The organism is Xanthomonas protegens (genome assembly GCF_038442435.1).
Lineage (GTDB): Bacteria > Pseudomonadota > Gammaproteobacteria > Xanthomonadales > Xanthomonadaceae > Xanthomonas_A > Xanthomonas_A sontii.
The window spans coordinates 1-56666 of the sequence record NZ_JAQJCQ010000018.1 but is presented as its reverse complement, the minus strand read 5'-3'; the positions used below and the strand labels follow the sequence as shown (position 1 = coordinate 56666).

The 56666-nt window shown below is 69.9% G+C and carries 49 protein-coding genes; 19 read left to right on the top strand and 30 right to left on the bottom strand.

The genetic code is table 11. The features are described from left to right. Positions 1-318: 318 nt before the first annotated feature. The 6 genes from PIQ37_RS17995 to ubiE form a co-directional block, all read right to left on the bottom strand. Positions 319-957, bottom strand: coding sequence for an HAD family hydrolase (locus PIQ37_RS17995; RefSeq protein WP_342074501.1), 639 nt, complete (start codon positions 955-957; stop codon positions 319-321). 5 nt (positions 958-962) lie between these two features. Next, entirely contained in the window at positions 963-1682 is a 720-nt protein-coding gene (locus PIQ37_RS17990) for a hypothetical protein (RefSeq protein ID WP_160945460.1), read from the bottom strand. Further along, positions 1679-2698 (bottom strand): alpha/beta fold hydrolase, encoded by a 1020-nt coding sequence (locus PIQ37_RS17985; RefSeq protein ID WP_342074500.1) that lies wholly within the window; start codon positions 2696-2698, stop codon positions 1679-1681. Before PIQ37_RS17985 ends, PIQ37_RS17990 begins: the two co-directional genes overlap by 4 nt. Positions 2699-2731: 33 nt before the next feature. Continuing rightward, positions 2732-3082, bottom strand: a complete 351-nt coding sequence (locus PIQ37_RS17980) for a cupin domain-containing protein (protein WP_342074499.1) — start codon at positions 3080-3082, stop codon at positions 2732-2734. 422 nt (positions 3083-3504) lie between these two features. Next, positions 3505-5445 (bottom strand): M1 family metallopeptidase, encoded by a 1941-nt coding sequence (locus PIQ37_RS17975; protein WP_342074498.1) that lies wholly within the window; start codon positions 5443-5445, stop codon positions 3505-3507. A gap of 435 nt (positions 5446-5880) precedes the next feature. Continuing rightward, positions 5881-6642 (bottom strand): bifunctional demethylmenaquinone methyltransferase/2-methoxy-6-polyprenyl-1,4-benzoquinol methylase UbiE, encoded by a 762-nt coding sequence (gene ubiE / locus PIQ37_RS17965; RefSeq protein ID WP_342074497.1) that lies wholly within the window; start codon positions 6640-6642, stop codon positions 5881-5883. A 114-nt stretch (positions 6643-6756) separates the two neighbouring features. Between ubiE and PIQ37_RS17960 the strand changes: the two genes are divergently transcribed. The 3 genes from PIQ37_RS17960 (at position 6757) to PIQ37_RS17950 (ending at position 10076) form a co-directional block, all read left to right on the top strand. After that, positions 6757-7212, top strand: a complete 456-nt coding sequence (locus tag PIQ37_RS17960; RefSeq protein ID WP_010341927.1) for a nucleoside deaminase — start codon at positions 6757-6759, stop codon at positions 7210-7212. Between the two features lie 245 nt (positions 7213-7457). Beyond that, on the top strand, positions 7458-8645 hold the full coding sequence (locus PIQ37_RS17955; RefSeq protein WP_342074496.1) for a DUF1624 domain-containing protein: 1188 nt from the start codon (positions 7458-7460) through the stop codon (positions 8643-8645). 66 nt (positions 8646-8711) lie between these two features. Beyond that, positions 8712-10076 (top strand): DUF2252 domain-containing protein, encoded by a 1365-nt coding sequence (locus PIQ37_RS17950; RefSeq protein ID WP_152235609.1) that lies wholly within the window; start codon positions 8712-8714, stop codon positions 10074-10076. A gap of 350 nt (positions 10077-10426) precedes the next feature. On the opposite strand, the gene hslU is transcribed toward PIQ37_RS17950, so the two are convergent. The 9 genes from hslU to PIQ37_RS17905 form a co-directional block, all read right to left on the bottom strand. Then, the gene (hslU, locus tag PIQ37_RS17945; RefSeq protein ID WP_342074495.1) at positions 10427-11794 is read right to left on the bottom strand and encodes an ATP-dependent protease ATPase subunit HslU; all 1368 of its coding nucleotides are present in this window, start codon (positions 11792-11794) and stop codon (positions 10427-10429) included. A gap of 100 nt (positions 11795-11894) precedes the next feature. Then, entirely contained in the window at positions 11895-12446 is a 552-nt protein-coding gene (gene hslV / locus PIQ37_RS17940) for an ATP-dependent protease subunit HslV (protein ID WP_010341232.1), read from the bottom strand. 48 nt (positions 12447-12494) lie between these two features. After that, entirely contained in the window at positions 12495-12725 is a 231-nt protein-coding gene (locus PIQ37_RS17935; protein WP_342074494.1) for a DUF3079 domain-containing protein, read from the bottom strand. A gap of 109 nt (positions 12726-12834) precedes the next feature. After that, positions 12835-13845 (bottom strand): tyrosine recombinase XerC, encoded by a 1011-nt coding sequence (gene xerC / locus PIQ37_RS17930; RefSeq protein ID WP_407136576.1) that lies wholly within the window; start codon positions 13843-13845, stop codon positions 12835-12837. Then, positions 13842-14507, bottom strand: coding sequence for a DUF484 family protein (locus tag PIQ37_RS17925; protein WP_295844490.1), 666 nt, complete (start codon positions 14505-14507; stop codon positions 13842-13844). The genes xerC and PIQ37_RS17925 overlap by 4 nt, the downstream gene beginning before the upstream one ends. After that, positions 14504-15361: a diaminopimelate epimerase gene (dapF, locus tag PIQ37_RS17920; RefSeq protein WP_342074493.1), complete on the bottom strand. Its 858-nt coding sequence runs from the start codon at positions 15359-15361 to the stop codon at positions 14504-14506. Before dapF ends, PIQ37_RS17925 begins: the two co-directional genes overlap by 4 nt. Beyond that, positions 15354-15605, bottom strand: coding sequence for an LPS translocon maturation chaperone LptM (gene lptM / locus PIQ37_RS17915; RefSeq protein ID WP_017914634.1), 252 nt, complete (start codon positions 15603-15605; stop codon positions 15354-15356). Before lptM ends, dapF begins: the two co-directional genes overlap by 8 nt. 61 nt (positions 15606-15666) lie before the next feature. After that, on the bottom strand, positions 15667-16047 hold the full coding sequence (locus PIQ37_RS17910; protein WP_017910007.1) for a YbaN family protein: 381 nt from the start codon (positions 16045-16047) through the stop codon (positions 15667-15669). Positions 16048-16597: 550 nt separating this feature from the next. Next, positions 16598-18688, bottom strand: coding sequence for a S9 family peptidase (locus PIQ37_RS17905; RefSeq protein WP_342074492.1), 2091 nt, complete (start codon positions 18686-18688; stop codon positions 16598-16600). Positions 18689-19138: 450 nt separating this feature from the next. Here PIQ37_RS17905 and PIQ37_RS17900 point away from each other — a divergent pair, with 450 nt between their 5' ends. Further along, positions 19139-20350 carry a pyridoxal phosphate-dependent aminotransferase gene (locus PIQ37_RS17900; RefSeq protein WP_342074491.1) on the top strand — a complete coding sequence of 404 codons (1212 nt, stop codon included), beginning with the start codon at positions 19139-19141 and terminating at the stop codon, positions 20348-20350. Between the two features lie 9 nt (positions 20351-20359). Here the strand turns inward: PIQ37_RS17900 and PIQ37_RS17895 are convergent, their stop codons facing one another. From PIQ37_RS17895 to PIQ37_RS17875, 5 genes are all read right to left on the bottom strand, one after another. Then, the gene (locus PIQ37_RS17895) at positions 20360-20839 is read right to left on the bottom strand and encodes a hypothetical protein (protein WP_342074490.1); all 480 of its coding nucleotides are present in this window, start codon (positions 20837-20839) and stop codon (positions 20360-20362) included. A 74-nt stretch (positions 20840-20913) separates the two neighbouring features. Next, on the bottom strand, positions 20914-23019 hold the full coding sequence (locus PIQ37_RS17890; RefSeq protein ID WP_342074489.1) for a prolyl oligopeptidase family serine peptidase: 2106 nt from the start codon (positions 23017-23019) through the stop codon (positions 20914-20916). Between the two features lie 153 nt (positions 23020-23172). Then, positions 23173-23508 carry a VOC family protein gene (locus PIQ37_RS17885; RefSeq protein ID WP_342074488.1) on the bottom strand — a complete coding sequence of 112 codons (336 nt, stop codon included), beginning with the start codon at positions 23506-23508 and terminating at the stop codon, positions 23173-23175. A gap of 10 nt (positions 23509-23518) precedes the next feature. Then, positions 23519-23866: a TfoX/Sxy family protein gene (locus tag PIQ37_RS17880; RefSeq protein ID WP_342074487.1), complete on the bottom strand. Its 348-nt coding sequence runs from the start codon at positions 23864-23866 to the stop codon at positions 23519-23521. 239 nt (positions 23867-24105) lie between these two features. After that, entirely contained in the window at positions 24106-24405 is a 300-nt protein-coding gene (locus tag PIQ37_RS17875; RefSeq protein WP_342074486.1) for a hypothetical protein, read from the bottom strand. 125 nt (positions 24406-24530) lie between these two features. On the opposite strand from PIQ37_RS17875, the gene PIQ37_RS17870 reads away from it, so the two are divergent. Together PIQ37_RS17870 and PIQ37_RS17865 are read left to right on the top strand one after the other, a co-directional pair. Beyond that, entirely contained in the window at positions 24531-25118 is a 588-nt protein-coding gene (locus tag PIQ37_RS17870) for a lipocalin family protein (protein WP_017912048.1), read from the top strand. Between the two features lie 235 nt (positions 25119-25353). Further along, positions 25354-25779: a winged helix-turn-helix transcriptional regulator gene (locus tag PIQ37_RS17865; protein ID WP_255325519.1), complete on the top strand. Its 426-nt coding sequence runs from the start codon at positions 25354-25356 to the stop codon at positions 25777-25779. 312 nt (positions 25780-26091) lie between these two features. Here PIQ37_RS17865 and PIQ37_RS17860 read toward each other — a convergent pair whose 3' ends face one another. After that, the gene (locus PIQ37_RS17860) at positions 26092-27063 is read right to left on the bottom strand and encodes a helix-turn-helix transcriptional regulator (RefSeq protein WP_010341069.1); all 972 of its coding nucleotides are present in this window, start codon (positions 27061-27063) and stop codon (positions 26092-26094) included. Positions 27064-27243: 180 nt separating this feature from the next. Here PIQ37_RS17860 and PIQ37_RS17855 point away from each other — a divergent pair, with 180 nt between their 5' ends. Then, on the top strand, positions 27244-28038 hold the full coding sequence (locus PIQ37_RS17855; protein ID WP_342074485.1) for a DUF481 domain-containing protein: 795 nt from the start codon (positions 27244-27246) through the stop codon (positions 28036-28038). A 410-nt stretch (positions 28039-28448) separates the two neighbouring features. Next, positions 28449-28874 (top strand): ester cyclase, encoded by a 426-nt coding sequence (locus PIQ37_RS17850; protein ID WP_342074484.1) that lies wholly within the window; start codon positions 28449-28451, stop codon positions 28872-28874. 346 nt (positions 28875-29220) lie between these two features. On the opposite strand, the gene hemC is transcribed toward PIQ37_RS17850, so the two are convergent. The 4 genes from hemC to mdoH form a co-directional block, all read right to left on the bottom strand. Then, positions 29221-30144: a hydroxymethylbilane synthase gene (gene hemC, locus PIQ37_RS17845; RefSeq protein WP_342074483.1), complete on the bottom strand. Its 924-nt coding sequence runs from the start codon at positions 30142-30144 to the stop codon at positions 29221-29223. Positions 30145-30202: 58 nt separating this feature from the next. Then, the gene (locus tag PIQ37_RS17840; RefSeq protein WP_342074482.1) at positions 30203-30934 is read right to left on the bottom strand and encodes a LytR/AlgR family response regulator transcription factor; all 732 of its coding nucleotides are present in this window, start codon (positions 30932-30934) and stop codon (positions 30203-30205) included. Positions 30935-31037: 103 nt separating this feature from the next. Beyond that, positions 31038-31703, bottom strand: a complete 666-nt coding sequence (locus tag PIQ37_RS17835) for an alpha/beta hydrolase (RefSeq protein WP_342074481.1) — start codon at positions 31701-31703, stop codon at positions 31038-31040. 39 nt (positions 31704-31742) lie between these two features. Next, entirely contained in the window at positions 31743-33692 is a 1950-nt protein-coding gene (gene mdoH / locus PIQ37_RS17830; protein ID WP_342074480.1) for a glucans biosynthesis glucosyltransferase MdoH, read from the bottom strand. A 308-nt stretch (positions 33693-34000) separates the two neighbouring features. Between mdoH and PIQ37_RS17825 the strand changes: the two genes are divergently transcribed. After that, on the top strand, positions 34001-34621 hold the full coding sequence (locus PIQ37_RS17825) for a cysteine hydrolase family protein (protein ID WP_342074479.1): 621 nt from the start codon (positions 34001-34003) through the stop codon (positions 34619-34621). Positions 34622-34627: 6 nt separating this feature from the next. Here the strand turns inward: PIQ37_RS17825 and PIQ37_RS17820 are convergent, their stop codons facing one another. Continuing rightward, entirely contained in the window at positions 34628-35935 is a 1308-nt protein-coding gene (locus PIQ37_RS17820) for a two-component system sensor histidine kinase NtrB (protein ID WP_342074478.1), read from the bottom strand. Positions 35936-35960: 25 nt separating this feature from the next. Between PIQ37_RS17820 and PIQ37_RS17815 the strand changes: the two genes are divergently transcribed. After that, positions 35961-36437 (top strand): response regulator, encoded by a 477-nt coding sequence (locus PIQ37_RS17815; RefSeq protein ID WP_342074477.1) that lies wholly within the window; start codon positions 35961-35963, stop codon positions 36435-36437. Between the two features lie 59 nt (positions 36438-36496). Here PIQ37_RS17815 and PIQ37_RS17810 read toward each other — a convergent pair whose 3' ends face one another. Further along, the gene (locus tag PIQ37_RS17810) at positions 36497-36721 is read right to left on the bottom strand and encodes a hypothetical protein (protein WP_342074476.1); all 225 of its coding nucleotides are present in this window, start codon (positions 36719-36721) and stop codon (positions 36497-36499) included. 400 nt (positions 36722-37121) lie between these two features. Between PIQ37_RS17810 and glgA the strand changes: the two genes are divergently transcribed. The 7 genes from glgA to glgX all read left to right on the top strand — a co-directional run bounded on the left by glgA (position 37122) and on the right by glgX (position 49904). Then, positions 37122-38747, top strand: a complete 1626-nt coding sequence (gene glgA, locus PIQ37_RS17805; RefSeq protein WP_342074475.1) for a glycogen synthase GlgA — start codon at positions 37122-37124, stop codon at positions 38745-38747. Further along, positions 38744-40990 (top strand): 1,4-alpha-glucan branching enzyme, encoded by a 2247-nt coding sequence (locus tag PIQ37_RS17800; RefSeq protein ID WP_407136575.1) that lies wholly within the window; start codon positions 38744-38746, stop codon positions 40988-40990. Before glgA ends, PIQ37_RS17800 begins: the two co-directional genes overlap by 4 nt. A gap of 2 nt (positions 40991-40992) precedes the next feature. After that, positions 40993-42780 carry a malto-oligosyltrehalose trehalohydrolase gene (gene treZ, locus PIQ37_RS17795; RefSeq protein ID WP_342074474.1) on the top strand — a complete coding sequence of 596 codons (1788 nt, stop codon included), beginning with the start codon at positions 40993-40995 and terminating at the stop codon, positions 42778-42780. A 148-nt stretch (positions 42781-42928) separates the two neighbouring features. Beyond that, entirely contained in the window at positions 42929-44896 is a 1968-nt protein-coding gene (malQ, locus tag PIQ37_RS17790; RefSeq protein WP_342074473.1) for a 4-alpha-glucanotransferase, read from the top strand. Further along, positions 44893-47508 carry a malto-oligosyltrehalose synthase gene (gene treY / locus PIQ37_RS17785; protein ID WP_342074521.1) on the top strand — a complete coding sequence of 872 codons (2616 nt, stop codon included), beginning with the start codon at positions 44893-44895 and terminating at the stop codon, positions 47506-47508. The genes malQ and treY overlap by 4 nt, the downstream gene beginning before the upstream one ends. Positions 47509-47522: 14 nt before the next feature. Next, complete coding sequence (locus PIQ37_RS17780) at positions 47523-47729, top strand: DUF2934 domain-containing protein (RefSeq protein ID WP_081613481.1); 207 nt, start codon at positions 47523-47525, stop codon at positions 47727-47729. Positions 47730-47738: 9 nt separating this feature from the next. After that, complete coding sequence (gene glgX, locus PIQ37_RS17775; protein ID WP_342074472.1) at positions 47739-49904, top strand: glycogen debranching protein GlgX; 2166 nt, start codon at positions 47739-47741, stop codon at positions 49902-49904. A gap of 171 nt (positions 49905-50075) precedes the next feature. Here the strand turns inward: glgX and PIQ37_RS17770 are convergent, their stop codons facing one another. Next, positions 50076-50897, bottom strand: coding sequence for a hypothetical protein (locus tag PIQ37_RS17770; protein ID WP_342074471.1), 822 nt, complete (start codon positions 50895-50897; stop codon positions 50076-50078). Between the two features lie 193 nt (positions 50898-51090). Next, positions 51091-53073, bottom strand: coding sequence for a PEP/pyruvate-binding domain-containing protein (locus tag PIQ37_RS17765; protein ID WP_342074470.1), 1983 nt, complete (start codon positions 53071-53073; stop codon positions 51091-51093). A gap of 261 nt (positions 53074-53334) precedes the next feature. Here PIQ37_RS17765 and PIQ37_RS17760 point away from each other — a divergent pair, with 261 nt between their 5' ends. Together PIQ37_RS17760 and PIQ37_RS20700 are read left to right on the top strand one after the other, a co-directional pair. Continuing rightward, entirely contained in the window at positions 53335-54318 is a 984-nt protein-coding gene (locus PIQ37_RS17760) for an NAD(P)-dependent oxidoreductase (RefSeq protein ID WP_342074469.1), read from the top strand. A gap of 774 nt (positions 54319-55092) precedes the next feature. Beyond that, positions 55093-55284: a DUF5076 domain-containing protein gene (locus tag PIQ37_RS20700; RefSeq protein WP_407136580.1), complete on the top strand. Its 192-nt coding sequence runs from the start codon at positions 55093-55095 to the stop codon at positions 55282-55284. Here PIQ37_RS20700 and PIQ37_RS17755 read toward each other — a convergent pair. After that, positions 55274-56527 (bottom strand): MFS transporter, encoded by a 1254-nt coding sequence (locus PIQ37_RS17755; RefSeq protein ID WP_342074468.1) that lies wholly within the window; start codon positions 56525-56527, stop codon positions 55274-55276. The genes PIQ37_RS20700 and PIQ37_RS17755 overlap by 11 nt on opposite strands. Positions 56528-56666: the final 139 nt, after the last annotated feature.

Genomic DNA, 56666 nt, shown 5'->3' with positions numbered 1-56666 from the left:
TCGCAGCGCTGCGATGCAGCATCCCTTGACGTACGGATCACGACGTCGGTTGTCGTCGCGGAGACGCGCATCAGCACCGCCGAAGCCGTCTCGGGAACGTGACACTTTGTGCCAAGCGGTTGCATCGCGCGTGGCGCAGTGTGAGCACATGCGCCGGTGGCACACCCTGCGCCATCGGCGCGCTTGCCACGCTGGTGCACACGCATGCACACGGTGGGACGCGCCACGGGGAGCGCGTATCCGGCACGCCTGCACCGATCTCGCTACGGGAGAAGCGGTCCGGCGCGCTGCGGCGGTCAAGCCGCCGCAGCGCAGCAATCAGTGCGACTGCGGCCCGACGTGGTCCTGCCACCACGCCAGCAGCGCCGCGCAATCGGCGAAATGCAGGTCGGCCAGCGCCGGCCAGGGATTGGCCGGATGCAGCAGCACGGTGGTGGCGCCGGCATGGCGCCCGCACTGCAGGTCGTAGGCGTGGTCGCCGACCATCGCCAGCGCCTGCGGCGCCACGCCCCAGTGCTCGGCCAACTGCAGCAGGCCGCCGGGATGCGGCTTGGGCGGCGCCTCGTCGCGACCGAGGATGGTGACGTCCTCGAACAGGTCGTCGACCTCGATCTCTTCCAGGGTCAGCTGCGCCAGTTCGCGCGCGTTGCGGGTGAGCACCGCCAGCCGGCAATCGGCCGCGTGCAGGGTGCGCAGCAGCGCCGGCGCGCCGTTGGCCGCGGTGGCCTCCTGGGCCAGCACGCGCTCGTGCTCCAGCAGCCAGGCGTGCTTGCTGACGCGCTGCGCGTCCGGCAGCGCCGCCAGATGCTGCAGGATGTCGGCCTGCGGCGGGATCTGCAGTTCGCGGCGGATCAGCGCGAAATCGTGCACGGCGCGGGTCAGGGTGCCGTCCATGTCGAACACCCAGTGGCGCACCTGGCACAGCGCCTCGGCCGGCGGTGGCGTGGCGGCGTGCATCGCGCTCAATCCCAGCCCGGCATCTGCGCGCCATCCAGCCCGCCGGTCTCGAACACCGCGGTGCGGGTGCCGCCGGCCTTCACCGGGAAGGTGATCTGCAGCACCGTGGTCTTGCGCGCCAGCTTCCACAGCGCCTTGTCGTCGCTGATGAACATGGCGATGGCCTCGTCGGTCTTGGGCCGCCAGGCCGCGGCCGCGCGCGGCGGCGCGTCGTCGGCCTTCAGTTCCACCTTGCAGCCGCCGGCGCAGCGGAAATCGCCGGACTGCAGCACCAGGTAGGCGCTGCGCTTCCATTCCGGATGGTCGCGGAACACCAGTTGCACCGGCTTGGGTCCGCTGCCGTCCACATCGACCTTGTCGCGGCTGTACAGCATCGCCGAGCGCTGCACGCCCTTGCCGGCCGGCACCTGCGAGTACTGCCAGGCCGCCTGCATGCGCCGCAGCTCGCGCGCCGCCTCGCCCTTGGCCTTGACCTCGGCGTAGCCGGGCTGGATGCGTTCGGCCGCGTCCGAGCCGGGGTACTGCTGCAGCAGCGCCGCGCCATGGATCCGTGCCAGGTCCCAGTTGCCGGACTTCACCGCGGCGTCGTACTGCTTGGCCAGGTCGTCGGCGGCCTGCGCCTTGGCCTGCGCTTCGGCCGCGGCCTGCGCCTTGCGCTCGGCCTCGTGATCGCCGCAAGCGGCCAGGGCGACGGCGCACAGTGCGCCGAGCAGGATGCGTTTCATCGTGGGGTTCCTCGTTGGATCAGGGTGTCGATGGCCTGCGCGACCTCGGCGGGCTTCTCGACGATGGACATGTGGCCGCTGCCGTCCAGCAGCACCTGGATCGCCTGCGGCAGGCGTTGCGCGTACAGCGCCAGCGCGCTGGCGTCGATCACCGCATCCTGCACGCAGTTCAGCAGCAGCGCCGGCTGGCGGATGCGCGCGGCTTCCTCGAACGGCAGGAACGCCTCCTCGCCGCGGCCGATGCGCGCCAGCACCTGCTGCTCGAACGCGGCCTCGCGGCGGCGCCAGGCCACCACCGCCGGCACCGCCCAGCGCGGGATGCGCGGCTTGGCGCGCTCAAGCAGGAACACGGTGTCGATGTAGCGCCGCAACGACGCCGCATCGTGCACCGCGAACGGATTGTGCCCGTCCAGCACCGCCTGGCCGAACGCGTTGTCGGCGAAGCGCACGCCGGCGGCGTTGAACAGGCCGACCCGGTCGAACACCGCCGGATGGCGCGCCGCGGCCAGCGCCGCGATGCCGCCGCCCATCGAATGCCCGAGCAGCACGCATTCGCTGCCCGCACGGCGTGCGCACTGCATGGCGAACGCGGCCACGCGCTCGGCCTGCGCCACGAAGCCGTAGTCCTGCCCGGCGATGCGCTGGCTCTCGGCCCAGCCGGGCAGATCCGGAATCACCAGGTGATAGCGCGTGCCCAGCGCGCGCGCCAGCGGCAGCCAATTCTCCTTGCTGCCGGTGAAGCCATGCACCAGCAGCAGGGTCGGCGCGGCGGGATCGGCCGCCGTGCGCACCAGATAGGTCCAGGTATGCCCGGCGACCTGCGACTGGCGCCGCTGCAGCCCGCTGCCGCGACGCTGGCGCAGGCTCTCCAGGCGCACCAGCAGGAACGGATCGCGCAGCACCAGCAGCGCCCCGATCGGCATCGCCACGAGCGCCACGCACAGCAGCGACACCAGCAACGCCAGGGCGCCAGCCAGCAGCAACAGCATCATCAAGACCAGGGTCGCCATCACCATGGGGACACCGGAGCGCGCAGGCCGGTCATGCGCTCACGCCACCACGTCGGCTTCGCCGAGATGGAGGGCCAGCCACACGGTCGGCTGCCCGGGATCGGTGAAGGTCACCCAATGCGGCGTATCGGCCGGAATGAACAGATGGTCGCCAGGCGCCAGCGCGACCTCGCGCCCGCACAGCGCCACCCGCGCGCGACCGCGCAGCAGCAGCACCCATTCGTCGTGCGCCTGCACATAGGGCGCATCCTGCGGCGTGGTCTGCCCGTGCGAGACGATGCGCTCGACGCGGCAACCGGAGCGCCGGAGCAGTTCGGTGAAGATTTCGCCACCGCGGGCATCGGGCAATGCGTCCAGCAAGGAACCGGACAGGACGGGCGCGTCGGTCATCTCAGCAGCCCTTCGGGAGGCGCAGGCCGGCCTGCTCGCATCGGCGCCGGCAACGACCTGCCATGGCACTGGCGCTTGCAGCGGAGACCGGGGCGGCGGTGGCGAACGATGTCATGCGCGCATGGGCCGAGGACCATCAGAACTGCCGAGGATATCGCGAATGCGTGGCAGCGGGTCGTGCTGATCGACGGCGCTGCGTGTGGAATCCGTTAAGGCGGCAATGCACATGCGCGCGCCTCATGCCGGCGGCGCATGCGACGCTGCGGATGACGACGTCCCGCAACGCAGGCGCGGCCATGCCGCCGCAACCATCGCACCCGCCCCGCGCGACGCGATCGCCGCAACACGCAGGCCGCACAAACGCACACGGCGCCGGGAGTGCTCCCGGCGCCGTGTGCGCGGTCTTTCGCAGGCGACGCGCGTCAGTGCGCGGTGCTGCCGGCCTTGGCCTTGTCCAGCATGTCCTGCACCGACACCGTGGTGATCGGGTGGTAGCCGGGCTTGGCCTTGGCGAACACCTCTTCGGCGAAGGCCAGCCCGTCCGGGGTCTTCACCAATTCGGCGTAGATCGGCAGGATCAGCTTGCGGCGGCCGACGCGGGCGATGAACTCGCCGGCGGCCGGACGCGCGTCCACGTAGCCGCTGCGGATCGCCAGCGGATACCAGCGCATGGCGATCTCGCCGTTGGCGGTGCCGGTGAAGTGGTAGGCGTCGTCGAGCTGCTTGAGCTGCGCCGGGGTCAGCTTCTCGCCCAGGCCGCTGAGGAAGCGCGTCCATTCCTGGGTGCTCCAGGCATCGGTCACCTGCTTGCCCGGCAACGTGCCGCTGCCGGTCCAGGCGATGCGCGCGGTGTCCACCATGGCGAAGTTGCGCGAACGCGCCTTCTGCGCGAACGCCGGAATGCCCGGCTCGTCCAGCCACGCATGCAGTTCCTGCGCCGTCACCGCGTTCGGCTTCTTCGGCAGCAGGTGGGTCTTCAGGTACTCGACGAACTGGTCGGTATTCGCGCTCTGGAACGCGTGGTCGTCGAACCAGCCGCGCAGGAACGGATCGAAGGTGTCGCGGCCGAAGCGCTGTTCCAGGAACTGCAGGAACCATGCGCCCTTGACGTAGGCGACCTGGCTCAGCGCCTCGTCCGGATCGCGCTCGGTCAGCGCCGGCAGCGCCAGCGCCTGGTCGGCCGGGCTCATGCCCTTCAGTTCGGCGAGCAGGTCGGTCTGGTCGATCTCGCGCTCCATCTCCGCCGCTTCGGGGCCGTACAGCGCCTCGGTGATGCGCGCCTGCACGTAGGTGGTGAAGCCCTCGTTGAGCCAGATGTCCTTCCAGCTGGCGTTGGTCACCAGGTTGCCAGACCAGCTATGCGCCAGCTCGTGCGCGATCAGCGACACCAGCGACTTGTCGCCGACGATCACCGTCGGCGTGGCAAAGGTCAGGCGCGGATTCTCCATGCCGCCGAACGGGAACGACGGCGGCAGCACCAGCATGTCGTAGCGGCCCCAGCGGTACGGACCGTACAGCGTCTCCGCGGCCACGATCATCTTCTCGGTGTCCTCGAACTCCTTGGCCGCCTTGTCGACCATCGCCGGCTCGGCCCACACGCCCGAGCGCGCCGAGATCGGCTTGAACACCAGGTCGCCGGCGGCGATCGCCAGCAGATAGGACGGGATCGGCTGCGGCATCTTGAAGCGGTAGTCGCCGTTGCGCACCGCCTTGGGATCGTTGTCGGCGCTCATCAGCACCATCACGTCCGGACGCGAGACCACGTGCGCGCTGTAGGTGAAGCGCACGCTCGGCGTGTCCTGCAACGGCACCCACGAACGCGCGTGGATCGCCTGCGACTGGCTGAACATGAAGGGCAGCTTCTTGCCCTCGGTCATCGACGGCTCCAGCCACTGCAAGCCCGAGGCGGTCGGCGCGGTGTGGTAGGTGATGCTGATCGTCTGCGGCTGCGTCGGCGCCTCGATGGTCAGCTTGCTGCCGTAGATCTTGTCGGCCGGCGCCAGCGCGTACTGCAGCGGCGCCTGCTGGCCCTTGCCGTCGTCGGCCTGCACCTTCTCGATGGTCAGGTCGCGGGTATCCAGCACCAGTTGCTTGGCGCCCTTGTCCTTCCAGTCCAGCGTGTAGGTGGCGGTGCCGCCGATCTGCTTGCTGTCGAAATCCAGCTTCAGATCCAGCGCCAGATCCTTGATCACGACCTTGGACGGCTCGGCGTAGGAGGTCTCGTCGTGGCTGCGGTCGGCCGGCTTGGCCGCGGCGGGTGCCGGCTTGGCGGCAGTGGCGGCCGCATCGGGCGCGGACGCTTCACGGGAACACCCGGACGCGATCACCGCGGCCAGGGACAACAACAGGAACGGGGAACGCATGGCGGACAGCACCGGTTCGGGAAAACCCGAAGTTTACCGGAAGGCTGGGATTGGGGATTCGGGAGTGGGGATTCGCAACGGCAGTGCGGCGCGCTGACGATCAAAGCGGGGATTGGGGATTGGGGATTCGCAGCAGCGAACAGCCGGCGCGCTGACGAATCCCGAATCTTCAATCCCCAATCCCGGCTCCACTCAGACCCTGTCGCCGAGCGGATCGCCACGATGCCGCCGGCAAGGTTCCTGTAGTGGTTGCGGGCGAAGCCGGCTGCTTCCATCCTTGCCTTCGCGTCCTGCGGCGGATACTTGCACCGGCACCGCCGGACCGCGCGTCGGGACTGAAGTCCCTCCCACAAGAACCACACAGCCCCGCGATCAGTCAGCCACCGATCGCCGGTTTTTGCGATTCCCGAATCCCGATTCCCAATTCCCGGCTTCTCAGATCTTATAGCCCGAGTGGATCGCCACGATCCCGCCGGTGAGATTCTTGTAGTGGCTGCGGGCGAAGCGGGCCTCTTCCATCATCGCCTTCAGCGCGTCCTGCGGCGGATGCTTGCGGATGCTCTCGGCCAGGTACTGGTAGCTGTCGGCGTCCTTGGCGAACAGTTGGCCCAGGCGCGGCAGCACCTTGAACGAATGGAAGTCGTACAGCGGCTTGAACCAGTCGGCGGTGACTTCGGAGAACTCCAGCACCCGCGCCTGGCCGCCGACCTTGAGCACGCGGTACATCTCGCGCAGCGCGGCGTCCTTGTCGGTGACGTTGCGCAGGCCGAAGGCGATGGTCACCAGGTCGAAGCTCTGGTCCGGGAACGGCAGCGCCTCGGCGTTGCACTGCACGTAGTCCAGGCCCGCGACCAGGCCGCGGTTGGTGAGGCGGTCGCGGCCCACCGAGAGCATGCCGGCGTTGATGTCGCCCAGCACGATCTCGCCGTCGGCGCCGACCCGGTCCTTCAGCAACGCGGCGATGTCGCCGGTGCCGCCGGCCAGGTCGAGCACGCGGTCGCCCGGCTTGACCTGCGCGGTGGCGACGAAATAGCGCTTCCAGACCCGATGGATGCCCATGCTCATCAGGTCGTTCATCAGGTCGTAGTTGCCGGCGACCGAAGTGAAGACCTCGCCGACCAGCTTCTGCTTGTCCTTGGCGGCGACGTCGCGGAAGCCGAAATGGGTGGTGCCGGATTTGTAGGGGGATTCGCTCATGCCGGGATTATCGCACTGCCGGCCGCTCCGTGCCGGTGAAGCGGCGCCCGGGATGACAGCCGCCGGCCGCCTGCGCCAGACTGCGGTCAGACTCCCGCTCCCCCAGGCCATGCCATGCTGACCACGCCCGACTACCGCGCCCTGCTCGACACCGCCATCGCCGAAGCCCGCCAGGGCCTGGCCGAGGGCGGCATCCCGATCGGCGCGGCCCTGTACCACCGCGACGGCCGCCTGCTCGGCTGCGGCCACAACCGCCGCGTGCAGGAAGGCGACCCGTCCGTGCACGGCGAGACCGACGCCTTCCGCAAGGCCGGACGCCAGCGCCGTTACAAGGACACCATCATGGTCACCACCCTGGCGCCGTGCTGGTACTGCAGCGGCCTGGTGCGGCAGTTCAACATCGGCACCGTGGTGGTCGGCGAATCGGTCACCTTCCAGGGCGGCATCGACTGGCTGCGCGAGAGCGGCGTGGAGGTCATCGACCTGCACAGCCAGGAGTGCATCGATCTGCTCGGCGGCTTCATCGCCGCGCACCCGGACGTGTGGAACGAGGACATCGGCGAGGACTGAGCGGTCCGCCGCGGGCGCCGCGCTCGGCGCACCAGGCAGGACGCCCGCCGACGCGCCCACGGGCCGACACCAGGCCATGCCGAGCGACGCCGACCTGGCGCGCCGGCTTGCCCCGCCCACCCCTCGCCGCCGCCGCGCCGGCACCCCGGCGCGGCCAAGCCTGAGTACCCCAGCGCCAGCAGCGGCGGGAAGGGTCCTGCCGCTCGAGTGTTATATTGTTTCAAAATCGACACCGATCGCACCGCATGCCGTCCGTTGCCCTCGCTTCGCCCGCCTCCCTCGCCGTTCCCGCGACGCCCGCCGCGCGACTGGCCTCGATCGACCTGCTGCGCGGCACGGTGATGCTGCTGATGCTGCTCGACCACGTGCGCGAGACCTTCTACCTGCACCACCCGGTCGGCGACCCGATGGAGGTGGAAGGCACGGCGCCGGCGCTGTTCGTCGCGCGCACCCTCGCCCACCTGTGTGCGCCGGTGTTCGTGTTCCTCACCGGCCTGTCGGCCTGGCTGTATGCGTCCCGGCAGGCCGACGGGCGCGCGGCGGCCGCCCGCTTCCTGCTCAAGCGCGGCCTGTTCCTGATCGCGCTGGAGCTGACCCTGGTCAACCTGGCCTGGAGCGGCGCCTTTCCGCCGCAGGCGCTGTACCTGCAGGTGATCTGGGCGATCGGCCTGAGCATGCTCGCGCTGGCCGCACTGCTGTGGCTGCCGCGGCCGGCGCTGGCCCTGCTCGGCGCGGCCCTGGTCGCCGGCCACCACCTGCTGGACGATGTGCAGGTGCAGGGCGACGGCCCGCTCGCGGCCGCCTGGGCGGTGCTGCACGACCGGCGCTGGCTGGAGTTGGGCGAGCTGCGTCTGCGCACCTCCTACCCGGTGCTGCCGTGGATCGGGGTGATCGCGCTCGGCTACGCCGCCGGCCCCTGGTACGGCGCCGCCGCCGAGCCGGCGCAACGCCAGCAGCGCCTGCTGGCCTGGGGGCTGGGCGCGCTGGCCGGCTTTCACCTGTTGCGCTGGCACAACGGCTACGGCGATGCGCCCTGGCAGGCGCAGGACGACCTCGCGCATACCGCGATGAGCTTCTTCAACGTCACCAAGTACCCACCGTCGCTGCAGTTCCTGCTGCTGACCCTGGGCGTGGGTCTGCTGTTGCTGCGCCTGTACGAGCACCCCGCCGTGGCCCGCACCCTGGCGCCGCTGGCGACGATCGGCGCGGCGCCGATGTTCTTCTATCTGCTGCACCTGTACGTGCTGAAGCTCGCCTACCTGGCCGCGCTGGCGCTGTGGGGCGCCAACCAGGGCGACCTGTTCGGCGTGGACAGCGTGGCCGCGCTGTGGGCGATCGCCGCCTTGCTGGGCCTGGCCCTGTACTGGCCCACCGCCGCGTTCGCGCGGCTGAAGGCGCGGCGCCGCGACCTGGGCTGGCTGCGCTACTTCTAGGTTCATCTGCGTGCAATGCAGGCGTGATCGACTGCCGGCTCCCTCGTTCGCGCCTGGAGACCTGCGATGTCCACCCGCCTGCCGCAGTTGCTGCTGATCGGCCTGACCCTCGCCGCCTGCGCCGGATGCGCGACCGCGGCGAGCAAGCGCGACGCCTGGGTGGTGCAGCAGATCCACGACTACAACCATCCCTACGCCGCGCAGCGCGCCGAGTTGGACACCAAGATGGCGACCATGGCCACCGGCGCCTACGCCTTCTACCGCGGCACCGACCATATTTTCTACCAGGACATGACGACCCTGCCGGGTTCGTTGTGGACCTCGCCGCAGACCGGCTACACCTGGCTCGGCGGCGACACCCACATCGGCAACTTCGATGCGGCGCGCGACAGCAGCGGCAAGGCGGTGTTCAAGGTCGCCGACTTCGACGAAGGCCACCTCGGCCAGTACGTGTGGGACCTGCGCCGGCTGGCCGCGAGCATGGTCCTGGCCGGGCGCGACAACGGCCTGTCCGACAGCGACATCGGCGACGCCATCGACACCATGGTCGGCGCCTACCTGGACAAGATCGCCGATTTCCGCGGCAGCGACGCCGAAGAAAGCTTCCAGCTGAGCAAGCGCAACACCAGCGGCGCGGTGGCCAAGATCATCGACAGCGCCGACGGCAAGAGCCGCAGCAGCCTGCTGTCCAAATACACGGTGGTCAACGGCGGCAAGCGCCAGTTCCAGAACCTGGACAACCTGGTCGCGGTGGACGCCGGCACCGCCTCGGCGGTGGCCGCGGCGATGAACGGCTACATCGGCTCGATCGCCGCGTCCAAGCGCTATGCGGCCAGTTACTACAGCATCAAGGATGTGCGCCAGAAGCTGGGCTCGGGCACCGGCAGCCTCGGCCGCCTGCGCCTGTACGTGCTGATCGAAGGCCCGAGCACGTCGACCAGCGACGACGTGATCCTGGAGTGGAAGCAGGAAGCGGCCAGCGTGGTCGCCGTGGCCGCGCCGTCGCAGATGCCGGCCTCGACCTACGACAACAACGAGGGCGCGCGGGTGGCGCGCACCGCCAAGGCGCAGACCATCGACGCCGACGTGCTGGTCGGCTACGCCAGCGTCAACGGCACCCCGTTCTACGTGCACGAGAAATCCCCGTTCCAACAGGACCTGGACCCGACCGCGCTGGACAGCGCCGGCAAGCTCGCCACCGCCGCCACCTACCTGGGTCAGGCCCTGGCCTCGGCGCATGCGCTGGCCGACCAGGACTACGACCCGAACGTGGTGCCCTACAGCATCGACAAGCAGATCGACCAGGCGGCCAGCAGCAAGAGCGGCCTGAAATCGGAACTGCGCCAGTTCGCGTTCGACTACGCAGCGCAGGTGCAACTGGACTGGCAGTCGTTCGTGGCCGCGTACAAGGCGGGCACGCCGCTGTATTGAGTTCGCGCCGGGTGCGTGCAGCGTAAGCGGAGCTGCCACGTCTCGTAGGAGCGGCTTCAGCCGCGATGAGGCCTTCCATGGAAAGCCCGGTCGCGGCTGAAGCCGCTCCTACAGCGGGGACATGCATCTCCGGGAGCCCATCGACGCATCGAGGGCGAGCGCGCAAGCGCAATGATCGCGGCACGCACGCTCTCGTAGGAGCGGCTTCAGCCGCGACGAGGCGTTTCCGGGAAAGCCCGGTCGCGGCTGAAGCCGCTCCTACGCCGCGCGCGACGTAGGCGTGACGTAGGGCCAAGGTGCACGGCGGCAGGCGCGGGCAACGCGCCTGCCGAGGTGGATCGCACCAGGTCTTACAGGATGTACCGGCTCAGATCCGGATCCTGCACCAGCTCGCCCAGGTGCGCATCGACGTAGGCCGCGTCCACGGTGACGCTCTGCCCGTCGCGGTCCGGGGCTTCGTAGCTCAGCGTGTCGAGCAGGCGCTCGAGCACGGTGTGCAGCCGCCGCGCGCCGATGTTCTCCTGGCGCTCGTTGACCAGGAACGCGATCTCCGCCAGGCGTGCGATGGCGTCGTCGGTGAAGCGCAGGCTCACGCCCTCGGTCAGCAACAGCGCCTCGTACTGCTTGGTCAGCGCCGCCTTCGGTTCGGTGAGGATGCGGATGAAGTCGTCCTTCGACAGCGCCGACAGTTCCACCCGGATCGGGAAGCGGCCCTGCAGCTCCGGGATCAGATCCCTGGGCTTGGCCAGGTGGAACGCGCCGGAGGCGATGAACAGGATGTGGTCGGTCTTGACCGTGCCGTACTTGGTGCTGACGTTGGAGCCTTCCACCAGCGGCAGCAGATCGCGCTGCACGCCTTCGCGCGAGACGTCGCCGCCGGTGGCGCCGGCCTCGCTGCGCTTGGCCACCTTGTCGATCTCGTCGATGAACACGATACCGTGCTGTTCGCAGGCCTCGATCGCCGCGGCGCGCACGTCGTCCTCGTTGACCAGCTTGCCGGCCTCTTCCTCGATCAGCAGCGGACGCGCGGCCTTGATGGTCAGCTTGCGCGACTGCGACTTGCCGCCACCCAGGTTGGAGAACATCTGCCGCAACTGCTGGCCCATTTCCTCCATGCCCGGCGGGGTCATGATGTCCATGCTGACGTTGACCGCGACATCCAGTTCGATCTCGCGCTCGTCCAGTTCGCCGGCGCGCAGCATGCGGCGGAACTTGCTGCGGGTGTCGCTGTCCTGCGCCGAAGGCTCGTTGCGCGCGGCTTCCGGATCGAAGCCGATGCCGGCGCTGCGCCGCGGCAGCAGCGCATCGAGGATGCGGTCTTCGGCGCGCTCCTCGGCCTGCGTGCGCACGCGGGTCTTGGCCTGCTCGCGGTACAGCTTGACCGCGGTATCGGCCAGGTCGCGCACGATCTGCTCCACGTCCTTGCCGACGTAGCCGACCTCGGTGAAGCGGGTCGCCTCGACCTTGACGAAGGGCGCATTGGCCAGCGTCGCCAGGCGCCGCGCGATCTCGGTCTTGCCGACGCCGGTGGGGCCGATCATCAGGATGTTCTTCGGCATCACTTCGTTGCGCAGCGCGTCGGGCAACTGCATGCGCCGCCAGCGGTTGCGCAGCGCGATCGCCACCGCGCGCTTGGCCTCGTGCTGGCCGACGATGTGGCGGTCCAGCTCCTGCACGATCTCGCGCGGGGTCATGGTGGAGGTATCGGGATTTGGCATTGGGGATTGGGGATTCGTAAGAGCGGAGGAGGAAAGATCGATGCGTGTGCGGGCACAGGGAAAGGAGCGCTTTCGCGAATCCCCAATCCCGACTCCCGAATCACAGCTCTTCGACCACCACGTTGCGATTGGTGTAGATGCAGATGTCGCCGGCGATGTTCAGCGCTTCGACGGCGATGGTGCGCGCGTCCAGCGTGGTATGGCCGAGCAGCGCGCGCGCCGCCGACAGGGCGTAGGAACCGCCGGAGCCGATGGCGATGATGCCGTCCTCCGGTTCGATCACATCGCCGGTGCCGCTGATGATCAGCGAGGTTTCCTTGTCGGCCACCGCCAGCAGCGCCTCGAGCTTGCCGAGGCGGCGCTCGGTGCGCCAATCCTTGGCCAGCTCCACCGCGGCGCGGGTCAGCTGGCCGTGCTTCTCCAGCTTGGCCTCGAACAGTTCGAACAGGGTGAATGCATCGGCGGCGGCGCCGGCGAATCCGGCCAGCACCTGGCCCTCGCGGCCGAGCCGGCGCACCTTGCGCGCATTGCCCTTCATCACGGTGTGGCCCAGGGTCACCTGGCCATCGCCGGCCACGGCGACGCGACCATCGCGGCGCACCGACAGAATCGTGGTGGCGTGGAAAACATTGGGGTTCTGACTGGGATCCATGCGGCCTCCGGAGCGATGACTCAGGTGTGGGGGCTGGCGGCGCGCGGTTCAAGCGTCGCCGTGAGCGGACGGGTCATCGCCGAGTCGGACATGCGCCGGCCGTGCCGGATCGGCAGAGATGCCCCACGCGACGTACCAGTCCTCGCCCTCGGTCTCGAGCGGGTGCAGGGTGCGTCCGGCACCGTTGCCGCAGCCCAGTTCGTGTGCCGCGCAATCACGGTCGCAGCCCCAGCACAGCCGTTCGGGATGGCGCGGCGCCAGCGGAAAAGGGTTGGCCATCGGTGGGCCCTCGCGACATGGGAGGGCAGTGTCGTCCGGTCTGCGCCGGCGCGCCTTGATCCAGAACAAGCGTGGAACGACAGCGGCCGTGTCGGCCGCGATCACCCAGTCAGGACTTGCGCTTGGCCCGCGGGTGCGATGCGTCGTAGACCTTGGCCAGGTGCTGGAAGTCCAGATGCGTGTAGATCTGCGTGGTGGCGATGTCGGCATGGCCGAGCAGTTCCTGCACGCCGCGCAGGTCGCCGGAGGATTCCAGGATGTGGCTGGCGAAACTGTGCCGCAGCATGTGCGGATGCACGTGCTTGAACAGGCCCTGGCGCCCGGCCAGTTGCTTGATGCGGATCTGCACCGCGCGCGCGCCGATCGGCGCCCCGCCGCGGCCTGGGAACACCGGCGCGGCGGCCTCGCCCCGGCTTTCCTCGCGCCACGCCAGCAGGGCGGCGCGCGCGTGCGAGCCGACTGGCACCAGCCGCTGCTTGTTGCCCTTGCCCAGCACGCTGACCATGCCGGCGACGAAATCGAGATCGCGCCAGCGCAGCGCGCACAGTTCGCTCAGGCGCAGGCCGGACGAATAGAACAGCTCCAGCAGCGCGCGGTCGCGCAGGCCCAGCGGCGCGTCGGTCGGCACTTCGACCAGGCGCACCGCTTCGTCGGCGTCGAGCACCTGCGGCAGTTTGCGTGGCGCCTTCGGCGCGCGCAGTGCCGCGGCCGGGCTGGTGGCGATGTGGCCGTGCTTGAGCAGCCACGCATAGAAGCTGCGGCATGCAGACAACCGCCGCTGCAGGCTCTTGGGCGACAGTCCGCGGCGGTGCTCGGCGGCAATGAAGTTGCGCAATTGCGCGGCATCCAGCGTGGCGGGTTCGCCGAGCAGGTTGGCGGCCACCCACGCTTCCAGCGCCGCCAGGTCGCGGCGGTACGCGTCCAGCGTATGCGCGGACATGCGCCGTTCGACCTGCAGGTAGGAAAGGAACCGGGACTCGGGACCCGGGACCCGGGACCCGGAAGACGTGGCCTCGCTTGCGGTAACAGCAGTGCCCTGCCCTGCCTGGTGATCGGCAGCGCCGATTCCGGCGTTGTCCCGGGTCCCGGGTCCCGGATCCCGAGTCCCGGCCCCACTCATCGCTGCAACGCCACCGCCAGCGCCTCGCCCATCATGCGCAGGAACAAGGTGCCCATGCCGGGATAGAACCGGTTCGGGTCGCGGCTGCCGACCGCGATCAGGCCCAGGCCGGGCAGCGGCAGCAGCGCGGTGGATTGCACCTCGTCCACGCGCTCGCCGTACAGCAGCGCCTGCTTTTCCGGTTGCAGGCGGCCGCAGATCGGCTCGCCGTCCTTCAGGCAATCGCGGAACGGCGCCAGCCGCGCATCGTCGGCCGCCAGCACCTGCAGCCACGGCGCCTGCTCCAGGCCGGGCAAGGGCTGCAGCAGCACGATGCTGACCAGGTCGCCCTGGAAATCCTCCTGCAGCGAGGCGGCCATCGCGCGCACGCTGTCGGCGGCGCTGCGCTGGCGCATCAGCGCCAGGGTGAGCTGATGGGTGCGCACCGCCAGCCGTTCGTTGACCTGCGCGTTGGCGGCCAGATCGGCCAGCCGCCGCGACAGTTCGCGGTTCTTGTCGCGCAGCACTTCCAACTGGTAGCTGGCCAGCGACGCGGTGGGGCCGTCGTCGCGCGGCACCACCAGGGTCAGCGCCAGATCGGGAAACTGTTTCAGGAAGCCGGGATGGCGCCGCAGCCACGCCGCCACCTCGTGCGCACCGATCTTGTCCTGGCTGTCGCTCATCGGATCCATTCTCCATCGAAGACGAACGTCGCCGGCCCGGACATCACCACCGGTGCGGTGTCCTCCGGCCATTGCACGCGCAGTTCGCCGCCTGGCAGGCTGACGCGCACGTCGCGCTCCACCCGGCCGCGCTGCATCATCACCGCGGCCGCCGCGCAGGCGCCGCTGCCGCAGGCCAGGGTTTCGCCGACGCCGCGCTCGTACACGCGCAGGCGCAGGTGGCCGCGGTCGATCACCTGCACGAAGCCGACATTGACCGAATCCGGGAACGAGGCATGCTGCTGCAGCAACGGGCCCAGGCGCTCCACCGGCGCCGCATCGACCAGACCCACTTCCAGCACCGCGTGCGGGTTGCCCATCGACACCGCGCCGAAACGCACGCTGCCGCCCTGCAGCGGCAGCACATACTCGTCGCGCGCGCGCGGAAAGCCGACCAGCGGCACATCCTCCGGCGCGAAGCGCGGCACGCCCATCGCTACGGCGAATTCGCCGGTGGCGCTGCGGGTGATGTGGTGACTGCCGGCGGGGCTTTCGATGACGAAATCGTCCGTGGCCGGCGCACTGCCGTCGCGCACCAGCCAAGCCGCGACGCAGCGTGCGCCGTTGCCGCATTGCCCGGCGGCACTGCCGTCGGTGTTCCAGATGCGGTAGCTGGCGACCGCCGCGGCCTCGCGCGGCGGTTCGATGGTCAGGATCTGGTCGCAGCCGACGCCGAAGTGGCGGTCGGCCAGCCGCACCGCCAGTGCGGCGTCCGGCGGCGGGGTGCCGTCGCGCAGGTCGAGCACCACGAAATCGTTGCCCGCGCCCTGCATCTTGCTGAAACGCAGGCGCGCGTCGTGGCGGGCCTCACTCATTCCCATTGGTGGGCATGGTGGTGTCGTTGGCCGGCGGGCGCTGCCCGTCCACCGGCTGTGCCTGCCCGGCGGGATCGGTGGTCGCCGGCGGCGTCGCATCCGGCGCGGGCGTGGCGGGCGCGGCTTCCACCGGCACCGGCTTCTGCGGCATCACCAGCGGACCCTTGTTGCCGCAGCCGGCCAGGGCCAGCAACGCAGCGGCGGAGAGAACGAGACGGATCGGAGAAGAGGACGATGTGCTCATGCGCCGAGTATAGCCACACCGGCATGAACCGGCTGTGCCGCGCTCGCGCAACACAGCGCGCTCACGCGCGCGGCGGTTCCGGCCGCCACCACAGCCATAGCGCCACCGCGCTCATGCAGCCGATCGCCAGCACCTGCACCCACAGCCGGTGCACGAACAGCAGCAGCACCAGCGCGCACGCGGCCATGGTCAGCGTCGCCATCCACTTGCCGCGGCGGCTGACCGCGCCATGCCGTTCCCAGTCACGGATGCTGCGGCCGAAGCGCGGATCGCGCAGCAAGCGCCGGCGCAGCCGCGGCGAACCGCGCGCGGCGGCGTAGGCGGCGATCAGCACGAACACCGTGGTCGGCAAGCCCGGCACGAAGATACCGACGATACCGGTCGCCAGGCTGGCATAGGCCAGCAGCCACCAGGCCCAGCGGAAACGGGAGTGCGTGCGCATGACGGCATGATAAGCCTGCGCTGGCGCGGGCAGGCGCCGACCACCTGCCGACGTGACTGCGTTAGCCGTGCGGCAGCGGCTGTGGGGGCCGCCTCAGCCGGGATGGAGGAAGCCATCGGCGCATCCGACGCATTGCAGTCGGGACTGAAGTCCCTCCCACAGGAGCGACCACGCCGCCAGCGAGACGGCCGGCTCTCTCGCGGTGATCAGGCGTTCCGTCCACCGTCCATCGTCCATCGTCCACCGTAGGAGCGGCTTCAGCCGCGACGAGCGAAGCCTTCGGCTTGTCCGACCTCCGCGCAGTCGGGACCGAAGTCCCTCCCACAAGGCATTGCCAAGCCGTCAGCGCTGCTGCATGGCATGGCGCATCAGGCGATCGACCCTTCAGGTCCGACTCGGCCGCCATCCTCACGGTGGGAGCGGCTTCAGCCGCGACGCGTGAAGCCACTGGCCATCCGCCATCCAACCAAACATTGGGATGGGTCGGCCTCACGCCAGCCACCCCACCTGCGCATCGACCAGCCCGCAGGCCAGCCGATGCGCGCACCCCTCACTTGGCCGGTTGCTCCACGCCCAACTGGTCCAGCATGAAGGCATAGGACTCGGCCATTTCGCGGTAGCGCCGGAAGCGGCCGGACTTGCCGCCATGGCCGGCTTCCATGTTGACGCGGAACACGATCGGCTGGCTGCCGGTGTCGTTCTCGCGCAGCTTGGCCACCCACTTGGCCGGCTCCCAGTACTGCACCTGCGAATCCCACAGGCCGGTGCCGACGTACATCGCCGGGTAGGCCTGGCGGGTGACGTTGTCGTAGGGCGAATAGCTGAGCATGTAATCGTAGTACGCCTTCTGCTCCGGATTGCCCCACTCGTCGTACTCGTTGGTGGTCAGCGGGATGCTCGGGTCGAGCATGGTGGTGACCACGTCCACGAACGGCACCTGCGCCACCAGCACGCGGTAGTCCTTGGGCGCCATGTTCGCCACCGCGCCCATCAGCAGGCCGCCGGCGCTGCCGCCGGCCGCGGCGACGCGATCCGGGGCGGCATAACCCTGCTGCACCAGCCCGCGGGTGACGTCGATGAAGTCGTTGAAGGTGTTCTTCTTGTGCAGCAGCTTGCCCTGGTCGTACCAGTCGCGGCCCATTTCCTGGCCGCCGCGGATGTGCGCGATGGCGTAGACCACGCCGCGGTCGAGCAGGCTCACCACCGGCAGGTTGAACGCCGGATCGGTGGACATGCCGTAGCTGCCGTAGGCGTACTGGTACAGCGCGGCGCTGCCGTCCTTCTTGAAGCCCTTCTTGTAGACCAGCGACACCGGCACCTTGACCCCGTCGCGCGCGGTCACCCAGACGCGTTCGGTCTGGTACTTGCTCGCGTCGTAGCCGATCACCGGCTGCTGCTTGAGCAGCTTGCGCTCGCCGGTGCGGGTGTTGAGTTCGTAGGTGGTGGCCGGAGTGGTCAGCGAGGTGTAGCTGTAGCGCAGCCACGGCGTGTCCGGCTCGGCATTGATCGACAGACCCATCGAATACGCCGGCTCGTCGGCCTTGACGTATTCCTCCTTGCCGTCGGCGAAGTGCAGGCGGATCCGCTCTAGGCCGTCGGAGCGCTCGGCGATGGCGGTGAAGCCGTCGAACAGTTCGAAGCCGTCGATGAACACCTTCTCGTCGTAGGGCAGCCAGCTCTGCCACTGGTCGCGCGAGGTAGCACCATCGGGCGCGGTCATCAGCGCGTAGTTCTTGGCCTTCCAGTTGGTGCGGATCACCCAGCGGCCGTCGAAGTGGTCGGCGTGGTACTCGACGTCGCGCTCGCGCGGCGCCAGCACGGTGAAGCGCTGCGGATCGGCGGCCGGCGCATAGCGCTGCTCGGAGGACACGGTGCTTTCGACGCCGATGACGATGTACTTGTCGTCGCGGGTGCGGCCCACGCCCATGTAGAAGCTGTCGTCCTTTTCCTCGTAGACCAGCACGTCCTGCGCCGCCGGAGTGCCCAGCACGTGCTTCTTGACCCGCACCGTCAGCAGCGTCTCCGGGTCGTTCTCGACGTAGAACAGGGTCTTGTTGTCGTCGGCCCAGACCACGTCCGGCGACACGCCGGGAATGCGGTCGGCATAGACCTCGCCGGTGTCCAGGTTCTTGAAGCGCACCGCGTACTGGCGGCGGCCCACGTCGTCCTCGGTCCAGGCCAGGATGCGGTTGTCCTGACTGACCGCCGCGTCGCCGACGCTGAAATAGCCCTTGCCGTCGGCCATGGCGTTGACGTCGAGCAGGATCTCCTCCGGCGCCTCCATGCTGCCCTTGCGGCGCGCCTGGATCGGGTAGTCCTTGCCGCTCTCGTAGCGGGTGTAGTACCAGTAGCCGCGCTCGCGGTACGGCACGCTGCTGTCGTCCTGCTTGATGCGGCCGACGATCTCCTCGTACAGCCGGTCTTCCAGCGGCTGCAACGGCTTCAGCACCTGATCGGCGTAGGCGTTCTCAGCGTTGAGATAGGCCAGCATCTGCGGGTTCTTGCGCGCGTCGTCGCGCAGCCAGTAGTAAGCGTCCTGGCGAACGGCGCCGAACGGCGCCTTGACCGCGTGCGGCTGCTTGGCCGGATGCGGCGGGGTGGCCGCGGCGGCGGAGGCGGAGGAAGCGAAGGAGGCGGTCATGAGCAGGACGAGGCTCGCTAGCAAGGGGCGGTGAGGCATCTAATGGGGCTCCGGCGGCGGTAACGCAACGGGACGCGCCGCCTTGGCCGGGCGGCGGCAGCGGGCGGGCGCCGCGCAGTGCCGGCCGAGTCTCCCTGCAACGCTGCGCCGTGGCAAGCGTGCCGAGGCCGTGCGGCCTGCGACGCAGGGCAATCGGCGAGCCGTGGTGCCGCGATGGCATCGCGGCGGGCGGCCGTGGCCAGCGAAGCCGATGGCGCCGCACCGCACACGATCGACCGCCAGGGAAGCAACGCCAGATGCACCAGGTGCACGCCCCCGACCCACGCCCGATTCGCCCGGGCGCAGCGCCCATCTCGGTTCGCGCCGCCACAGCCATCGCGCGATCTGCCGGGCGTCGCCGACTGGACGCGGCTAACACGCTCGGGAACCCGCTCCTCTATCATCGGCCGCATGGCTTCCCTTCCTGGCGACACCCTCAGCGCCTCGACCGCCGCGCCCGGCTACAGCCAGCGCAGCCGCGAGATCGAACCCTTCCACGTCATGGCCTTGCTGGCCCGCGCCAACGAACTGGAACAGGCCGGCCACGACGTGATCCACCTGGAAATCGGCGAACCGGACTTCACCACCGCCGCGCCGATCGTCGCCGCCGGGCAGGCCGCGCTGGGCGCCGGCCATACGCGCTACACCGCCGCGCGCGGCCTGCCCGCCCTGCGCCAGGCGCTGGCGGACTTCTACCGGCAGCGCCACGACGTCGACCTGGATCCGGCACGCATCCTGATCACCCCCGGCGGCTCCGGCGCCCTGCTGCTGGCCAGCGCGCTGCTGGTCGATCCGGGCCGCCATTGGCTGATGGCCGATCCCGGCTACCCGTGCAATCGCCATTTCCTGCGCCTGGTCGAAGGATCCGCGCAGCTGGTGCCGGTCGGCCCGGACAGCCGCTACCAACTGACCCCGGAGCTGCTGCAGCGGCACTGGAACGCGGACAGCGTCGGCGCGCTGGTGGCATCGCCGGCCAATCCCACCGGCACGCTGCTGTCGCGCGCCGAACTGGCGGCGCTGTCGCAGACGCTGCACGCCCGCGGCGGGCACCTGGTGGTGGACGAGATCTACCATGGCCTCAGCTACGGCACTGACGCGCCCAGCGTGCTGGAGGTCGACGACGAGGCCTACGTGCTCAACAGTTTCTCCAAGTACTTCGGCATGACCGGCTGGCGCCTGGGCTGGCTGGTGGCGCCACGCGCGGCGGTGCCGTCGCTGGAGAAGCTGGCGCAGAACCTGTACATCAGCGCGCCCAGCATCGCCCAGCACGCGGCGCTGGCCTGCTTCTTGCCGGAAACGCTGCAGATCCTGGAAGCGCGCCGCGCCGAATTCGCGCAGCGCCGCGACTACCTGCTGCCGGCGCTGCGCGCGCTCGGCTTCCGCATCGATGTCGAGCCGGAGGGCGCGTTCTACCTGTACGCCGACGTGTCCGCTTTCACCGACGATGCGCAGGCGTTCTGCGCGCACTTCCTGGAGACCGAGCACGTCGCGTTCACCCCGGGCGTGGATTTCGGCCGCCATCGCGCACGCCAGCACGTGCGCATCGCCTATACCCAGAGCCTGCCGCGACTGCAGGAGGCGGTGGCGCGGATCGCGCGCGGGCTGGAGCGCTGGGCGCGCTGACGCAGCGCGTCAGTCGTCGCAGCCCACCCGGTCGAAGAACTGCCGCGCACTCGGCTCGCGCTGCTGCGCAGGCGCCCGGTACCACAGCAGTTGCCGCAGGTCCGGCACCAGGAAATGCGCAGGCGCAGGCGTGCCGCGGCGCGGCACGCCATCGAGCAGATCGTAGGCGGCATCGGCGCCAAGGTACTCGGCCTCGCCGAGCGGGCGATCACCGCCGTCGGGAGAAGGCGGCTGCCAACCGGGCCGGGTCGGATCGGCGATGGACACCAGGGTCTGGCGTCCATCACTGCCGCCATCGGCCGGCAGGAACCATTGATCGTGGCCGCTGCGCGTGGAGTGCAGGCGCAGCGCCAGCTGTGCGGGCCAGTCCGGCCCGCTGTCCACCGCCACGAAACGCGCCGTGAGCGCGGGATCGTGGCGCAACGCGTAACGCGCGTGTTCGACCGTGCACTGGCTGGCCGCCAGCGCGAACAGCACACTCACCAGCATGACGACGCCTCCGCAGGCGACACGCTAGAACCAGGCGACGACCCGCGCCCCGACCGGGACGCGGATCGCATCCCTCACTTGGACAACCGCTCCCACAGGAAGCTGTACGCCAGCGCCTGCATGTGCGCAGCCTGCGCATTGTTTGCTGCACCGCCATGACCGCCTTCGATGTTCTCGTAGTAGGTCACGTCCTTGCCGGCGTCGATCATCTTCGCCGCCATCTTCCGCGCATGGCCCGGGTGCACGCGGTCGTCGCGGGTGGAGGTCAGGAAGATCACCGGCGGGTAGGTCTTCTTCGGGTCGAACAGGTGATACGGCGAGAAGGTCTGGATGAACTTCCAGTCGTCGGTGTCCGGGTTGCCGTACTCGGCCATCCACGATGCGCCGGCCAGCAGGTGGCTGTAGCGCTTCATGTCCAGCAGCGGCACCTGCACCACCACCGCACCGAACAGCTGCGGGTACTGCATCAGCATGTTGCCGGCCATCAGCCCGCCGTTGCTGCCGCCCTGCACGCCCAGGTGCTTGGCCGAGGTGATCTTGCGCGCGACCAGGTCCTGCGCCACCGCCGCCATGTCCTCGTAGGCCTTGTGCCGGTTCTGCTTCAGCGCCGCCTGGTGCCAGCGCGGGCCGTACTCGCCGCCGCCGCGGATGTTGGCCAGCGCGTACACGCCGCCCTGGTCGAGCCAGGCGCGGCCCAGGCTGCCGGAGTAGAACGGGGTCATCGAGATCTCGAAGCCACCGTAGGCGTACAGCAGGGTCGGCGCGCTGCCGTCGGCCTTGAGCTGCTTGGGCCGGACCAGGAAGTACGGCACCTTGGTGCCATCCTTGGACACGGCGAAGTGCTGCTCGATCTCGTCCTTGGACGCATCGAAGAAGCTCGGCATCGCCTTCAGCGTCTCGATGCTCTTCGGCCCGCGCTGCACGTCGGCCAGCATCAGCGTGGTCGGGGTCAGGAAGTCGGTGGAGGTCAGCCACACCTGGTCGTTCTCGTCGGCATCGACCGCATCGACGCTGGTGCTGCCGAAGGCCAGGTCGCCGACCGGGAACGCTGCACGCGCCCACTCGCCCTCGCCCGGAGTCAGCACCCACAGCCGGCTCTTGACGTCGTCGAGCACGTTCAGCACCAGCCGCGACTTGGTCCAGGCGAAGGACGCCAGCGACGCGGTCTCGGTGGGCGTGAACAGCACCTGGAAGTCGCGCTTGCCGGCCATGAAGTCGTCGAACCTGGTCACCAGCAGCGCACCGGCCGGGTAGGTCGTGCCGCCCACCATCCACGGATCGCGCAGCTCCAGGGTCAGCCACTGGCGGTGCACGCCCTTGTTGGCCGAGTTGGGCACGTCGATCTTGGTCAGGCGGCCGTCGGCGCCGCGCAGGTACATCTCGTCGTTGTAGAAGGCCAGCGTGCGGCTGACGAAATCGCGCTCGTAGCCGGGCGTGTCGTCATGCATCGCGGCGATGTACATGTCGTCCGGCTTGCCCTCGTAGACCAGCGTGGCGCTGCTCATCGGGGTGCCGCGCTTCCACTGCTTGACGACGCGCGGATAGCCGGAGCTGGTCAGCGAGCCGGGGCCGAAGTCGGTGTACAGGTAGACGGTGTCGGCATCGATCCAGCTCAGCCCGCCCTTGGCCTCGGGACGGAAGAAGCCGTCCTTGATCCACTGCTTGCTGCCCAGGTCGAACTCGCGGGTGACGTCGGCGTCGGCACCGCCGCGCGACAGCGCGATCAGGCAGCGGCGGTACTCCGGGCGCAGGCAGTTGGCGCCATGCCACACCCAGTTCTCGCCCTCGGCCTTGTTCAGCGCGTCCAGGTCCAGCACCGTCTCCCACTTCGGCTCGGGCTTGCGGTACTCATCGAGCGTGGTGCGGCGCCACAGGCCGCGCTCGTGGGCGCGGTCCTTCCACAGGTTGTAGTAGTACGGGCCGATCTTCTGCACGGCCGGGATCTTGGCGTCGGAATCCAGCACCTCGCGGATGCCGGCCTCGCGGGCCTTGAAGGCGGGGGTCTCGGCCAGCCGCGCCTCGGTCTTGGCGTTCTGCGCCTTGACCCAGTCCAGCGCCTTGGTGCCGGTGACGTCTTCGAGCCAGGCGTAGGGGTCTTGGGGCATCGCGGTTTCCTTGGCCGCGGCGGTGCCGGCGGCGAGCAGGCCGGCGATCAGGCAGGCGTGTGCGAGTGAGGACATGTTCGGATCCGTGGAAGGACAGCGCCGCACCGTAGCACGCAGCCTCGCCGCCCTCCCCTGCCGAAGGTCAGGCCAGGCGCATCTCGGCCAAGCGCGCACCGGAGCCACATAGCGCCGTTGCGCACAGTCTCCATGGCACCCTGGAACGCGGGATCAATCCGTCTGCATGATCGCCAGCTCAAGCCCGTTGGGATCGCGGAAGTGCAAGCGTCGCCCGCCCGGAAAGGCGAAGATCGGCTTGCTGATGATCCCGCCGGCCGCCTCGACAGCCGCTTGCGCAGCGTCGAGGTCGTCCACCAGCACCACTGGCAGAGGCGCTGCTGGCGCCTCGCTCATGTCGCCCTGCAATCCCAGGTCGACGTGGCCCGTCATGGTGCATGCGTAGCTGGGGCCGAAACTGGTCAGTTCCCACCCGAACGCTGCCGCGTAGAAGGTCCGTGCCGCGCCGAGATCGCGTGCGGGAAGTTCGACGAAATTGATGCGGGGCATGCGCAATCTCCTAGGCTTGTTTTCGAACGCGTTTGGTCGGGAGGCCGGACACACTGCGCATCACCCACGACCTCAGTTCGGCCGGCTCGGACAGCATGGTCTCGGGGACGACGACGTAGGACTTGCTGGCCGGCTGATCCGGTTCGTAGCGAAGCGGTGCGGCACCCGGCAGGGCCAGGAGTGCGTCGCGCTCGCTGCCGGTGAACTTCAAGGCCAGTCCGACGTCGGAAAGGGACGCGAACGGCTTGCCGTCCGCGTAGGCGAAGCGTCCGCCGAACATGGGGCGAAACGTCACCTCCAGCTCGGGCGGTGCCGCGTCGGCCAAGACCGACTGCAACAACGTGGGATCGTGCTTCATGCGGGCTCCTCCTGTGCCGCCTTCCCATAGCATGCCCCGCGCCGGGCGTCATGGCACGGCTGCTCTGCCCCTGCCGCGCGCAGAACAGGGTCGAGCCACGCATGGAGATCCTGCGGCATTGCGGTTTCCTTGGCCACGGCGAACCCGACGGTGAGCAGGTACGAGAGGGGCACGACTCGGATCCGGGCAGGGCCGCGCCGCAGCAGGTACGCGCCCTCTGCAGTGCCCCCTGCCGACGGTCAGACCGGGCGCGCGGTCCGCAGCGCCGGCCGGCGCCGCCGCGCCTGCGCCCGCGGCCTGGCCCGCCACTGCCCCCACAGACGCCGCAGCGGCGGCAGCGGGAAACGATGCAGGGCCCACCAGGCGCTCAACGGCATGCCCAACAGCCACAGCGGCCGCCAGCCCAGCCACTCGCTGTGGCCGCGCGCGGCCGGCCACACCAGGACCAGGGCCAGCCCGGCCAGGATCGCCTGGCGCAGCAGGCGGCGCAGGCCCGGGTGCGGGACGTGGGTACGCGGGGAGGACGGAACGATCGGCATGACGGCAGCTCCTGGAAGTCGAGGCGCGCAGGGTGCCGCCGCGACATCTCAGGGGCTGCGACGCACCATTGACATGGCGCACGCGCATACTTCACCGGCGTTCGCCCTTCGCCCCGGAATCTTCTATGCGCCTGCTCTCCCTGTTCGCTTCCGTGCTGCTGCTGGGCATGGCCGTCCCGTTGCCGACGGCCCGCGCCAAGGCGCCGGACCCGGAGCAGGAGCCTGCGCAGCCGCCGATCGACCTGCAGCGCTTCATGGGCCGTTGGTACGTGATCGCGCACATCCCGTACTTCGCCGAGCGCGGCCACGTCGCCAGCAGCGACGAGTACACCCTCAAGGAAGACGGCAAGATCGCGGTGCGCTACGAGTACCGCAACGGCTTCGACGAGCCGGTCAAGGAGCTCAACTCGCGCGCCACGGTCAAGGAAGGCACCGGCAACCGCCGCTGGACCACCTGGTTCTTCAGAATGGTGCCCACCAAGTACCGCATCCTGGAAGTGGCGCCGGACTATTCCTGGGCGCTGATCGACTATCCCGGCCGCGACCTGGCATGGGTGTTCGCGCGCTCGCCGAACATGAGCCACAAGCAGTACCGTGAGCTGGTCGACAAGCTGGACCACCAGTACGGAGTCAACATCGACAAGCTCAAGCGCGTGGCGCAGCGCCGCGACCAGGTCGGCAAGCTCGGCTTCGAAGTGCCGAACAAGCCCTGAAGCAGTTCCCGTCGCAGCCAGCTGCGACGCGGACAACCCGATCCGCATCGCGCCGGTCTGGCGTACTCCGCGCGCCCGGATGCCGTTCGGGCCACGTAAGACCCCGCCGCTGCGACCACCCAACGTCGCCACGCCATCGCACCGGGCGTGGTCGGCACCGACAGCACGATCATCCTTCGCTCAGCGAAGCACCCGGCGCGGCCCGTATGATCGGGGCGCCCTCCCCCACAGACAGGTGCACCGCTTGGCCAGCGTCCTCTCCGAACCTCTCGACGAAGCACCGCGCGGCTGCGCGGACGCGACCCAGCTGCGTGGCCAGGTATTCGCGCAGAACTGCCCGTCCCGGGCCGTGCTCAGCCATGTCACCAGCCGCTGGGGCGTGCTGGTGCTGGTCGCCCTGCGCAAGGGCACCCATCGCTTCGGCGACCTGCGCCGCAGCCTGGAAGGGGTCAGCGAGAAGATGCTCTCGCAGACCCTGCAGGCGCTGGAAGCGGACGGCCTGGTGCAGCGCACCGCCTATCCCGTGGTGCCGCCGCACGTGGAATACGACCTGACCCCGCTCGGCGAGGAAGCCGCGGCGCACGTGCACGCGCTGGTGGACTGGATCGAGCGCAACATCGGCGTGATCCTCGGCGGCGGCGCGCCGCTGGATGCGGCGTAGGCGTCGACCTCCAGGCTGCGACACGCATTGGCGGTAAGGCCGCGGTCGCGGCTGAAGCCGCTCCTACGACGGCCGCTGCGTCGCACGGGCCAGGGATTGCTGCAGCAGCAGGAGGTGCACGCCTCGGCGGCGACCCGGCGGCGGACGCGTGGGCCGCTCACTCGTAGGAGCGGCTTCAGCCGCGACGGGCATTCCCGGTAACGCTCGTCGCGGCTGAAGCCGCTCCTGCAAGTGACCTTCCATCGTTGTTGGAGCTCCTGAAGCCGCTCCTACGGAAATCGCGTCGGGCGCAGCGGTGTCTCGATCGTCGCTTTAATCGTCGCTGTAGTTGCTCAATGCCAGCGACAGCAGCGCCTTGGCCTGTTCGCGCAGCGAGCGCGGTTCCACGATCTCCGCATCCGAGCCGTAGTGCAGCACGTCCATCAGCAGTTCGCGCGAGACGCTGTAGGGCACCTTCAGTTCGTAGCGGCCATCGGCCAGGAACCGGCCCTGCTGCTTGGAATGCCAGTGCTCGTCGGCGACCCAGCGCGCGGCCTTGGGGCTGAACACGATGGTGGCCCAACCCTTGGGCGCGCCGGAGAAGATGCCGTAGCTGGCCGCCAGCTGCGAATCCAGTTCGGCGTCGGCCACGTCCTGCGCCGGCTGGTCGAGCAGGCGCGCGTGGTTGATGCGATCCACGGCGAAGCTGCGCACCGCGTCGCGGCCATGGTCCCAGGCGTCCAGGTACCAGTTGTCGCGGTAGTGGGTGATGCGCTGCGGCGACACCGTGCGCTTGGTCGATTCGTCGGTGGAGCGGGCGCGGTAGTCGAAGGACAGGCGCTTGCGCTCCAGCACCGCCGAGGCGACGGTGCGGAAACTGGCTTCGTCGAGCTTGCGGCCGCGGTGCGGGATCACCCGCACCCGCTCCACCGGCCAATGGGTCGCCCCGGCCTGGGCGGCGAGCAGGCTTTCGATGCGCTGCTGCAGCGGCGCCAGCACCGAGGACAGCACCCCGCCGCCGGTGCGCGCCAGCAGTTGCTGCGAGGCCAGCAGCGCGTGCAGTTCCTCCGAACTCAGCCACAGCCCGGGCAGCTCGAAACGGTCGCTCTCCCCGGACTCGTAGCGGAAGCCGGCCTCGCCGTCGCCCTCCACCGGCGCCATCAGCGCATCGCGCAGGAAGGCCAGATCGCGGTAGACGGTGGCGCGGGAGCAGCCCAGTTCGTCCTGCAGCCGCGCCACCGTCACCGGGTAGCGTGCGGACTTGAGCAGGCGGTGCAGTGCGTTGATGCGTTCGTAGCGGTCCATGGCCCCGATTATGTCTGAGTCGACGACGGAAAACGCCTGCCTGGCGTGGCGGCCGGCTGCGCGCCCGAACCGTCGATGAAGCCGGCGCCCGGGGCCGGCCAGGGTGTCATGTGGATCCGGTATGATGAAATCGTTTCCATTTCGTTAGCCGAAGGCTGCGTCCTCATCCCCGGAGAAGCCATGTCCCGCCGTGCCACCCTCGTATCCGCCATCGCTTTGTTGCTGCTGAGCACGTCCCCGGCCTGGGCCGCCGACGTCGCCACCTCACCGGCAGCCACGGACCCGGCCAGTTCGCCGTGGAGCGGATCGGGCGAACTGGGCTTCGCCTCCTCGCACGGCAACAGCACCAACGAAAGCCTCAACGGCCGGCTCAAGGGCCAGTACGTGGACGGCGACTGGATCCACAGCCTGGACCTGCTCGCCCTGCACGCCAGCGCCGAGTACACCGACACCAATCCGGACGGCACCACCACGCGCAAGCGCCAGACCACCTCCAACCGATACACCGGCAGCGCCGGCAGCGCGCTGCAGCTCGGCGAGCACCGCCAGCTGACCGCCTCGCTGCGCTACGAGCGCGACGACTTCGCCACCTACGACCGCCTGGCCACGATCGGCATCGGCTACGGCACCCGGATCATGGACGGCGACCGCCGCAGCATCGACGTGCAGATCGGTCCCGGCGTGCGCCGCGCCCACGACGTGGTCGAGGACCGCACCGAAACCGGCCTGATCGGCCGTGGCCTGATCGACTTCAAGTACGGCCTGACCAGCAACACCGAACTGGGCAACACCCTGCTGGTCGAATCCGGCGCGTACAACACCTTCGCGCAGAACGACCTGGGCATCTCGGTGAGCATGAACGAACGCCTGGCGCTGAAGGCCGGCTGGCAGGCCCGCTACAACAGCGACGTCAGCGACGACAAGAAGAAGACCGATACCTTGACCACGATGAACCTGGTCTACAAGTTCAAGTGAGCCGGGATTGGGGAGTCGGGATTGGGGATTGGTAAAGGCCGGGTTCCTGGGTCGGTGCGATGGACGGCGGCCTGTGGCAGTGCCGGTCGCCGCATGGTGTCGCCACCATCGACGCACGACGCCGCGTCGTGCCGCCGCGTTCCGGCACGGCAATGGCATGATCAGGATGCTTGTCGAATGCCGAGATCCATCCCAAGACATCCCAGGCCGCAAGGTGTGACGGTCCCGTTGCTCGACCGTCTTCCGGGAGGAAGGCCCATCGGGAACAGGCCTGACTGATCGGGAAGTTCCATCCGACCCCGCTTCTTTGAAGGATGCTCGGCCGGGAAATGAGCACCATCCCGCGACCATCCCGCGACCTTTGATAGGTGCAGTATCGCTGCTGGTGGTTGTCCGGAACGGAGGCGTTCATGACCATATCCGATATCAAGACCGTGGTTCGCCGGTTCAACAAGGAGGTCATCGAAGGCGGGGACCGCGCCGCATTCGAGGCACTGATGGCCCCGGGGTTCGTCAACCGATCCGCCCCGCCTGGCACTCCTGCAGGAGGCGAGAGCATGTGGAGCACCTTCCACGACGTTCTCCGGCCCGCATTGGCCGGATTGACGGTGACCATTCACGACCAGGTCGCCGAGGGCGACAAGGTGACCACCCGCAAGACCGTGTCGGGCAGGCACACAGGAACCTTGTTCGGGGTGGAACCCACGGGAAAGCCGGTCAGCATCGAGGTGATCGACATCGTGCGGGTCGAGAACGGCCGCTATGTCGAGCATTGGGGAATCAACAACCTGCCGACCGTGCTCGCTGGCTTGCGGCGCGACGAGTCCGCGCCGTAGGAGCGGCTTCGGCCGCGACCGTAGAGGGTCGGCAACGACCGGCTCCAGGCCGCTCGACCCCGTTGCAGCAGCGACTTCTGCCATCGCCGTCCAGCATCCTGGCCGCGGTGACCGGATACGCCCACGCTCCTCGTAGGAGCGGCTTCAGCCGCGACAGGCTTTCCCGGTAACGCGCATCGCGGCTGAAGCCGCTCCCACACGCGCGCAACCAGCACTGCCGGGATCTGCACGGTGGGAGGGACTTCAGTCCCGACGACGGAGGGTGTCAGTCCGCTTTCGGCTTCGCTTGTCGCGGCTGCATGACAGGTGATCCCCAACCGTCGCTGGCGCGACACTGCGTACGCCCTCAGGCCGGCAGGTCGACCTCCAGCAATTCGCGTGCGCCGGCGCCCAGCAGGGCCTCGGCCACGGCCTGGCCCAGCGCCTGGGGATCCTGCGCACTGCGCTGCAGGTCGGCGCGCACCAGGCGCCCGTCGGCGACGCCGCCGACCAGGCCCTGCAACAGCAAATCCTCGCCGCGCCATTGCGCGAAGGCCGCCACCGGCACGTGGCAACTGCCGTGCAGGGCGCGGTTCATCGCCCGCTCGGCCTCCACGCAGGTGCGGGTCGGGGCGTCGTCGAGCGCGGCGAACAATGCCAGTGCGTCGCTGGCGTCCTCGCGGCATTCCACCGCGATCGCGCCCTGCGCCGGGGCCGGCAGCCAGTCCGGCGCCTGCAGGCGCTGGGTGATGCGCCCCTCCAGGCCCAGCCGCTGCAGGCCGGCGCAGGCCAGCACGATGCCGTCGTAGCCGCCGTTGTCGAGCTTGTCCAGGCGCGTGTTGACGTTGCCGCGCAGGTCCAGCAGTTCCAGGTCCGGGCGCCGCGCGCGCAGTTGCGCCTGCCGCCGCAGCGAGGAGGTGCCGACGCGCGCGCCGAGCGGCAGCGCGTCCAGCGAGGCGTAGAGGTTGGAGATCAGCGCATCGGCCGGATCGGCGCGCGGCAGGATCGCCGGCAGCACGAACGGCGGATCCAGCTCCATCGGCACGTCCTTGAGCGAATGCACCGCGCAATCGGCCTCGCCGCGCAGCATCGCCAGCTCCAGTTCCTTCAGGAACAGGCCCTTGCCGCCGATCGCCGCCAGCGAGCGGTCCAGGACTTCGTCGCCGCGGGTGCTCATCGGCACCAGCACCACGTCCAGGTGCGGGTGCGCGCGGCGCAGGCAGGCGGCGACATGCTCGCTCTGCCACAGGGCGAGCGGACTCTTGCGGGTAGCGATGCGCAGGATGTTCATGCGCGCATTATCGCGGAAAGCCGCCGTCCGCCGCTGCACGCGGGCGGCCCGGGCGGCGTCAGCGCTGGTGGATCTCCTTGCGCAGCTGCGCCACGCAGCGCCGGCTGACCTCCAGCGGCTGCTTGCCATGGCGCAGCACCGCCTGCACCTGGCCCTCGCCGAGCCGGCGCAGCTCCACCAGTTCGTGGCGCGCGACCAGGCAGTTGCGGTGGATGCGAACGAAGCGCTCGGCGAACTCCTCCTCCAGCGCGCGCAGCGATTCCTCGATCAGGTCCTCGCCGCGGGCGTGGTGCACCACCACGTACTTTTCCTCGGCCTGCAGGTAGTGGATGTCGTCGACCGGGATCAGCCGCAGGCTGCCGCGCAGGCGCGCGCACAGGTGGGTGCGGCGCTGCGGGGCCGGCGCCGCGGCGTCGCCGCTGCCGCGTCCGGCCATGAAGGTACGGGCGCGCTGCAAGGCCGCGGCCAGGCGCTCGGCGCGCACCGGTTTCATCAGGTAGTCGATCGCCGCCGCCTCGAACGCGGACAGCGCATGCGCATCGTAGGCGGTGCAGAACACCACGGCCGGGCGCGGTTCGAAGGTGGCGAGGTGGCGCGCGGCTTCCAGGCCGTCGAGGCCGGGCATGGCGATGTCCAGCAGCACCAGGTCCGGCTGCGCGGCGGCGCAGGCGTGCAGCGCGTCCATGCCGTTATCGGCTTCGGCCACCACTTCCACGCCGGCATGCGCGGCCAGCAGCGTGCGCAGGCGTTCGCGCGCCAGGGGTTCGTCGTCGGCGATCAGCACCTTCACCCAGGTCTCCCTCGCTCGGCTGGCGTGCGCTGCGGCCGATACTAGCCCTGGTTCCGGGCGCCCGCCATCGGCATCGCACCATGCCGCCATGCGGCCGCTGCAATCAGCAGCCGGCGAGGCAGGCGTCCATCCAGTCGCCCAGGTCGGCGATTTCCTCGGCGCAGACCTGGTGCGCCATCGGATAGCGTCGCCACTGCACCGGCATGCCCAGCGCCTGCAGGGTCTGCGCGGTACGCTCGGCGTAGGTCTGCGGGATCACCGGGTCGCCCTGGCCGTGGGCCATGAACAGCGGTTGCCGCAGGGCCGCCGGGACGTGCCAGTCGGCGACGCTCTCCAGTTCCGGCAGGTAGGTGGACAGGCCGATCAGGCCGGCCAGCGGCCGTTCGCGGCGGAGGCCGGCGGCCAGGGTGATCGCGCCGCCCTGGGAAAAGCCGGCCAGCAGCAGGCGCTCGGCCGGCACGCCGCGCGCGTCCTCGCGCGCGATCAGTTCTTCGACCTGCGCCACCGATTCGGCGACGCCGGCACTGTCGGCGCGGTTGGAGAAGTCCATGCTGACGATGTCGTACCAGGCGCGCATGCGCACGCCGTTGTTGACCGTCACCGGCCGCACCGGCGCGTGCGGGAACACGAAGCGCAGCGCCGGCCAGTGCGGCCGCACCAGTTCCGGCACCAGCGGCACGAAGTCGTTGCCGTCGGCCCCAAGGCCGTGCAGCCACAGGACGGTCCAGGCCGGCGCGGCGCCGGTCTCGTGTTCCACTGTCTCCAGCATGTCGGTTCCCGATGAATGAGGCCGGATAGTATGCCGGCGTCAGCCCTGGGCCTGCGCCTCGGCCTCGGCGCGGCGTGCGGCGGCCTCGCGGCGCAGTTCGGCGGCGCGCAGCAGCACTGCCGGCGGCTGCGACTCCTCGGGAATGGCGAGGATGCGCAGCTTGCGCAGCCACAGGCCGGCGGCGCGCGAGGAACTGATCGCCACCACCGGCACCGCCAGCGCCATGCCGATCACCACCGGCGCCATCCATGCCGCCAGCGACGGCGACACGGCATAGGCCATGCCGCCCATCAGCAGGCCGAACGCGCTCAGTCCGCCGTAGCTGCGCAACAGCGCCGACCACGAAATGCGGCCATCGTCGCGCTGCTGCGCGTCCCAGCCCGAGTCCTTGCCGGCCAGCACCTCGGCGACGCCGCGCGACTGCACGTACATCACCACCGGCGCCATCAGCGCGGCCAGCAGCGTTTCCAGCAGCATGCTGGCGAAGGCGCGCAGCCCGCCGCCGCAGCCGCGGCGTTCGCCGGGTTTGAGCAGCATCGCGAAGTAGCCCATCACCTTGGGCGCCAGCAGCACGAACATGGTCACCGCGAACACCCAGAACACCCGCGTGGAGTCCTGCTGGTGCCAGTAGCGCGCCGGCGAGAACGGCGAGATCACCGAGGCGACCAGGTCGAAGCCGCCGTTCTGCAGCGGAATGGCGATGCCGATCAGCATCAGCATGCCCCACATCGGCGCGGTGAAGTAATGGCCGATGCCGATCAGCATGTGCATGCGGCTGACCCAGTGCAGGCCGCGCGCGCGCACCACCTTGGAGTGCTGCAGGTTGCCCTGGCACCAGCGGCGGTCGCGCACCAGCAGGTCGGTCAGCGTCGGCGGGCCTTCCTCGTAGCTGCCCTGCAGGTACGGCACCATGTGCATGGCCCAGCCGCCACGACGCATCAGCGCCGCCTCGACGAAGTCGTGGCTGAGCACGTGGCCGCAGAACGGCTTGCGCCCGGGCAGCGACGGCAGGCCGGCCTGCGCGGCGAAGGCCTCGGTGCGGATCATCGCGTTGTGGCCCCAGTAGTTGCTTTCCGCCCCGTGCCACCAGGCCACGCCGAAGGCGATCACCGGGCCGTAGACGCGGCCGCCGAACTGCTGCATGCGCGCGAACAGGGTGTTGCCGTTGACCACTTCCGGCAGGGTCTGGATCAGGCCGACGTCGGGGTTGGCCTCCATGCCGGCAGCCAGACGCACGATGCTGTCGCCGGTCATCAGGCTGTCGGCGTCCAGGATCAGCATCTGCGGATAGGCGCCGCCGAAGCGGCGCACCCAGTCGGCGATGTTGCCGGCCTTGCGCCCGGCATTGCTGGCACGGCGCCGGTAGAACAAGCGGCCTTGACCGCCGACGCGCTCCACCAGCTCGGCGTACACCTTCTCTTCTTCCGCGCCGATGGCCGGGCGCGTGGTGTCGCTGAGGATGAAGAAATCGAAGCGCTCGATCTGGCCGGTGGCCTCCACTGATTCGTAGATCGCCTGCAGGCCGGCCATCAGCCGGTGCGGATCCTCGTTGTAGGTGGGCATCAGCAGCGCGGTGCGGTTGCGCACCTGCGGCAGCGGCGAGTCCGGATCGATGCCGAGCTTGCGGCCCTTGCCGAACACCAGGGTGAAGAAGCCGGCCAGCGCGCTCACGAACGACAGCGCGATCCAGGCGAACAAGGGGATGAACAGCACCATCAGACAGGCTTCGAGCACGCTCACGCCGCCGATCACCAGGACCTTGCCGATCAGCCAACTGGCGTAGGCGGTCATCGCCGCGGTGGTGCCGAACACGTAGAAGCGCCGCCAGCCGATCCCGACCGGGGTGCTGGGCAGGCGCGTGTTGCGCAGCTTGCCTTCCTGCAGCGACTGCAGCGGCATGGCCAGCGGTGCCTCGGGCGGCAGGACCGCGTGACCGGCATCCAGGGGAGCATCGACGTGCACGGCCGGTGTGGGGGCGACCGTGCTCATGCGATCCGCCGACCGCGTCCGGCGCCGCAGCGCCATCGGGAAGTGCCGCGGGCGGACGGCACGGCGGATGCCGCCGCGGCCACGCGCGCCTCGTTGTGTTCGCCAGTTGGTACCACGTGCTCTCCTGTCGACGGGCAAAGACGCCGGTCAATGTAAACCTTAAATAGTAAGCTTTCGCGAAGGTGGCCACCGGCACCGCCGAGGTGGCGCCGGCCGATCCGTTCAGCCATGCCGCCTTCACCTGCGCTCACCCGCGTTTCACCCCTCGCGCCGACCATGAAGCCAGTCCGGCAATGGAGGATCGACGCATGCGCCAGCCCGCCCGGCGACGCACAGGCACCCAGCGGCAACACGACCATCCGGCAGCACCCGCGCCGCCGCACGGAGCGCCGGCGCTGCTGATCGTGGACATGATCAGCCGTTTCGACTTCCCGGACGGCGCACGGCTGGCGGAGGCCGCACTGCCGGTGGCCGAGCGCATCGCCCAGTTCCGCGCGCGCTTCCATCGCCGCGGCTGGCCGGTGCTGTTCGCCAACGACAACTTCGCCGACTGGCGGACCGATTTCGAAGGTCTGTGGACCCTGTGCGCCGACCCGAAGCAGCGCGGCGCACGCATTGCCGCCTGCCTGGCGCCGCGCCCGCAGGACTATTACGTGCTCAAGCCCAAGCACTCCGCCTTCCTCGGTTCGGCCCTGGCCCTGCTGCTGGCGCGGCTGCAGACCACCCGCCTGCTGGTCACCGGCATCGCCACCGACGCCTGCGTGCTGGCGACCGCGATCGATGCGCGCATGCGCGATTTCCAGGTGCAGGTGCCGCCCTCGTGCTGCGCGGCGCTGGATGCCGGGCGCCAGCAACGGGCGCTGCAGGTGCTACGCGAGGCCTTCGCGGTGCGCATCAGCGACCGGCTGCCGGCACGCGCGGGCGGATGAGCGGGGTTACTCCGCCGTCGGCACCGGCATCGGGTCGGCGCCCTCGCCCTCGTCGCCGAGCGGCCGCGCCACGAACGGGAACGCCAGGGTGATGGTGGTGCCGCGTCCCAGTTCCGATTCGACGTCGACGAAGCCGCCGGCCTGGCGCACCAGCCCATAGACCTGGGCCAGCCCCAGGCCGGTGCCCTTGCCCTCGGGTTTGGTGGTGAAATACGCCTCGAACAGGCGCGACTTGACCGCATCGGACATGCCCTCGCCCTGGTCGCTGACCGCCAGGGTCACGTAGCGGCCGGGCTGGCGCATCGCCGCCGCGCGCGACGGCGGCACTTCCAGCGCGCCGCAGCGGATCGTCACCGCATCGCCGGGGCGACTGGCGTCGCGCGCGTTCAACGCCAGGTTCAGCACCGCCTGCTCGACCGCGTTGCGGTCGGCATAGGTCGTCGCCACCTCGGCGCAGGGCAGCAACTGCAGGCGCATCTCGCCGCCCAGCGCCTGCGCCAGCAGCGGCTGCATCTGTGTCACCAGCGCGTTCAAGTCCAGCCAGGCCGGCTTGACCGGATGCGCGCGGGCGAAGCCGAGCAGGCGCCGGGTCATCCCTGCGCCGTGCTGCAAGGCCTCGTTGGCGATGCCGAGCAGGCGGCGCTGGTCCGGCTGCAGGCGTTGCGGGTGGTCGGCCACCATGCTGACCGAAGTCATCGCGGTATGCAGCATGTTGTTGAAGTCGTGCACCACGCCGGCGAGCATCTGCCCGATCGCCTCGCCCTTCTGCGCCTGGGTCATCGCGCGCTCGGCCACGCGCTGCGCGGCCAGGGCGATGTCCAGTTGCCCGCGCAACTGCGACTGCTCGGCCTGCCAATGGCGGCCCAGCGCGGCGGCATCGGTCGCTCCCAGCGGCACCTCCTCGGCATCGATCGGGGCCAGATCGCCCAGCGCGCGCAGGGCCTGCTCGATCTGGTACTGCTGGGTGACGTCGCGGCTGATCACCAGCACGCTCTCGACCCGCGCCGAGGCGTTGGCCAGCGGACTGACCATCACGTGCCACCAGCGTCGCCGCCCATCCAGCGACGGGCGCTCGGCCCAGAATTCACGCTGTTCGTTGCCCAGCGCCGCAGCAAAGGCGCCCTGGGTCAGCGAGCGCATGTCCTCGGGCCACAGTTCGGCCCAGGGGTGGCCGACGATATCGGCGGGGTCGGAGACGCCCAGCAACGCCAGACCGTGCGGATTGATCGAGCGCACGATGCCGTCGCGCCCGACTTCCTTGATGCAGTCGTGCGAGAGCTCGACGATCTGCCGATAGTGAGCGTGAGTGGTCAAGCCGCGTCTCGCAGTGAATCTCACAATGAATGAGGACGAGAATATCGGGATTGCCCGGGCGTCACCAGCGCTTCACCGAGTAATCGTGAAGCTGACGTGGATTGTTTATAAAAGCGATAACGGAATTATGCGCGTCACCTCCGCCTCCACCACCATTCTTCTGGTGGAGGACGACCAGACGATCCGGGAGTTGGCCGCTGCCATGCTCGCCGCCGACGGCTACCGGGTCCTGTCGGCGGCGACCGCGCAGGACGCGCTGGACGTGCTGGCACGGCACCCCGACGTGGCGCTGATCTTCAGCGACGTGCAGATGCCGCGATGCGACGGCCTGAGCATGGTGCGCCAGTTGCGCCGCCGCGGCGTCGCCATTCCCGCCTTGCTGACCTCCGGCATGCATACGCCCGAGCCCGGGATGCTGCCGGCGCGGACCGGCTTCCTGCCCAAGCCGTATCGCCGCACCGATTTGCTGGCGGCGTTGGACCGGCTGCAGACCGAGCACTGAGCGCGGCGCGCGATGCCGGCGACGCAACGATCGCACGCGACGCCGACATGGTGTGCGGGTCAGGCGAACACCAGCTTTCCGTACCGTGCCGAACGGATCGCCGCCAGGCGCTCGGCAACGAAGTAGGCGCCGGCATGCGCATCGCGGAAATACACCCCGTCGAACGCGTGCCGGCCGCGCACCACCCCATCATCACTGGTAATCCGGATCTGCGGCTCGAGCACGCCGTCGGCGCGCGGACGCAGCAAGGCGTCGAGGACGAAGCCGTCCAGCTCGCGGCGCATCTGCGGTTTCAGGACTGTCATGAGCACACTGCACCATAGATCGCATGAAGCTCGCACAACGGAGGTGACCCCCGGTCGCACCGAAGCACGACACATGGGCGGCACTGGAAGCTAAACGATTCATAGGCGCCGATGCCGCGATCCAGCGCTTGCGGCATCTGGCGTTCGGCGACATCGACTATGCGCCGCATTCCTCGCTTCACCGTAGACAAGCGTGCGCTTCACGCGTCTTTTATCGCGCCATTCGTACTTTGCTCCTGCATTATCGCACTGCAACATCGTTGTTCCGTTTCGACGCTGCTGTACCTCTTTCCTTGCTTCACGTCGCGCGCCTGCCAGGACGCGCGGCGGCAGTCGCTTTCCGTGTGCCCCGTCCTCCCCCTTCCCAGACGGAACCGCCATGTCGCCCCCCACCCCCGCCGACCTGACCGAGAGACAACGCGATACCCATCCGGTGCTGCACGCGCCGCGCCGCCGCTACCGCGATGCGCGCGGCCGCTTCGTGCGCAATGCCGAGGTGACCGTCAAGCTGAACCCGGCGCCGCGCCGCACCAGCCTGTTCGTGACCTCGGAAATGGCCGATTTCGTGAAGGCCGGTGGCCTGGGCGACGTCGCCGCGGCCCTGCCGCGCGCGCTGCGCGGCAGCTGCGACATCCGCGTGCTGATTCCCGGTTACCCGGCGGTCCTGCGCACCACCGGCCCGCTGGAGATCGTCGGCCGCATCGCCGCGCATGCGGGACTGCCGGATTGCGCGCTGGGCCGGGCCGAGCGCCCGGACGGCCTGTGCGTCTACGTGCTGCTGTGCCCGCAGCTGTTCGAGCGCCAGGGTTCGCCCTACGTCTCCAGCGAAGGCCGCGACTGGGAAGACAACGCGCTGCGCTTCGCCACCCTGTCCCACGCCGCCGCGCAGATCGCCGGCGGCCAGGCCGGGCTGGACTGGACGCCGGAGCTGCTGCACCTGAACGACTGGCCGTGCGCGCTGGCCGCCGCCTACGTGCGCTGGTCCGGCGGCCGCACGCCGTGCCTGCTGACCATCCACAACCTCGCCTACCAGGGCTTGTTCCCGTATGCGATGGCCGGCGCCCTGGGCATCCCCGCCGAGGGCCTGCAGGACCTGGAGTTCTACGGACAGATGTCGTTCCTGCGCGCGGGCATCGTCCATGCCGACCATGTGAATACGGTCAGCGTCAGCTACGCCGCGCAGATCACCGGCCCGGCGCAGGGCTGCGGCCTGGACGCGCTGCTGGCACGGCGCGCCGCCAGCGGCCGCCTCAGCGGCATCGTCAACGGCATCGACGCCAGCTGGGATCCGCGCACCGACGCGCACCTGCCGGCGCACTTCGGCGTCGGCCAGATCCAGGGCAAGCGCGAGAACGCGGCGCAGGTGCGCCAGGCGTTCGGCCTGCTCGACAGCGACGGTCCGCTGTTCGCGGTGGTCTCGCGGCTGGTGCACCAGAAGGGCCTGGACCTGATCTGCGAGGTGGCGCCGCAGATCGTCGCCGCCGGCGGCCAGATCGTGATCATCGGCGGCGGCGAGCCGCAGATCGAGCAGGCGGTGGCGGCGCTGGCGCGGCGTTACCCCGGTCATGTCGGCGCGCACATCGGCTTCGAGGAGCCGCTGGCGCGGCGCATGTTCGCCGGCTCCGACTTCCTGCTGATGCCCTCGCGCTTCGAGCCCTGCGGGCTGAGCCAGATGTATGCGCAGCGCTTCGGCAGCCTGCCGATCGCGCATGCCACCGGCGGCCTGATCGACACGGTGGACGACGGCGTCACCGGCTTCCTGTTCGAGGAAGCCTCGGCCGACGGCCTGCGCCGCTGCCTGCAGCGGGTGTTCCGCACCTTCCGCCTGCCGGGCCTGCTGCAGGCGATGCGTCGCGCGGCGATGCTGCGGCCCAGCGGCTGGGAGCTGGCCGGGCGCAAGTACATGGCGCTGTACGAGCGCACCGCCGCCACGACCGCCGGCACCATCCCGGCCGCGGCCAGCGCCGCGGTGCCGGCCACGGCGAGTGCCATGGCCGCCGCATGAGCGATCGGGAACACGCCGTGGACCCGGCCGCCGGCGGGGACCCGGCGGCGGACACGGAGGACGACGGCGACGGCCTTGCCCTGCAGGCACTGGCACGCGGCGAGGCAATCGATGCGTTCGCCTGGCTTGGCCCGCATCCGCAGGCCGACGGCACGGTGCGGGTGCGCGTGCTGGCGCCCGGCGCCGAAGCGCTGGGCCTGCTCGACGCGCAGGGCAAGCTGATCGCGCGGATGCGTGCCCACCCGCAGGCCGACGGCCTGTTCGAGGGCGAGCTGAAGCAGCCCATGCCCTACCGGCTGCGCATCGTCTGGCCGGACGCGGTGCAGGAATGCGACGACCCCTATGCCTTCGAGCCGATGCTCGATCCGGCCTGGCTGCAGGATCTGGCCGCCGGTGACGGCGCGGCCCTGCGCACCGCGCTCGGCGCGCACCACGCCCGCGTCGGCGAGGTGGAGGGCGTGCGCTTCGCGGTGTGGGCGCCGCAGGCCAGGCGGGTGGCGCTGGTCGGCGACTTCAACGGTTGGGACGCGCGCCAGCATCCGCTGCGCTTTCACGCGGACGCCGGGGTCTGGGAACTGTTCGTGCCAGGGCTGCACGGCGGCGAGCACTACCAGTACGAACTGCAGGCCGCCGACGGCAGCGTGCTGCCGCGCAAGGCAGATCCGGTGGCGCGCTGCAGTGCCCTGGCGCCGTCCACCGCCTCGGTGGTGCCGTATGCCGACAGCCATGCCTGGGGCGATGCGGCCTGGCTGGCGCAGCGCGAGGCCCTGGCCGGCAGCGCGCAGCCGCTGAGCGTCTACGAGCTGCATGCCGGCTCCTGGCGCCATGACGGCAACGGCCAGCCGCTGCACTGGGATGCGCTGGCCGCCGAACTGATCCCTTACGTGCGCGGGCTCGGCTTTACCCATATCGAACTGCTGCCGATCGCCGAATATCCGTTCGGCGGCTCCTGGGGCTACCAACCGCTGGGCCTGTACGCCCCTACCGCGCGCCATGGCGACGCCGACGGCTTCGCGCGCTTCGTCGATGCCTGCCACCAGGCCGGCATCGGCGTGTTGCTGGACTGGGTCGGTGCGCACTTCCCCGACGATGCGCATGGCCTGCAGCGCTTCGACGGCAGCGCCCTGTACGAACACGCCGACCCGCGCGAAGGCGTGCACCGCGAGTGGAATACGCTGGTCTACAACTACGGCCGCCCGGAAGTGGTGGCCTACCTGATCGGCAGCGCGCTGGAGTGGATCGAGCGCTTCCACGTCGACGGCCTGCGCGTGGATGCGGTGGCGGCGATGCTGTACCGCGACTACGGCCGCAACGCCGGCGAATGGATCCCCAACGCCCACGGCGGCCGCGAGAACCTGGAGGCGATCGCCTTCCTGCGCCGGCTCAACGACGAGATCGCGCAGCGCTTCCCCGGCGTGCGCACCATCGCCGAGGAATCCACCGCCTGGCCGGGTGCGACCGCGCCCACGGCGCAGGGCGGGCTGGGCTTCAGCCACAAGTGGAACATGGGCTGGGCGCACGACACCCTGCGCTACCTGCAGCGCGATCCGCTGCACCGGCAGCACCACCACAGCGAGATGAGCTTCGGCCTGGTGTACGCGTTCTCCGAGCATTTCGTGCTGCCGCTGTCGCACGACGAGGTGGCGCGCGGCAAGGGCTCGCTGCTGGCGCGCATGCCCGGCGACGCCTGGCAGCGCTTTGCCAACCTGCGCGCCTACCTGGCCTTCATGTGGGCGCATCCCGGACGCAAATTGCTGTTCATGGGCTGCGAGTTCGGGCAGTGGCAGGACTGGGACCACGACCGGCCGCTGGACTGGGTGCAGGCGCAGCAGCCCGAGCACCGGGGCGTCGCGCGCCTGGTCGCCGACCTCAACCGGCAGTTGCGTGCGTTGCCGGCGCTGTACCGCAGCGACCGCAGCAGCGATGGCTTCGAATGGAGCATCGCCGACGATCACCACAACAGCGTGTTCGCCTTCGTCCGCCACGATCGCGATGACGATACGCCGCCGCTGCTGGCGGTGAGCAACTTCACGCCGACCGTACACCACGATTACCGCGTGGGGGTGCCGCGTGGCGGACGCTGGCGCGAGATTCTCAACAGCGACAGCGGCTATTACGGCGGTTCCAACCAGGGCAACGGCGGTGTGCTGTCGACCCTGCCGCAGCCGATGCACGGGCATGCGCAATCGCTGGCGCTGACCCTGCCGCCGCTGTCGACCCTTTGGCTGCAACCGGACCTTTGACCATGGCCACGACCGCTGTCTCGATCGACTCCCCTGCCGCCCCGCGCGCGGCGCTGCGCCCCGGCGCCTGGCCGAGCGCCAACGGCGAGGTCGCCTTCGCGCTGTGGGCGCCGGATGCCGCGCGCGTGGAGCTGGTGTTCGGCGACGATCGGCGGCAGCCGCTGGAGGCGATCGGCGACGGTTATTTCGCTGCCACCCTGGCGTGCGCACCCGGCACCCGCTACCGCTACGCCATCGATGGTGGCACGCCGGTGCCGGACCCGGCCTCGCGCTGGCAGCCGGACAGCGTGCACGGCGCCAGCGCGGTGCTGGCCACAGACGGCTACGCGTGGCGCCACGGCGACTGGCGCGGCCGGCCCTGGGCCGAGACGGTGTTCTACGAACTGCATGTGGGCACCTGCGGCGGCTACGCCGGGTTGCGCGCGCAGTTGCCGACCCTGGCCGCGCTCGGCGTCACCGCGATCGAACTGATGCCGCTGGCCGAATTCCCCGGCCGCCACAACTGGGGCTACGACGGCGTGCTGCCGTACGCGCCGGCCTCGGCCTACGGCCATCCCGACGAACTCAAGGCGCTGATCGACGAAGCGCACGGCCTGGGCCTGAGCGTGTTCCTGGATGTGGTCTACAACCACTTCGGCCCGGACGGCAATTACCTGGGCCAGTACGCCTCGACCTTCTTCCGCGAGGATGCGCCGACGCCCTGGGGCGCGGCGATCGACTTCCGCCTGGCGCCGGTGCAGCGCTACTTCATCGACAACGCGCTGATGTGGCTGCACGAGTACCGCTTCGACGGCCTGCGCCTGGATGCGGTGCACGCGATCGTGCCCAACGCCTTCCTCGATACCCTGCGCGAGGCGATCACCGCCAGCGTGGCCGACGGGCGCCACGTGCACCTGGTGCTGGAGAACGAGGCCAACCAGGCCGACGTGCTGGAGCGCGGCTACAGCGCGCAGTGGGACGACGACTTCCACAACAGCCTGCACGTGCTGCTGACCGACGAGCACGAGGGCTACTACGCCGGCTTCGCCGACGCGCCGGCGCAGCACCTGGCACGCGTGCTCGGCGAAGGTTTCGCCTTCCAGGGCCAGGCCGACCACCGCGGGCACGCGCGCGGCGAGCCCAGCGGCCACCTGCCGCCGCACAAGTTCGTGATCTTCGCCCAGAACCACGACCAGATCGGCAACCGCGCCCGCGGCGACCGGCTGATCACCCAGGTGAGCGAACCGGCGCTGCGCGCGGCGCTGGCGCTGACCGCGCTGACCCCGATGATCCCGCTGTTCTTCATGGGCGAGCCGTGGGGCAGCCGCACCCCGTTCCAGTTCTTCACCGATTTCGCGCCGCCGCTGGACGAGGCGGTGCGCGAGGGCCGGCGCCGCGAGTTCGCGCACTTCGCCGCCTTCGCCGATCCGGAACAGCGCGCCACCATTCCCGACCCCAACGCACCGAGCACCTTCCAGGCCTCCATCGCCGACATCAGCGACGCCACCCACGGCGACGGTGCGCGCTGGCGCGACTGGTTCGCGGCGCTGCTGGCGCTGCGCCGCCGGCACCTGGTGCCGGCGCTGACCCAGGCCAGCGCGCTGGGCGCGCGGGTGATCGGCCCGAAGGCGATCGCCGCGGGCTGGCGCCTGGGCGATGGCGAATGGCACGTGGCCGCCAACTTCGGCGACGCGCCGGTAGCGCTGGACCTGCCCGGCAGCAGCGTGCACGCGGAGAACGCCGGCGATGACGCCGCGCAGTTGCCGCCCAACGCCTTCGTCGCGCGCTACCGGCCCGGCAACGCCGCATGAGCGCCCGCTGTCGCGACGCCATCGCGACAGCGTCCCCGGCACGCTGGCCGCCTCGTTCGCTGCCCACCGCCGCGCACGCGCTGCCGGCGCGTGCGGGCGGGACCGCGGCGGATCCCCCTTTCGCCCTGCTGCCCGGTTTGCCCTGCCCATGACCGACACTTCCCTGCACACCCTGGCCGACGCCGCCGGCCTGCTGGTCGACTGGATCGATGCCAGCGACACGCCGCGCACGGTCGGCGACGACACCCTGCGCCACGTGCTCGGCGCACTGGGCCTGGACGCGCGCGACGCGGCCGCCTGCCGCGACAGCCTGCGCCGGCTGCAGGCCGATGCCGCGCTGCCGCCGCTGCTGACCGCCGACGTCGGCGCGCCGGTCGAAATCGGCGCCGCGCCCGGCACGGCGTACCGGCTCGACAGCGAAGACGGCCAGGCACTGCACGGCCACTGCGACGCGCAGGGCCGCCTCGTCGCGCCCGATACCGCCGGTTACTGGACGCTGCAGCATGGCGACCGCCGCACCACCCTGGCGGTGGCGCCGCCACGCTGCTACGGCGTCGCCGACGCGGTGGGCGCGGCGCAGCCGCGGCGCTGGGGCCTGTCGCTGCAGGTGTACTCGGCGCCGGGGGCCTACGACGCCGGCATCGGCGATGCCGATGGCACCGCCGCCTGGGCCGCGCGCATCGCCGCAGCTGGCGGCGATGCCATCGCGCTGAGCCCGGTGCATGCGGCGCGACCGATCGGTGCGCACTACAGCCCCTACTCGCCCAGCGATCGCCGCTTCCTCGATCCGCTGCAGGCAGCGCCGGCGCGCGTGCTCGGTGCCGACGCTGCACGGCGCGCGCTGGAGGCGGCCGGGCTGGCGCAGGCCTTCGCCGAGGCGCAGGCCCGCCCGCTGATCGACTGGCCAGCCTCCGCGGCCCTGAAGTGGCAGTGGCTGCGGCAACTGCATGCCGACTTCGGTCAGGCCGACGCGGCCCTGCACGCCGACCTGGCCGCGTTCGAACGCGACGGCGGCAGTGCCCTGCACGCGCACGCCGCGTTCGCCGCGCAGGACTTCGGCGATGCCGATCCGGGCCTGCACCGCTTCGCGCAATGGCTGGCCGCGCGCAGTTGGGCCGACGTGCAGCGCCAGGCGCGCGCCGACGGCATGGACATCGGCCTGATCGCCGACCTGGCGGTAGGCTTCGACGCGCACGGCGCCGAAGCCGCCGCCTGGCCGCAGGCGGTACTGCAGGGGCTGGAACTGGGCGCACCGCCGGACGCGTTCAACGGCGATGGCCAGGCCTGGGGCATCTGCGGCTATGCACCGACCGCGCTGCGCGCCACCGGCTTCGCGCCGTTCATCGAGTTGCTGCGCGCGGTGATGCGCGATCGCGGCGGCGTGCGCATCGACCACATCCTCGGCCTGCTGCGGCTGTGGGTGATCCCGCGCGGCGCGCCCTCGTCCACCGGCGTGTACCTGCGCTATCCGCTGCACGACCTGCTGCGCCTGCTGGCGCTGGAGTCCTGGCGGCACCGCGCGATCGTGATCGGCGAGGACCTGGGCGTGGTGCCGGACGGCATCCGCGCGGAACTGTCGCGCCGCGGGGTGATGGGCATCGACGTGCTGCTGTTCACCCGCGACCGCAACGGCGCGTTCCTGCCGCCGGCGCAGTGGCGCCCCGACGCGCTCGCCACCACCACCACTCACGACCTGCCGACCCTGCGCGGCTGGCGCCGCGGCGAGGACATCGACTGGCGCCGGCGCCTGCAGTTGAGCGACGCCGCGCAGCAACATGCCGACCACCAGGCGCGCAACGACGATGTCGCGCGCATGGACCAGGCGGTCGCCGCGGCGCTGCCGCCCGCGGAGGCCGCCGACCCGGAACTGGGCGCGCTGCGCTTCGTCGCCGCCACGCCGTCGCCGCTGGCGCTGCTGCCGGCCGAGGACGCGCTGGGCCTGGACCAGCAACCCAACCTGCCCGGCACCGTCGACGGCCATCCGAACTGGCGCCGGCGTCTGCCCGCGCCCGATGCGGCGGCCGCCGCTGCCACCCTCGCCACGCGCCTGGACGCCTTCGCCCAGACCCGCCAGACCACCGCCACCGCCGCGCAAGGAGCCGACGCATGCGCATGATTCCCCTGCGGGCCACCGCCCGCCTGCAGTTGCATGCCGACTTCACCCTGCTCGATGCCGCCGCGCAGGTGCCGTACTACGCCGGGCTGGGCATCAGCCACCTATACCTGTCGCCGATCGGCACCGCCGTCCCCGGCTCCACCCACGGCTACGACGTCACCGATCCGCGCCAGGTCAATCCCGAACTCGGCGGCGAGCCGGCGCTGCTGCACCTGTCCGAGCGCGCGCGCAGCCACGGCATGGGCCTGATCCTGGACATCGTGCCCAACCACATGGCCACCCACCCCAGCAATCCGTGGTGGTGGGACGTGCTCACCCATGGCCGGCGCAGCCGCCATGCCGGCTGGTTCGACATCGACTGGCGCGCGCCCGGGCGCGAGGGCAAGCTGTGGCTGCCGGTGCTGGACCGGCCCTATGCGCAGGCGCTGAGCGAAGGCGCGCTGCAGTTGCAGGTGGCCGAGGACGGCAGTGTGGTCCTGCTGCACCACGACCAGCGCTTCCCGATCCGCCTGGACGGCGCCATCGCCCAGGAACCGGCCAGCGCACGCCCGGCGTGGGCGGCGCGGCTCAACGACGCCGCACGGCTGGGCGACGACGCCCTGCACCGGCTGATCGAACGCCAGTGCTATCGCCTGGCCTGGTGGCGGGTCGGCAACGACATGCTCAACTACCGCCGCTTCTTCGACATCACCTCGCTGGCGGCACTGCGGGTGGAGCAGAACGACGTGTTCGCCGCGGTCCACGAGTTGCCGCTGCGGCTGGTCGCCGAAGGCCATCTCGATGGCGTGCGGGTCGATCACGTCGACGGCCTCGCCGATCCCACCGGCTACGTGCAGCGGCTGCGCACGCAGCTGGACCGCGCCGGCCGCCGCCGCGGCATCGCCCCGGGCGGCGTCGCCCTGTACCTGGAAAAGATCCTGGCACCGCACGAGCAGTTGCGCAGCGACTGGCCCTGCGACGGCACCACCGGCTACGACTTCATGGACCAGGTCGCCGCGGTGCTGCACGACCCGGCCGGCGCTGCGCCGCTGACCGCCCTGTGGCAGCGCTGGAGCGGGCGCAGCGGCGACTTCGGCCAGGAACAACGCGCCGCGCGCGACGAGATCCTGCAGGGATCGCTGCAGGCCGAGTTCGTGCGCACGGTGCAGGCGCTGGGCGCGGCCGCGCACCTGGATCCGCTGACCCGCGAGTTCAGCCCGCAGATGCTGGCGCGCGGGCTGATGGCCTTGCTGCGGCACTTCGAGGTCTACCGCACCTATGCCGGACCGGACGGCCTAGACGACGACGATGCGGCGCGCCTGGCCCAGGCCGCGCAGCGCGCGCGCGTCGGCGCCGAGCCGCGGGTGTGCGCGGCGATCGACGCGATCGAACGCTGGAGCCGCGACGGCCGCGGCACCGGCAAGGCGCAGGTGGCGCTGCGGCGGATCGTACGCCGGCGCCTGGAACAACTGTCGGCACCGCTCAACGCCAAGTCGGTGGAGGACACCTCCTTCTACCGCCACGGCGTGCTGCTCTCGCGCAACGAGGTCGGCAGCGAGCCGGACGTGTTCGCGCTGACACCGGCCGAATTCCACGCAGCCAACGCACGACGCGCGGAGCGCTATCCGCGCACGCTGCTGGCCACCGCCACCCACGACCACAAGCGCGGCGAAGACGTGCGCATGCGCCTGGCCGCGCTCAGCGCGCAGGCGCCGTGGTGGGAGGCGCAGGTGGCGCGGTTCCAGGCGCTGTCGGCCGACCTGCTGCCGGCCGGCAGCGCAGCGCCGTTGCCCGGCGACCTGCTGATGCTGTGGCAGATGCTGGTGGCGGCATGGCCGCTGGAACTGGCGGTGGACGACGCCGATGGCCTGCGCGACTACGCCGAGCGCATCGGCGCCTGGCAGCTCAAGGCCGCGCGCGAAGCCAAGCTGCGTACCCACTGGACCTGGCCGGACGAGGACTACGAGCGCAATGCGCGCGCCCTGCTCGACGCGGCGCTGGTGCAGCCGGCTGGCGCCGCGCTGCGCGAGGCGCTGGCGCAGGCGGCCGCGGCGCTGGCCCCGGCCGGCGCGCTCAACAGCCTGGTGCAGACCACCCTGCGCCTGACCCTGCCCGGCGTGCCCGACCTGTACCAGGGCAGCGAAGGCTGGGATCTGTCGCTGGTGGATCCGGACAACCGCCGCCCGGTGGACTACGCGCTGCGCCAGGCCTGGCTACGCGATGCCACCGCGCCGGACGCACTGCTGCAGGACTGGCACAGCGGCCACGTCAAGGCCTGGCTGACCGCACAGCTGCTGCAGCTGCGGCGCGCGCATCCGGACCTGTTCGCGCACGGCCGCTACACGCCGCTGCAGGCGCAGGGCCCGCAGGCCCAACACGTACTCGGCTTCGTGCGCGAACACGAGGGCGCCTCGCTGGTGGTGGTAGTACCGCGGCTGGGCGCCGCCGCGCAGGCGCTGCGGCCCGACGCGCCGCTGCGGGCGCAGTTCGATTGGCGTAACACGGTTCTGACACTGCCGCAGGCACAGTATCGTCCGGTGCTGGCCAGTGCTACCGTCGACGCGACGTCGGCCATTGCGGTGTCGGCGCTGTTCGCCGAGTTCCCGGTGGCCGTGCTGGTCGCCTCCCCCTGATCTCGCAAGAAGCCATGGACGCAGAAACACGCCAACGCCGCATCCGCCAACTCGCACACGAAATCTGGGAAGCCGAAGGGCGACCCGATGGCCACGCCGCCCGCCATTGGGCCATGGCCGAACGCCTGGTGGCCGCGGAAGCGGCCGCCGAAGCCGATGCCGAGGCGCTACCGCCGTCGCAACCGCGACGCAGCGCCGGCAACGGCAGCACCTCTTCCTAAGGATCCTTCATGCCCGTGCGCAAGCTCACCCGCCGTTCGCGTATCCGCGAGGGCCTGCCGTATCCGCTGGGCGCCACCTGGGACGGCCTGGGGGTGAACTTCGCGCTTTACTCGGCGCACGCCACCAAGGTGGAGCTGTGCCTGTTCGACGATCGCGGCCGCGAGATCGAACGCATCGCGCTGCCCGAGTACACCGACGAGATCTGGCACGGCTACCTGCCCGACGCGCGTCCCGGCCAGCTCTATGGTTACCGCGTGTACGGTCCGTACGCGCCCGACGCCGGACACCGCTTCAATCCCAACAAGCTGCTGCTCGATCCCTACGCCAAGCAACTGGTCGGCGAACTGAAATGGGCGCCGGCCCTGTTCGGCTACACCATCGGCCACAAGGATGCCGACCTCAGCTTCGATCGCCGCGACAGCGCCGCCTACATGCCCAAGTGCGCGGTGATCGATCCGGCCTTCACCTGGGGCAAGGATCAGCGCCCGCAGACGCCGTGGGACAGCACGGTGATTTACGAGACCCACCTGCGCGGCACCACCATGCGCCACCCCTCGGTGCCCGAGGCCTGGCGCGGCACCTTCTCCGGGCTGAAGGTCGACGAGGTGGTCGAGCACATCAAGCGCCTGGGCATGACCGCGGTGGAACTGCTGCCGGTGCACGCCTTCGTCGACGACGAATATCTGCTCAAGCAGGGCCTGCGCAATTACTGGGGCTACAACACCATCGGCTTCTTCGCCCCGCACCCGCGCTACATGGCCACGCGCACGGTGTCCGAGTTCAAGCAGATGGTGGCGCGACTGCACAGCGCCGGGCTGGAAGTGATCCTGGACGTGGTCTACAACCACACCGCCGAAGGCAACGAACTGGGACCGACGCTGTCGTTCAAGGGCATCGACAACGCCAGCTACTACCGATTGGCCGAGGACCGCCGCTTCTACATCAACGATACCGGCACCGGGAACACCTTCGACCTGACCAATGCCGGCGCGCTGCGCATGGTCAACGACTCGCTGCGCTACTGGGTGTCGGAGATGCACGTGGACGGGTTCCGCTTCGACCTGGCCACCATCCTCGGCCGCGAGCACCACGGCTTCGATCCCAAGGGCGGCTTCCTCGACGCCTGCCGCCAGGATCCGCTGCTGAGCCAGGTCAAGCTGATCGCCGAGCCATGGGACGTCGGCCCCGGCGGCTACCAGGTCGGCGGCTTCCCGCCGGGCTGGTCGGAGTGGAACGACAAGTTCCGCGACAACGTGCGCGCGTTCTGGCGCGGCGACGAAGGCCAGCTGGCGGAACTGGCCACGCGCCTGACCGGCTCGGCCGACCTGTTCCACCACCGCGGCCGCCGCCCCACCGCCTCGGTCAACTTCGTCACCGCCCACGACGGTTTCACCCTGCACGACCTGGTCAGCTACGCGCACAAGCACAACGAGGCCAACGGCGAGCACAACCGCGACGGCTCGGACAACAACATCTCCGCCAACTATGGCGTGGAAGGCGAGACCGACGACGAGGACATCAATGCCCTGCGCCTGCGGCAGATGCGCAACATTCTGGCCACGCTGCTGCTGTCGCAGGGCACGCCGATGCTGCTGGCCGGCGACGAGTTCGGCCGCAGCAAGGGCGGCAACAACAACACCTACTGCCAGGACAACGAACTGACCTGGCTGAACTGGGAAGCCGGCCCGCGCGCGCACCAGCTCAGCGCCTTCGTCTCGCGCCTGACCCACCTGCGCGCGCACTACCCGCTGTTGCACCGCGCACGCTTCTTCGACGGCGTCTACGACGAGGAACTGGGCATCAAGGACGTGACCTGGCTGGCCCCGGACGGCGAGGAGATGACCGAAGCCTCTTGGCACGACCCGCACGCGCGCGCGCTGATGATGCGCCTGGACGGCCGCGCCCCGTCCAGCGGCCTGCGCCAGGCCGCCTCCAACGTGACCCTGCTGATGATCGTCAACGGCGCGGTCGAGGACGTGCAATTCACCCTTCCGCTGGTGGAAGGCGAACACTGGCGCGTACTGATCGACACCGCCGAACGCAACGGCGAACACGGCCTTCCCGGCGGTTCGCAATGGCACGGCATCGGCCGCTCGCTGACCCTGCTGGCCGCCGAGCGCGACAGCAAGTCCACGGCCGCGCATCACCGCAATGCGGACGCGCCGACACCGTGAGCCGATGGGAGCGCCTGGCGATCTGCCGGGCGCTGCGGGTCGCGGCTGAAGCCGCTCCTACGAATGACAGCTCGCAACGTCCGCCTTCTGTAGAAGCGGCTTCAGCCGCGACCCGACATCGATGGCTCGCCGACACTGCTGCGCCGCACCGGCTACCCACCGCAAGCGGAGCTACGCGCCGATATCGAAAAGCACCTCGAAGCGATTGGGCATGTCGCCCAGCATCGTTTCCAGATAGGCATGCGGCTTGATTTCGTCGAGCCAAGCGAAATAACTCGCTTGCGACACGTGTCTGCGCGCAGCGGCCAGCACTGCCTGGCAGCGATCCAGTGGCAGCAGCGGTAGCGGCGACGGTGCAGGTTCGTAACATCCGGAGAAATCGCCTTTCAACACGTGCGCTCCATGCCACACGACATCCATCGACGCAGCGCAGTCGAGTTCGGGAAGCTCCAACACCTCCCCACTCAGGAGAGGCGAGGTGGCCAGCAGCCAGGTGTAGAGTTGCGTGGTCCAAAGCGGGCAATGGATCGCGAACACCGAGTCGAGCCAGCCAGGTAGTTCGTCCTCTGCCAGATACTTCGCACAGAAGAACATGCCGGCCGAAAAATCGCCGCACGCCACGCTCCACACGAAGTGTCCTTCGCTGGTGCGCGGATCCTCCGGCGCCGCGAGCGCCAAACGCTGTGCGTCCCAGCGCGATGGATCCATCAGGCAGCGTCCCAGGGTGTGTCTCGCATCGTCGGCGAATCCAGGGTAAGGCTCATCGATACCGCGCGGATGCATGGTGATGAATGCCGTGATCAGGCGTTGGTACAGGCTGTCGAACGATTGCTCACGATGGCGCGGAACCAGTTGCGCCAACAAGTAGCAATACCATCGAGTCCATTCGTCCATCGGCCCGAAACAGGAATTGCCTGCCGCGATCTCATCAAGGGGCGTGCGCAGGTCATCGAGCGACAAGTGTTCGAGGTCAGCGAGCAGCAGGTCGAACATGCGCCGCTCCTCGCCCATGAACCACGCTTCGCCCATCGGCTTCGGCGGTCGAGGAAACCGCGCGCGCATGCGCTGGACGCATCCGGCATTCACCCCGTCGCCGGGACGCCAGACGAACGGATGCGCGACCTGCGGTTGCGGCGACCGACGCGACGCTGCCATCAAGTGACCCCAGTGACACGGTGACGGTGGTTCACTGGCGCCCACCCCGCTCCACATACGGCCGTGACTGCAGGATCACCACCTCGTCGCCGACCACCGCCCATTCGATGTCCTGGTCGGCGCCGCCCAGCGCCTGCTTGGTCATCGCGCCGACCTTGGCCAGTCGCGCGATGAGGGCATCGGTCAGTACCTGGCGGGTGCCGACGATCGGCACCTCGCGGACGCCGCCGGCGGCGTTGGCCACGAGCTGGGTGTCCTCGGCCGAGCGGCTCAGCACCTGCACCGCCCTGGACCAGCTCGAATACATCACCTGTTCGGCCTGGCGCTTGCCCTCGACCACGCGGATGCCCAGGCCGCGCTTGGCCGAAATGTAGGTGACGTGGCGGCGCGCGGCATCGAACGGATCGCGGGTGATCATCACCCCGGAACTGTCGGACGGCGCGGCCAGCTGCACCAGCACCGCCATGGCCACCGCGTCCTGCGGCAAGCCGGCGGCGGCGCGCGCTTCGTAGGCCTCGAAGTTGTACACCGACGCCCACACCGTCTGCACCGCCTTGGCCAAGGCGGCGGCACGGGTGACGTTGGGCACGGTGGTATACAGGCCGGCGCCGCTGAAGCCGGGCAGATCCTCTGAGTTCGACGAGCTGCGCACGAACACGCCGGCGCCGTGCAGTTGCGCCTGCCACTCCGTCTCCAGCGCGCGCACGAAGGCCGGATCGGGCGCGGCGTCGGCGATCTCGGCACGCAGCGTCGCCAGCGCGGCACGGCGCACCTCCGCATCGGTGGCGAAGCCGGGACGGCGCTGCAGGTCGCGCAGGCGCTGGTCGACCTGCAGGCGCTGCAGCGTCGCCTGGTAGAACGCGAACGGAATGCAGAAGCCGTCCGGCACGCGCGCGGCCGGCGGCAGCACCGCCTTCAGCGTGCCGAGATTGGCGGCCTTGGTCCCGCAGGCGCGGCTGTCGCTGGCACGCAGCGCCGCCAGCGGTTTGAGCGCGGCCACGCTCAGGTCCGGACGCGGCAGCGCGCGGGCCACGGTGCGGGGAGCGGCAGCGGGTGTGGCCGCCGGCGGACCCGCCAGGGGTGTCACCCGGTAGTCGTTGTGGGTGACATCCAGTTGCACCCAGCGGCCGTCGTACTGGCGCAATGTCGCCTGCGCATCGCGCACATACACGTTGGGAATGCCCCAGCCCTTGGCCAGCAGGTTGACGTGCGACAGCAGCGTGGACGGGCGCTGCGTGACCAGGCCGGCGACCGGCGCCAACGCGATCGGCACCTCGTCCAGCACCGGGATGTCGCGCGGCGACAGCGCACGGAACTGCGTCTCCGAGCGCACGATGCGCAGCCGCCCCTCGGCATGACCGGTATTCAACGGCAGGAAGCGCTGCTCGCGCAGCAGCGCCTCCTGGGTGACGAACGCCAGCCCGGCGCTGCGGGCCAGCTGTTCGTGCAGCGTGGAGTTGGTCTTGAACCGAAGCGTGTCGAAGAACGACGCGCGCAAGGCGGCGTCGGTCTGCTGCAACAAGGGTGCGGTAAGGACGTCGCCCTCCCAGAACTCGTAGGTGTAGCCCGGCAGATCCTGCTGCCAGCTCAGGGTCCCGAACAGGAAGCGGCGCTGCGGATCGCGGTACTGCGCCTTCAGCGCCGCCTTGCCCATGCCCGGCACCAGGCGCTGGCGCACGAACTGTTCGTGCAGCGCGAAGCGCGGGGTGTTGAGGTAGTAGACGCGCCCGCCCTGCTGCCGGTCGATCACGAACAGCAGATGCGGCAGCTCCAGCGCGGTGCCGGCGTTGTAGATCCGCGCGAGCTGCAGGAACTGCGCACGGCTGTCGAGGCGCGGCAGGGAATCGGGCCCCGTCGCCGGCTGCACGGTGACGTTGCTGCCCGGGCGTTGCTCGTAGGCCGACGGCTTGCGCGCGGTCTGCGCCAGCGTAGGCGCCACCTGCCACAGCAGCGCGAAAAGGACACACCACGCCGACACGCGTGGCCACGAAAGGGACGGACGGGCTCGATCCATGATGCCGGTTCGGTAGGGCGACGAGCGCGGATCATACGCCAGCGCCTGCGCGTTGGCTGCGCGGCCAGGCGTTGCCGGGCATGGTCCGGCGTTTGCTGCCATGGCGACCGCTGAGATGGCAGGGGAATGGCATCCGCCTGCGGACAGCTCCATCCAACCGTCCTTTCGGTATCGTTAGCCGACAGAACGCTGCGCAGTCGCGTGCGGCCCCGCCAAATGCCTGCCGCGACCTGACGCATTTCGCCCCAGCAAGGAGTTCGCATGCCGCTGTATCCCCTGTTCGCCGACCTGGGCGGACGCCGCGTGCTGGTCGTCGGCGGCGGCGAGGTGGCGATGCGCAAGATCGAGGCGCTGCTGCACGCCGGCGCCGACGTGCTGGTGTACGCGCATGCGCTCAACCCCACCGTCGCGCAGTGGCTGGCGCAGGGCCGCCTGCAGCGCGCCGACGGCGCCTTCGAGCCGCAGTGGCTGGACGACGCCTGGCTGGTGGTGGCCGCCACCGACGACGACGCGTTCAACCGGCAACTGGCCGAACAGGCCGGGGCGCGGCGCAAGTGGGTCAACGTGGTCGACGACGCCGCACTGTCGACGTTCCAGGTGCCGGCGATCATCGACCGCGACCCGCTGTTGATCGCGATCTCCTCCAGCGGCGCGGCACCGATGCTGGCACGACGCCTGCGCGAGCGCTGGGAAACCGAACTGGACCATTCCTACGCCGAACTGGCGCAGCTGTTCGCGCGCCACCGCGCCGCCATCCGCGCGCGCCTGCCGGAGCTGGCGCAGCGCCGGCGCTGGTTCGAACAGGTACTGGAGGGACCGGTGCAGACGCTGCTGCAGAGCGGCCAGCGCGATGCCGCCGAGCAGGCCTTCGCCGACAGCCTGCAGCGCAGCGACGAGGTACCGCGGCAAGGCAGCGTGTGGCTGGTCGGTACCGGCAACGGCGACCCCGGCGCGCTGACGCTGAAGGCGCTGCGTGCGCTCAATCAGGCCGACCTGTTGCTGTGCAGTACGCAGGTGAGCGCGGCGGTGCTGAGCCTGGCGCGCCGCGATGCCAGCCGCCAGCCGCTGCCGGACGATCCGGCAGCGCACCTGGCGCTGCTGGTCGAACAGACGCAGGCCGGGCAGCGCGTGGTCAGCCTGCTGCCGGGCGATGCGTTCCGGCAGCCGCCGCATGCGGCGCTGGCAGCGCAGTTGGCCGACGCCGGGATCGCATGCGAGGTGGTGCCCGGAGTGGCACTGGATTGAGGCATGGCAGCATAGCCGGCGCACTTGGCGAAGCCGGTTACGCGGCGCAGACTCTGCACACCGTGGCGGCAGCTCGGCGTTCCCCATGTCAGGCAGCTAGAGACCCGTGAACCGACTACTTCCCGCGTTGGCCTTCCTGCTTCTCTTGACCGGGTGCGATCAGACCCGGGAGCGCTGTCGTCAGGTCAAGCCTGGAATGACCCTTTCCCAGGTGACCGCGGCGATGGGTAAGCCTAGAGATTCTTTCCTGCTTGGAGACCCCCTGTCGGCATTATGCTGATCTATGGCCCGAAGACCCGCGACAGGTGGCCACAAGACGCAAACGGCCCGATAGCCATCGAGATGCAGGACGCACCGTCACGCGACCCAGCTGACAGGATCGTGGTGGAGACATATTGTCGCGCCAACTGACACCGACCCAATACTCGTTCAAGCAGAAATTGAACCGCCACGCCAGCCAAATGGCAGCAAGCACCAGCTATTTGTCCAGCTACGCGCTGCAATTCGGCCTGACTTAGATGCTAGGCCGCATGCGAATCTTTATGGCAAGCATTGAAGCACTTCTCGACCGAGCGTTGGCACCCATTACTCAGCAGATATCGTCGTTCGCATTAAAGAACTGCTTGTTCCCGTACGCTCACAGCCGTTTGACTGTACCTACGGTGCCCCGGTGCCGCCTAAAATTCGTCGACGCCGATGCCGCGGCGCGGCTCAAGGTACTAGGCGAAATTTGAGAGAGCACGGCAATTCGTTCACTGGAGACGCCGCTTTGAAATCGATGGCGATCCTGGAGTCGCGGAGATGATTCGCGTGCGGCTCGCGCATGACGATGTGCATGTCTCTCTACTCCTCGGCATGTGGGCTGATGCCGAGGACTGTGACTTAGATAAGCGCGAAGCTCGGGGAAATCTATTGACAGATGTCGCACAACACATCGCCAATGGCATGACACAGATTAGGCGGTGAGCGGCGGCACCGGTTCCTCGTCTGAACGCCCGCGCTTCGCCGTCACCAGGTGCTTGCGCATGCCCACCCACAACGCCAGCGACAGCAGCGAGATGCCGCCCAGCAGCAGGAACGCGGCGCGGTAGCCGAACCCCTGCGCGATCCAGCCGCCCAGCGCGGGACTCAGCGCCGCGCCGACGCCCTGCATCGTCATCACCGCGCCCTGCCCGACGTTGACCCGGCCGGTGCCCTGCAGCAGGTGCGCCACCAGCGCCGGCACTGCCACGCTCTGCAGGCCCGCGCCAATGCCGTCGAGGATCTGCACCGGGAACACGCCCCAGGTGTGGATGACGCTGGCGGCGATCAGTCCGCGCAGCGGCAGCGCCAGGAAGGTCAGCAACAGTACCCACCAGTGCCCGCGCACGCGGATCAGGCGCATCGCCAGCAGCGAGGCGAGCACCATCGTGGACTGGGCGACGATGATGGTGGTGGCGGTCAGCGCGTTAGGGTCGCCCTGGTGCGCGGCCACCACGGCCATGCCGTACAGCGGCAGCATCGCCGCATTGCCGAGGTGGAACAGCGCCAGCGCCGCGGCCAGTACCAGCAAGGGCTTGCAGGTCAGCAGCACCGACCAGCCGCTGACGTTTTCGCCATGCGCGTCCTCCGTCTCGGCCATGCCGCGTGCGGCACGATGATCGATGGCGTCGCGCGGAATCAGCAACACCGAGATGATCGCCAGCACGCCGAAGCAGCCGGTCAGCACGAACACCGCGCCGAAACCGAATTTCCAGCCGAGCAAGCCGGCCAGCGCCGCGGCCACCACATTGCCGGCATGACTGCCGACCTGGTTGCGCGCGATCTGGTGATCGAAGCCGGCCTGCCGCACCAGGCCCAGGGTGATGCCGGACAGGGCCGGCCCCAGCGCGGCGGCGGCGAGCGCGGTCATCACCTGCGCGGCGATGACGCCCGGCAGGGTCGGCGACCACCACAGCAGCGCCGAGGCCAGCAGGATCATGCTGCAGCCGACCACCACGATGCTGCGCTTGCGCTTGGTCGCATCGACCAGCGCGCCGCCCGGCGTGGTGGCGAGCATGCCGACGATGCCGCCGGCGGTCATCACCGAGCCGATCGCGCCGAGCGACCAGCCCTTGGATTGCAGGAACACACTCAGGAACGGGCCGAGCCCGTCCTGCACGTCGGCCATGGTGAAATTGAGCGCTTCCAGCGCGCGCGTGCCGCGCGGGCGCTTGCCAGTGCCGCTCATGGGCGCACCGCGGGCGACGCGAGCGGCGACAAGGACAGAAAAGCGTGGTGCTGCGCAGGCGCGACGGGCGGCATGACGGTGTCCTGGATGAGCGGGGGAAACACAGGCGCGGCGGTGGCCAGGGGCACACCGCCGCGAC

Excerpts from the sequence above, each read along its gene's own strand:
- PIQ37_RS17815 (WP_342074477.1), top strand. The coding sequence starts at position 35,961 with ATGAATGAGGACGAGAATATCGGGATTGCCCGGGCGTCACCAGCGCTT.
- PIQ37_RS17755 (WP_342074468.1), bottom strand. The coding sequence starts at position 56,527 with ATGAGCGGCACTGGCAAGCGCCCGCGCGGCACGCGCGCGCTGGAAGCG.
- PIQ37_RS17885 (WP_342074488.1), bottom strand. The coding sequence starts at position 23,508 with ATGCCCCGCATCAATTTCGTCGAACTTCCCGCACGCGATCTCGGCGCG.
- PIQ37_RS17950 (WP_152235609.1), top strand. The coding sequence starts at position 8,712 with ATGTCCACCCGCCTGCCGCAGTTGCTGCTGATCGGCCTGACCCTCGCC.
- PIQ37_RS17890 (WP_342074489.1), bottom strand. The coding sequence starts at position 23,019 with ATGTCCTCACTCGCACACGCCTGCCTGATCGCCGGCCTGCTCGCCGCC.
- lptM (WP_017914634.1), bottom strand. The coding sequence starts at position 15,605 with ATGAGCACATCGTCCTCTTCTCCGATCCGTCTCGTTCTCTCCGCCGCT.
- xerC (WP_407136576.1), bottom strand. The coding sequence starts at position 13,845 with ATGAGTGGGGCCGGGACTCGGGATCCGGGACCCGGGACCCGGGACAAC.
- PIQ37_RS17765 (WP_342074470.1), bottom strand. The coding sequence starts at position 53,073 with ATGGATCGAGCCCGTCCGTCCCTTTCGTGGCCACGCGTGTCGGCGTGG.
- PIQ37_RS17855 (WP_342074485.1), top strand. The coding sequence starts at position 27,244 with ATGTCCCGCCGTGCCACCCTCGTATCCGCCATCGCTTTGTTGCTGCTG.
- treZ (WP_342074474.1), top strand. The coding sequence starts at position 40,993 with ATGGCCACGACCGCTGTCTCGATCGACTCCCCTGCCGCCCCGCGCGCG.
- PIQ37_RS17925 (WP_295844490.1), bottom strand. The coding sequence starts at position 14,507 with ATGAGCGACAGCCAGGACAAGATCGGTGCGCACGAGGTGGCGGCGTGG.
- hslU (WP_342074495.1), bottom strand. The coding sequence starts at position 11,794 with ATGCCAAATCCCGATACCTCCACCATGACCCCGCGCGAGATCGTGCAG.
- PIQ37_RS17835 (WP_342074481.1), bottom strand. The coding sequence starts at position 31,703 with ATGCTGGAGACAGTGGAACACGAGACCGGCGCCGCGCCGGCCTGGACC.
- mdoH (WP_342074480.1), bottom strand. The coding sequence starts at position 33,692 with ATGAGCACGGTCGCCCCCACACCGGCCGTGCACGTCGATGCTCCCCTG.
- hemC (WP_342074483.1), bottom strand. The coding sequence starts at position 30,144 with ATGAACATCCTGCGCATCGCTACCCGCAAGAGTCCGCTCGCCCTGTGG.
- PIQ37_RS17850 (WP_342074484.1), top strand. The coding sequence starts at position 28,449 with ATGACCATATCCGATATCAAGACCGTGGTTCGCCGGTTCAACAAGGAG.
- PIQ37_RS17990 (WP_160945460.1), bottom strand. The coding sequence starts at position 1,682 with ATGAAACGCATCCTGCTCGGCGCACTGTGCGCCGTCGCCCTGGCCGCT.
- PIQ37_RS17960 (WP_010341927.1), top strand. The coding sequence starts at position 6,757 with ATGCTGACCACGCCCGACTACCGCGCCCTGCTCGACACCGCCATCGCC.
- PIQ37_RS17870 (WP_017912048.1), top strand. The coding sequence starts at position 24,531 with ATGCGCCTGCTCTCCCTGTTCGCTTCCGTGCTGCTGCTGGGCATGGCC.
- PIQ37_RS17980 (WP_342074499.1), bottom strand. The coding sequence starts at position 3,082 with ATGACCGACGCGCCCGTCCTGTCCGGTTCCTTGCTGGACGCATTGCCC.
- PIQ37_RS17995 (WP_342074501.1), bottom strand. The coding sequence starts at position 957 with ATGCACGCCGCCACGCCACCGCCGGCCGAGGCGCTGTGCCAGGTGCGC.
- PIQ37_RS17800 (WP_407136575.1), top strand. The coding sequence starts at position 38,744 with ATGAGCGATCGGGAACACGCCGTGGACCCGGCCGCCGGCGGGGACCCG.
- glgX (WP_342074472.1), top strand. The coding sequence starts at position 47,739 with ATGCCCGTGCGCAAGCTCACCCGCCGTTCGCGTATCCGCGAGGGCCTG.
- PIQ37_RS17860 (WP_010341069.1), bottom strand. The coding sequence starts at position 27,063 with ATGGACCGCTACGAACGCATCAACGCACTGCACCGCCTGCTCAAGTCC.
- PIQ37_RS17910 (WP_017910007.1), bottom strand. The coding sequence starts at position 16,047 with ATGCGCACGCACTCCCGTTTCCGCTGGGCCTGGTGGCTGCTGGCCTAT.
- dapF (WP_342074493.1), bottom strand. The coding sequence starts at position 15,361 with ATGAGTGAGGCCCGCCACGACGCGCGCCTGCGTTTCAGCAAGATGCAG.
- PIQ37_RS17770 (WP_342074471.1), bottom strand. The coding sequence starts at position 50,897 with ATGTTCGACCTGCTGCTCGCTGACCTCGAACACTTGTCGCTCGATGAC.
- PIQ37_RS17900 (WP_342074491.1), top strand. The coding sequence starts at position 19,139 with ATGGCTTCCCTTCCTGGCGACACCCTCAGCGCCTCGACCGCCGCGCCC.
- PIQ37_RS17810 (WP_342074476.1), bottom strand. The coding sequence starts at position 36,721 with ATGCGCCGCGAGCTGGACGGCTTCGTCCTCGACGCCTTGCTGCGTCCG.
- glgA (WP_342074475.1), top strand. The coding sequence starts at position 37,122 with ATGTCGCCCCCCACCCCCGCCGACCTGACCGAGAGACAACGCGATACC.
- PIQ37_RS17825 (WP_342074479.1), top strand. The coding sequence starts at position 34,001 with ATGCGCCAGCCCGCCCGGCGACGCACAGGCACCCAGCGGCAACACGAC.
- PIQ37_RS17975 (WP_342074498.1), bottom strand. The coding sequence starts at position 5,445 with ATGCGTTCCCCGTTCCTGTTGTTGTCCCTGGCCGCGGTGATCGCGTCC.
- PIQ37_RS17760 (WP_342074469.1), top strand. The coding sequence starts at position 53,335 with ATGCCGCTGTATCCCCTGTTCGCCGACCTGGGCGGACGCCGCGTGCTG.
- malQ (WP_342074473.1), top strand. The coding sequence starts at position 42,929 with ATGACCGACACTTCCCTGCACACCCTGGCCGACGCCGCCGGCCTGCTG.
- hslV (WP_010341232.1), bottom strand. The coding sequence starts at position 12,446 with ATGGATCCCAGTCAGAACCCCAATGTTTTCCACGCCACCACGATTCTG.
- PIQ37_RS17985 (WP_342074500.1), bottom strand. The coding sequence starts at position 2,698 with ATGGTGATGGCGACCCTGGTCTTGATGATGCTGTTGCTGCTGGCTGGC.
- PIQ37_RS17895 (WP_342074490.1), bottom strand. The coding sequence starts at position 20,839 with ATGCTGGTGAGTGTGCTGTTCGCGCTGGCGGCCAGCCAGTGCACGGTC.
- treY (WP_342074521.1), top strand. The coding sequence starts at position 44,893 with ATGATTCCCCTGCGGGCCACCGCCCGCCTGCAGTTGCATGCCGACTTC.
- PIQ37_RS17875 (WP_342074486.1), bottom strand. The coding sequence starts at position 24,405 with ATGCCGATCGTTCCGTCCTCCCCGCGTACCCACGTCCCGCACCCGGGC.
- PIQ37_RS17955 (WP_342074496.1), top strand. The coding sequence starts at position 7,458 with ATGCCGTCCGTTGCCCTCGCTTCGCCCGCCTCCCTCGCCGTTCCCGCG.
- PIQ37_RS17780 (WP_081613481.1), top strand. The coding sequence starts at position 47,523 with ATGGACGCAGAAACACGCCAACGCCGCATCCGCCAACTCGCACACGAA.
- PIQ37_RS17880 (WP_342074487.1), bottom strand. The coding sequence starts at position 23,866 with ATGAAGCACGATCCCACGTTGTTGCAGTCGGTCTTGGCCGACGCGGCA.
- ubiE (WP_342074497.1), bottom strand. The coding sequence starts at position 6,642 with ATGAGCGAATCCCCCTACAAATCCGGCACCACCCATTTCGGCTTCCGC.
- PIQ37_RS17905 (WP_342074492.1), bottom strand. The coding sequence starts at position 18,688 with ATGACCGCCTCCTTCGCTTCCTCCGCCTCCGCCGCCGCGGCCACCCCG.
- PIQ37_RS17935 (WP_342074494.1), bottom strand. The coding sequence starts at position 12,725 with ATGGCCAACCCTTTTCCGCTGGCGCCGCGCCATCCCGAACGGCTGTGC.